Raw genomic sequence first — 56,928 nt, forward strand, 5'->3', positions numbered from 1 at the left:
CTGGAAAACGCGCCGGAAGTTCAGTTCCGCACCGCACCCGGCGGCCACCTGGGCGTGCTGACCGGCCGCCGGGCGCGCGGCACGACCTGGCGTTACCTGGACGAATTCCTGGACGAGCGAATCAGCGGCTGACCTGGTTCGGCTTGGAGAAAGATCAGGTCCGCGTGTCCGCGGCGAGCAGCGCCGCTATCCCGGACACCCGGCCGCGGAGATCACTGCGATGTCCGCGGCCGGGCAGGGAGTTCAGGGTCGGTCAGTGCTGCTCCGCCGCGCAGAAAACATCTCCGGCGGGCCGTTTCCCGGTCGCCAGGAATTCGTTCACCGCAGCATTGCCGCACGTGTTCGGCGCGAAGACGTACGCTCCGTGCCCGCCCTGGTCGACGGTTACCATCCGGGCCCGCTCCCCGAATGCCGAACGGAGCTTGCGCGCATTCGCGAGCGGAGTGCCCGGGTCGCGGGTGTTCTGCACCATCAGGACGTTGGCCGGCCCGCGATCACTGATCCGCACCCTCGGCTCGACCGGCGCGGAGGGCCAGTACGCGCAGGCCGCGATGTTCGCCTCGCCCGCACCGATCAGCGGATACCGGACGCGGTCCACGGCCACGTCGAGCTGGTAGCTCAGCACCGATTTCGGCCAGCTCGAATCGCCGCAGATCACCGCGAACCGCGCTGCGTTGAGGTTGTCGCTCGGCGGAAGCGGTGCTCCGCTGGCGGGAGGCTTGCCCTGGTCGAGGTCGCGCATCATCGATGCCAGCGTCTTGAACTGATCGTCGCTGTAGATCAACGAGAACGCGGCCCCGCGCAGGAGGCCGCCGGTGAGGCCGTCGATCGGCTTGCGGTCCAGGCGGGCGACCAAGTCGTAGAATTTCGCGGTGACCTGGGCCGGAGTCGTGCCCAGCTGGTAGTCCGGGTGGGCCGCCGCGTACTTCGCGAAGTCCGGGAAGCGATCCTCCATGCCGCGGCCGAAACCGTGCATCGCGTCGATGTCGTAGCCGCCAGGTCCAAGGTTGCTGTCGAGCACGACCCGGTCGCTGCGCTCGGGGAACATGGTCGTGTAGACCGCGCCGAGGTAGGTGCCGTACGACGCGCCGAGGTAGGAGATCTTCTGCTCGCCCAGCGCTTCGCGGATCTGGTCCAGGTCGCGAGCGGTGTTCGCGGTGGTGGTGTACGGGAGCATCCAGCCGGTCTTGGCGTCGGCGCACTGCTTGGCTTCGGCCTTCGCGACTGCTGCCTGCTTCACCACGTCGGCGGGGCTGTTCGCGTACGGCAGATTGCCGATCGCCAGCTGCTCCGGCGTCAGATCGCAGGTGACCGGCGAGCTGTGCCCGACGCCGCGCGGGTCGAAGCCGATGATGTCGTAGCTGTCTCGCACGTCTTGGGGCATCGGGGAAGCGATGCCGGACAGCGTGAGAATGCTCGGGTAGTTGAGTCCCGCGCCGCCCGGGCCGCCGGGATTGGTCAGCAGGACACCGTGTCGTTTGGCCGGGTTCTTGCTGGGCAGACGGGAAATCGCGAGGTCGATCTTCCGGCCCTGGGGGTCTCGGTAGTCGAGCGGGACTCGCAGCGTCGCGCATTGCAGGCCGGGGCCGGGATGCGCGTCCGCAGGGCAAGCGCCCCATTCGACAGTGGTCGCCGCCGAGGCTGGCACCGCGAGGGTGGCTGCCGCGATCGCCGCGACAGCAGCGGCTAGTAAGGGTTTCCGCATCGGTTCCCTTTCCGTCGGCGCATTTCGCGCCGGGTCGATTCAGGTACACCGATTTCAGCGGGATCCGCGGCCCGTGGGCAGTGCCGTGGTGTCACCGGACCGGGATGACGTGACGTCACTGGCGTAGCCAATTGGTGACAGGTACAAGAGCGGCTGAGCAGATGGAGGTCGCGATGCCGCCGAAAACGTGCCCCGATTGCCTGGGATCCGGGAAGGGGCCGGACCGGAAGGTCTGCCCGCGGTGCGGCGGGCTGGGAGATGTGTACGAGTTCGCCGCGACGGTGCGGGCGGCTTCGTCGCGCAGGATCGAGTAGCGGCAGCCCGGAGACGGCCTGGAAGCGGCCTGATCATGAAACCGGCCCCGCCAACACGAAAGCCGCCCGGTCGCAGCGCCCCCGAGAAGGGCAAGCGGCCGGGCGGCTTTCCGTTACGTCACAACTACTTCAGCTGCGCGCTGGTCTTCCCGAGCACGCGCCGGGCCACGATCAGCTGCTGGATCTGCTGCGTGCCCTCGAAGATGTCCAAGATCTTGGCGTCCCGAGACCACTTCTCCAGCAGCGATTCCTCGGTGTATCCGTAAGCTCCGGCGAGCTCGACGCACTTCAGCGTCACGTCGACCACCGTGCGACCGGCCTTGGCCTTCGCCATCGACGCCTGCAGCGAATTCGGCTGACGGTTGTCCGCCATCCACGCGGACTCCAGCGTCAGCAGATACGCCGCCTCGTAGTCAGCCTCCAGCTGCAGGAACGTCGCGGCCGCGGCGTGCTGCGTCAGGCTCGGCCGGTCGTAGTCGATCGGCACGCCGGCTTCGGTGAGGATCCGGCGGGTCTCGTCCAGCGCGGCCCGGGCCAGGCCCACCGCCATCGCGGCCACCAGCGGACGGGTGTTGTCGAAGGTCTGCATGACCCCGGCGAAGCCCTTGGCGGTGTCGATTTCCGGGGTGCCCAGCAGGTTTTCCTTCGGGACCCGGCAGTTCTCGAAGCGCAGCACCGCGGTGTCCGACGCGCGGATGCCCAGCTTGTGCTCGACCCGCACGACCTCGAAGCCGGGCGTTCCCTTCTCCACCACGAACGATTTGATCGCGGCGCGGCCCTTCGACCGGTCCAGCGTCGCCCAGACCACCACGGCATCGGCGCGCTGGCCGGACGTCACGAAGATCTTTTCCCCGTTCAGGAGGTAATCGTCACCGTCCACCGTGGCCGTGGTGGTGATCGCGGCGGAGTCCGAACCGCAGCCCGGTTCGGTGATCGCCATCGCGGCCCACAGGCCCTTGAACCGTTCCAGCTGTTCGTCGGTCGCGACCGAGCCGATGGCCGCGTTGCCGAGGCCCTGCCGCGGCATGGACAGCAGCAAGCCGACGTCGCCCCAGCACATTTCGATCGTGCCGAGCACCACGTTCAGGTTGGTACCGTTGCGATTCCCCTTGCCGGCGTCGTCCTTTCCGGACCGGCGGACGCCCGCCGCGCCCGCGCCGCCCTCGCCAGAGGAGTTGAGGCCGTCCAGCAGGGCGGCGAACATGTCCAGTTCGGTCGGGTAGGTGTGTTCCGCGCGGTCGTACTTGCGCGAAATCGGCCGGAACACCTCGGCCGCGGCCTGGTACGCCTGGTTGATCAGCGCGCCGGCCTTCTTCGGAGCTTCCAGGTTGATCATGAGTTGCCTTTCGCAGCGAGAGTCGTGAGCGGCGAAGCCAGTGACAACCGGTGCCGCCGCCGACGCGGGATCAGAGGAGGACGGCGCCTTCCATCACGCCGATCGCCCGCAGATCGCGGTACCAGCGCTCCACCGGATGCTCCTTCACGAACCCGTGCCCGCCGAGCAGCTGCACACCGGCGTTGCCGATCTGCATTCCCTTGTCCGTCGCGAGCTTCCGGGCCAGCGCGGCCTCTCGCGCGTACTCCTTGCCTTGTTCTGCGCGCGAAGCGGCGCGCAACATCACCAGGCGCAGGCCCTCCAGCTCGATCGCGATGTCCGCCACCGAGAACGCGACTGCCTGCCGGTGGCTGATCGGCTCGCCGAACGCGGTGCGCTCGTTCACGTACGGCACCACGTAGTCCAGCACGGCCTTGCCGACGCCTGCCGCGAGCGCGGCCCAGCCGAGGCGGGAAAGCCGTACGACCTCGGTGAAAACGTCCGCCTTGCCGCCGCCGAGCAGCGCGCCAGCGGGCAGCGCGACCTTCTCCAGGTGCAGTTTGCCGGTCGCGGCGCCGCGCAGGCCCATCGCGGGCTCGGACTCGACGGTCACGCCCGCGCTCGACGATTCGACCAGGAACAACGCCGGTCCGCGTCCCTCCAGGTCCGCCGACACGATGAACAGCTCGGCCTCCGCCGCGCGCGGAACGAGCGACTTCACACCGTCGAGCTGGTAGCCCTTCGGGGTGCGCTTCGCCTTGGTGGCGGGCTTGAACGGATCGAACAGCGGCGTGCGCTCCAACAGCGCGAGCGCCGCGGCCGGGACCTGGTCGCCGGTGAACGCGGGCACGTAGTCGGCCTGCTGCTGCTCGTCGCCCCAGGCGACGAGCGCGGTGCTCACCGCGGACGGGGCCAGTACGGCCACCGCCAGTCCGAGGTCGCCGTGCGCGAGCGCTTCCGCGACCAGCGCGTTCGTGACGACGGACCGTTCGGTGCCGGCACCGCCCAGCTCCTCGGGGATGCCGACCAGGCTGATGCCCAGCTCGGCCGCACGGCTCAGCAAGCCTTCCGGAGCGGCGAGCTTCTCGTCGGCGTCCGCGGCGGCCGGCCGCAGCTGCTCGGCGGCGAACTCGCTGACCGTTTCGACGATCAGCTGCTGGTCCTCGTCGGGCGTGAGGTCGAACAGCCCGCGATCGCCGGCCGGGGCCAGCCGGGCCGGCTTGCCCAGCCGCTGGACCGAGGTGAACGACCGGGTAGCCGCTCCCGCGGCGCGGAAACCGGTGCGGGTCCCGGCCTTGACCAGGTTCTGCACCGGCCCGCGCAGCCCGGCGCGCTCGATCGCCTTGCTCCCCGCCAGCCGGGTGAGCGCGGCCAGGCCGATGCCCATCGCGTCTCGTTTCCTTGGCGCAGCCATGTAGCGTCTCCCTCGCGTTACCTACTCGCCAGTAGGTTAGCGCGAAGACGGCGAATCCGCCAGGCCTGGGTCAGTCGTGGACCGGACGGCGCGCGAATCGGGTGCGTTCGAACGCGATGAGCAGCAGGACGGTCGCAGTGGCAATCAGCAGCGTCAGGGCCGCGGGAAGGTGGTCGAAGAGCGGCGTGAGGGCCAGCAGGAGCACGGCGAGCACGAGTCGCTGCAGGTTCCAGGTGCCGAGGTTGCGTCGGCGCAGCGAACTGAGCGCGACCAGGTACAGCGCGAGCCCGCCGGTCAACGCCCACAACGCCACGCCGTGCAGTGCGTCCGACGGGCTGTGGTGCACCTCCTCGGACAGAGTGAGGAAAGTTTTCTTCAACCCCAGCGCGACCAGCACGATGCCGGCGATCAGCGGCAGGTGCAGATACGTGTAGGAGTCGGTGGCGATCTTGGTGCGGGCAATCCCTTCAGCGCGGGCCAGCCGGCTCTCGGCGACGTGCGCGACCAGGTCGAAGTAGGTCCACCACATCCCGGCGGCGAGCGCGATCCCGCAGATCGCCGACCCGGCGACGAGCCAGGTGATCGGCACGTGCCCGACCCCGATGCCGATCGACACCACCGATTCGCCCAGCGCGATGATCACGATCAGCCCGAACCGCTCGGCGAAGTGCGCGGGCGAGGGCAGCCGCCAGCCCGCCGGGCCGGAGAAGTACACGTTCAGGTAGTCGACCAGCAGCGCGGCCACCCACAGAATCGGCTGCCAGACCCCGCCGACGACCCCGGCCCCGGCCAGCATGGCCAGGCTGGGCAGCAGCCCGCGCAGCATCCGCAGCAGCACCCCGCGCAGTTCGGCATCGTGTCGTGCGGCCCCGAGATACGCGACGATGTGCAGGAGCCGCACGATCGCGTAGCAGGCGACGAACAGCAGCGGCCCGTCCAGTCCGCCGGGCTCGTTGGTGAACGCCTGCGGCACGGACAGCGCGACCAGGAACATCACCGCCATCGCGCCGAACATCGCCAGCCGCGCGATGCCGTGGTCGACGTGGATGGTGGTGCCGAGCCAGGCGTAGCTGCACCAGGACCACCACAGCACCATCAGCACCAGCAGTCCCTCGCCGACGCCGAGCAGGCTCAGGTGCCCGGCCATCAGCTCGGTCGTCTGCGTGATGGCGTAGACGAAAACCAGGTCGAAGAAGAGCTCGAGGGTCGTGACGCGGTGACCTTCGTCCGCGCTGACCAGATGCAAGCGTCTCGTGGGCACGGCAGATATTCGCACGGCTGGGGGACGGCCAGAAGCGGTTTCGCGGAGAGCGTGGCAGTCGGGTCTCGCCCAGTCCGACAGAGCGCCCCAATGCCACATTGGGTGCGTCAGATGCACCCAATGTGGCATTGGGTGCGTTACATGCACCCAATGTGGCATTGGGGCGTTGAGCGGGGTGCGAACTTCAGCCGAGGCCGAGGACTGCGTGCAGCAAGACGGTCAGTTCTGCTTGCAGATGCGGCCGGTTCCTGACTCGTCCGGTCCGGCTCAGATCGTTCGCGATCGTCAGCGCCGCATGCACCCGGATCTTCGCTTCGCGCGCTGGCATCTCCGGAAACACCGCGCACAGCAACGAAACCCACTGGGCGACGTAGTCCCGCTGCACCCGCCGCAAGTCCGCCTTGTCCCGTTCCGGCATGGTCACCCGGTCCGCGGTGAACGACACCAGCAGTTCCGGCGTCCGCAGCAGGATGTGCACATAGGACGCGGCGAGCCGGCCCAACGCGGACCGTTCGTCGGGGGCCTGCAGCGCCTGTTCGGCGGCCAGCGCGAGCCGGTCGGCGGCGCGGTGCCCGATCGCGACCATCAGCGCGGCCTTGCTGGGGAAGTGCCGGTAGACGCTGGGGCCGGCGATCCCGGCCGCCGCGCCGATGTCTTCCATGCTCACCGTGTGGAAGCCGCGTTCGGCGAAAAGCCCGGTCGCGGCGGTCAGCACCTGCTCGCGGCGCGAGGGCGTGCCGAGGCTGGTCGTGACCGGCGGCACCGGGCCGGCGGGCAGCGGCAGCGACGTTTCGAGCACCGCCTGAGCCAGTTCGACCAGCAGCGGCACGAACCGTTTCCGGGCGACCGACGTGTGGTGCACCGCGACGCTTCCGAACACCGACAACGCGGCCCAGCACAGCAGCTCAGCCTCGTCCGCGGGCAGCTCCGGGCGCAGCGTGAGCAGGGCTTTCGTCCACGCGTCGAGCACCGCGCCGGAGCGATGCCGGATCTCGCGCCGCTGCTCGCGGGGCAGGTGCGGGCCCTCCCAGCGCCACAGCGCGGCGATTTCCCGGCGCTCGACCGCCTGAGTTGCCAGGCGGGTGAGCAGAGCGTTGAGTTGTTCCGGCGGAGTCGCGGAGTCGGCGAGCGCGGCCGCGGTGGCCGATTCCATGTCGTCGATCCCGGTCAGCACCACGTAGGCGAGGATCGCCTGCTTGTCGGCGAAATGCCGGTACAGGGCGGGGCCGGTGACGCCGGCCGCGGCGGCGATGTCGATGACGGCGACGCCGTGGAAACCGCGCGTGCGGAACAGCTCGGCCGCGACGGCGGCGAGCTGGGCCTTGCGGTCGCGTGGTCGCGTGCCGCGAGCGGGAGGCGTACTCATGGTGAACCGACCATAGCGCCTCATGAAACAAGAGCAACCCATTGACACCTTGGGGTTCATCGGGCTTAAGTTAATGGCGATTAGCACCTACTGGCCGGTATAGTCGGCGGCGAGATACATCGCAGTGTCCAACCACGCCGCTTCGCGGAGGAGTGTTCAGTGAGTAGCGAGGCCTACATCTACGAGGCGTTGCGCACGCCCCGGGGCAAGAACAAGGGCGGTGCCCTGCACGGCACCAAGCCGGTCGACCTGGTGGTCGGCCTCATCCAGGAACTGAAGGTCCGCCACCCGAACCTCGACCCGAAGGCGATCGACGACATCGTGCTCGGCGTCGTATCCCCGGTGGGCGAGCAGGGCGCGGACATCGCGCGTACCGCGGCGCTGGTGGCCGGTCTGCCGGAGACCGTCGCGGGCGTGCAGCTCAACCGGTTCTGCGCGTCCGGGCTGGAGGCCACGAACATCGCGGCGCAGAAGGTCCGCTCCGGCTGGGACCAGCTGATCATCGCGGGCGGCGTCGAGTCGATGTCGCGGGTGCCGATGGGTTCGGACGGCGGCGCGCTGTTCATGGACCCGGCCACCGCCTACGACCACTACATCGCCCCGCAGGGCATCGGCGCGGACCTGATCGCGACGATGGAGGGCTTCTCCCGCGAGGACGTCGACGCGTTCGCGGTCCGCTCCCAGGACAAGGCCGAGGCGGCCTGGTCCGGCGGCTACTTCGCGAAGTCCGTGGTGCCGGTGAAGGACATGAACGGCGTCACCATCCTGGACCACGACGAGCACCGCCGCCCGGGGTCCACGGTGGAGGGGCTGGGCAAGCTCAAGCCTGCCTTCACGATGATCGGCGAGATGGGCGGCTTCGACGCCGTCGCGCTCCAGAAGTACCATCAGGTCGAGAAGATCGACCACGTGCACACCGGCGGCAACTCCTCGGGCATCGTCGACGGTTCGGCGATCGTGCTGGTCGGCAGCGAGCAGGCGGGCAAGACCTTCGGCCTCACGCCGCGGGCGCGCATCGTCGCCACCGCCTCGATCGGCTCGGAGCCGACCATCATGCTGACCGGTCCTACGCCGGCCACCGAAAAGGTGCTGAAGACCGCCGGGCTGACCCCGGACGACATCGACCTGTGGGAGCTCAACGAGGCGTTCGCGTCCGTCGTGCTGAAGTGGCAGAAGGACCTGAACATCCCGGACGAGAAGCTGAACGTCAACGGCGGCGCGATCGCGATGGGCCACCCGCTCGGCGCCACCGGCGCGATGCTGGTCGGCACCGTGGTCGACGAGCTGGAACGCCGCCAGGCGCGCCGTGCCCTGGTGACCCTGTGCATCGGCGGCGGCATGGGCGTCGCGACCATCATCGAGCGGGTGTGAGGATCGAGATGACCGAGAGCAAGACCATCCGCTGGGACAAGGACGCGGACGGCATCGTCACGCTGACCCTGGACGACCCGGACCAGTCCGCCAACACGATGAACTCGGCCTTCCGCGCATCGCTCGCGGCGACCGTGGACCGGCTCGAAGCGGAGAAGGACGACATCACCGGTGTCGTGCTGACCTCGGCGAAGAAGACCTTCTTCGCCGGCGGCGACCTGCGCGACCTGATCCAGGCCCAGCCGGAGCACGCGGCCGAGATCACCGCGTCCAGCACCGCGATGAAGGGCCAGATGCGCCGGCTCGAGCAGCTGGGCAAGCCGGTCGTGTCGGCGATCAACGGCGCCGCGCTCGGCGGCGGCCTCGAACTCGCGCTGGCGACCCACCACCGCATCGCGGCCGACGCCAAGGGCAGCCAGATCGGTCTGCCCGAGGTCACCCTGGGCCTGCTGCCCGGCGGTGGCGGCGTGGTCCGCACCGTGCGGCTGCTGGGCATCCAGAGCGCGCTGCTGAACGTGCTGCTGCAGGGCCAGCGGATGAAGCCGCGCAAGGCGCTGGAGCTGGGCCTGGTGCACGAGGTGGTGGACACCGTCGAGGAGCTGGTGCCCGCCGCGAAGGCGTGGATCAAGGCCAACCCCGAGGGCGGCGTGCAGCCGTGGGACGTCAAGGGCTACAAGATCCCGGGCGGCACCCCGTCGAACCCGAGTTTCGCGGCGAACCTGCCCGCGTTCCCGGCGAACCTGCGCAAGCAGCTCAAGGGTGCCCCGATGCCCGCGCCGCGCGCGATTCTCGCGGCCGCGATCGAGGGTGCGCAGGTGGACTTCGACACCGCGATCCTGGTCGAGACGCGCTACTTCGTGAGCCTGGCCATCGGACAGGTTTCGAAGAACATGACCAAGGCGTTCTTCTTCGACCTGCAGACGATCAACTCCGGCGGTTCGCGTCCGGACGGGTTCGAGAAGTTCACCGCCAAGAAGGTCGGCGTGCTCGGGGCCGGGATGATGGGCGCCGCGATCGCCTACGTGTCCGCGAAGGCGGGCATCGACGTGGTGCTGAAGGACGTCTCGCAGGAGGCGGCCGATCGCGGCAAGGGCTACGCGGCCAAGCTGGAGGAGAAGGCTCTCTCGCGCGGCAAGACCACGCAGGAGAAGTCGGACGCGCTGCTGGCCCGGATCAAGCCGACCGCTGACCCGGCCGATTTCGCGGGCGTCGACTTCGTGATCGAGGCCGTGTTCGAGAGCGTCGAGCTGAAGCACAAGGTGTTCGGCGAGATCGAGAACATCGTCAACGCGGACGCGGTGCTGGGCTCCAACACCTCGACGCTGCCGATCACCACGCTCGCCGAGGGCGTCCAGCGCACCGAGGACTTCATCGGGATCCACTTCTTCTCGCCGGTCGACAAGATGCCGCTGGTCGAGATCATCTGCGGCGAGAAGACCTCGCCGGCCACGCTGGCCAAGGTCTTCGACTACACGCTGCAGATCCGCAAGACCCCGATCGTCGTCAACGACAGCCGCGGCTTCTTCACCTCGCGGGTCATCGGCACCTTCATCAACGAGGCCGTGGCCGCGCTGGGCGAGGGCGTCGAGCCGGCGTCGATCGAGCAGGCGGGTTCGCAGGCCGGTTACCCGGCCCCGCCGCTGCAGCTGATGGACGAGCTGACCCTGACGCTGCCGCGCAAGATCCGCGCCGAAACGCGCGCCGCGGTCGAGGCCGCGGGCGGAACTTGGACCGCGCACGCGTCCGAGGCCGTCATCGACACGATGCTGGACAAGTACGACCGCAAGGGCCGGTCCACCGGGGCGGGCTTCTACGAGTACGACGAGAACGGCAAGCGCACCGGTCTGTGGCCAGGCCTGCGCGACGCTTTTGGTTCCGGTACGGCGGAAGTGCCGTTCGAGGACCTCAAGGAGCGGATGCTCTTCGCCGAGGCGCTGGAAACCGTGAAGTGCTTCGACGAGGGCGTGCTGACCTCGGTCGCGGACGCGAACATCGGGTCGATCTTCGGCATCGGGTTCCCGGCGTGGACCGGTGGCGTGATCCAGTACATCAACCAGTACGCGGGCGGTCTGCAGGGCTTTGTGGACCGGGCACGGGAGCTGGCGGCCCGGTACGGCAGCCACTTCGAGCCGCCGCAGTCGCTGGTGGAGAAGGCCGCCAAGGGCGAGATCTACGAGTAAGAGCCGGTCTCATGTGGTGAGGTTGCGGAGTCCGCATCCGGCGCGTCAGCACTGCGCCACGCGACTGACCTCCGAGCCTGTCCGTGAAGGGCCCCTTGCGGGACTTAGATTCCCGCAAGGGGCCTTTCACGGCCCTCGCACCCGCGAGCGACCAATCACCACGCAAGACACACGCTAAGAGCTGGGTTCCGGGCGGGGACGCTCCGGGGACTTCCCGGGGCGGCCCCGTTTTCATTCCTTGTCGTCGGTGATGGGCTTGAGCTGGACAGAGTTCTGATCGCTGAGGCAACGCAAGCCCATGACCGCACCGTCCTCGTCCATAGCGATGATTCCCTGCCATGCCTTCTGGGCTTTCGTTTCGTTCCAGCGCGCGCGGACGTCTCGGACAGTTGTTTCGTAGTCTGGGGATCCTGCGCCTTTGCACAGCACGGCATAGAGCGGCTCGGGCAGGCCAGAGAACACTTCGACCCGTTCTCCCCGGAAGCGGAAGACGTGATCAGTCCCGACGAGGTCGGTTCCGCCCAGCTCCACCTTGACGTCGCAGCGGGCGTCGGGCATATCGTGCTCGTCGTCCTGTTTGCCGACACGGATGCCCTGTCGCTTGGTGAGGTGTCGTGCTGCACTGGTCCGATCTCCGGCGAACGCCAGCAACATCGCGGCTGACGCTCGGACGAGTACCTGAGCGAACCAGTCGTACCTTTCCTCGACCAGATGGAAGCCGAGCCGGTTTTCCGCGTCGCCGTTGTCGTTCACTGTCTTGATGAACGGGGAGAAGACCTCTTCCCGAGGTGGCTCGATGAGCGTGGGCAAAGGGTGGCTCGGGACGGCAAGGTTGAAGTCAGCCTCGTGGCCGAGAAGAAACACCTCTACTCCGGCCGGGCCGGAGAGCGTAGTCGAGGCCGCGATGCTAGGCATCTGCAGGCCTTCGTTACCGAAGCCCAGCCGGTGGAACCTCGTCGCCGACCGGTACAGCTGTTTGCGCTGGTAGGCGGCAGTGTTGTGCAGTCCGCGGAAGTCAGCCGCGACGACTCGCAGCGGGGCGCCGGCTTTCCGGCCGATCAAGAAGTACCCTGGCCGGTCGGACGCTGGCTTCTCGGTTCCCTTCGGACGAGGCGCGCGAAGCGCCCATCCGGCGTCCAGCACCAGATCCGCGTCGAGTGCTTGGAAGAGGTAACCGGGGTGCTGCCGTGCCAGTGATTCCTGTGCGGCGAGCAACCCGATTGCGATGCCGACGTCGGCGGACTGAGCGGTCTTGACGTGCCATCTGGCATCGGTTCCGTCTTCTGACCGGGCTAGTTTGCCGTTGTTCGAACACAGCGTGGCGAGATAGCGCAGGCAGTTCCAGTGGTGAGCGAGCCCCCGCGACGGGCTTTGGCTGGACAGTGCGGTCGCCCGAGCATAAGCCTGCAACACCGCCCACGGCGTCCGACGGAAGCCGTGTGGGTGAAGCCGGACCTCGTCCAGCGTCGGCACTCGCTCAAAATCTCGTTCCTCTTTGCGGGCCCTCTCCGCGTCGGCCTTTTCTAGCTGCCGGACGTCCCCTGCCATCGCGCGGCTCGACGAGACCGCGATCGACGGTCGCTTGGTCAGCTCGGCATAGGCAGCCTGGAACTGCGCACTCGGTTTGTCGTTCATGCTCACCCCTAGTCGGCATCCGCCCTCCACCACACCCGAAGCGACTCGCCGCTGTCAGCCGCCGATCGCGGTGATCACGAAATGCCCCGACAAAACCACGATCCGCCCACGTGCCGCTGCCCACGACGCGCAATCGCTTACTCGAAACCCAAGAACAATACGTAATTCGCATCGTCGCCGGACTAACTGTGTAGCTCGCCCGACACCTCCCCGCTGACCCACCGCAATCGCGACTGCCCCGATCAGCTCAACCCGCACCCCCGAACGGCCGCGCGCCCCCCCGGTTCGCACGAGAATCCTTGCCGTGTCGGCACAATTGCGGGATCGCTCCGGGTTGCGGCGTGGGAAACTGGAGCATGGACCAAACCACCGCCCCCGCGACGGAGCCGCTTGCGTTCGCGGGTGCGGACCGGCTTGTCAAACTCGTCGGCGCGCTTTACCAGCGCCCCCGGATCGGCGATCGGCCGCGGGACTTGCGCGACGACGGCGAATGGCGTTCCGGCTATCACCGCGAGCGGACTGGGCGGCGCGGGCTGCCGATGGTCTGTCTGGTCGGCGATGCGCGCGAAGGGGTGCTCGAGGAGCTCTCCGTCCGGCTGCAGAACGCCAAACCGGCCGGCAGCGTGCGATCGGTCCGCCTGTCCCTCGCGGACAGTCCGGACACCGACGCGCCGGGAGACGCCACGACCGCGAGCGTCGAGGCGGTCCGGGACATTCTCTGGCGCGTCCGCAACGCACTCGTGCACAGCGGGCGCACCCGGGAAAGCCGCTTGCGCTTCCCGCTGTTCACGCTGGTCGACCAGCTCATGGCACGCAAGTTCCCCGACGACGACACCGATCCCGAGCGCACCCTGCTGCGCGAGCTGCAGGAAAACGGCCTGCTGACCCGGTTCCGCTCTGCGCTGGACAACGTCAGCCGAGAGCTGGTGCCACAGCATCCGACCTGGCGGTTTCCGCTGTTGCTTTTGCGGTGGCTGACGATCGTCACCTTCCGGATCGCGGTCACCGGGCGCGTGCCGGGGCTTTCCGGGCGGTACCGGTGGTTCCTCCGCCAGCCGCATCTCGCGCCTGAGATGTCCGGCAGTTTCGTGCGGTTCGCGTTGCGGCTCACCGACGGCGAGTGGCAGAAGGAATCGCCGGAGTTCGTCGCGCGGCTGCTGGTCAACGCGTTCCTGGAAGACTTGCGGCGCGACTACCTGCTGCGTCCCTGGCAGTTCTGGCGCCGGCACCGGATGACCTATCCGGTGCTGCTGCTCGACGAGGTCAGCACCGCCAACGGCGGCTACCGGCTGCTGGAGCTGATCAACGACGTCCGCAACCAGGTCGGACTCTTCGATCCGCTGCTGGTGGTCAGCGCGAGCCAGGCGCCGCCGCCGGACGCGGCGCCGAGCGTGGACCGGCCGAAGTACCACGCGGGCGAGTCCGCCAGCGCGTACCGGGTGTGGCAGAACATGCTCAGCGCGGACCGGCGCGCTCGCCGCCCGACCGCCTGGTACCTGCCGATCGGCCTCGACGCTCCGCAGACCGAGACCGAGAAAGCCGAGGTGCGCAAACGGGTTCTGGCGCTCGGCGACAGCTACGAGCGCTCCGGCGGCCGGATGCCGCTGTGGGCGACGCGCTGGCTGCGGGCCGGGCTGCCCGCGCTGTTGCTCGTCTCGGTCGCCGGAGTCGGCGGGCTGCGCTACTCCGATTTCCGGGACAGCCATTGCGGCACGTCCAGCCAGTGGTTGACCTGGGTCGAGGCCGACAAGGAGTGCATCGGCGTCTCCGACGGCAGCTACCCGCTGTTCAGCCCGGCTGATCCGGAAGGAACGATCCACCAGGTCGAAGGCACGATCGCGGTGCAGAACCAGCAAGCCGCGGACCTGCACGCACAGCAGCCGGACCGGCCCTACATCACGCTGGTCGACCTGGAAGCGCTGACCTCGTCCAACGGCACGCCGGAAGGGCTCACCGCGGAACGGGAGTCGCTGGAAGGGTTCGCCGTAGCGCAGTCGCGGCAGCTCGACGCGACCGCGACGGCCGAACCGATCATGCGGGTGCTGATCGCCAACGGCGGCAAGGGGATGCGGCACGGCGCCGACGTCGCGAAGACCCTGCTCGACCTGGCGAAGCAGGACCCGACGCTGGTCGGCGTGGTCGGTCTCGACATGAGCAGCGAGCCGACCTCGGAGACGATCCGCGCGCTCGGCGACGCCGGCATCCCGGTGGTCGCCGCGACGCTCAGCGCCGATCAGCTCGCCGACCAGAATCCGATCTACTTCCAGGTCGCGCCGCAGAACCGGCGCGAGGCCGCGGTGGCCGCCTCGTTCTTCGCGCAACGGCCGGGCCCGCGCGCCGTTCGCGTCTACTACTCCGACGACGCCACCGACTACTACAGCTTGAACCTCCGCGACGATCTGCTGAAGTCGTTTGGCGAGAAGCATTTCGCCGTCGAAGCGCGCGCGTTCGTTCCAGACGAGGGACAGGTGGACCGTCCCGCGCACCAGCACTACGGCGACCGCGAGGTCGGCAACGCGAGCGCCGCTGGCCGCGACACTTGTTCCTACGACGGAATCGCTTTCTTCGCCGGCCGCGGAGTCCCGGACTTCGGCGCGTTCCTTGCCGGTGCGGCGCAATGCGGGAGCGCCGCGACCCTCATCGGGGACGATGACGTCTCCCGTTATGTCGCGGATACCGTTGCGCGAGAACGTAATCGGGCGCTGCCGTACTACTACCTCGCGCTGGCGAGCCAACCGGTCACCACCGCGAAGGGACCCGCCCGGGACTTCTACGCGACGCTCAACGCCAAGTTCGACTTCGAGCGCACCGTGAGAGGCCGGTCCTTCGACGGCCATGCCGCGTTGTCGTACGACGCCGCCTTGGTGATGATCACCGCCACCGCATACCTGCGGGAGACGTCGTCGAAGGTCCCCGTGACGCCGGGCGCCGTCTGGCGCGAGATCACCGCGATCCACACGTCGCGCCCGGACGTCAACCAGACCAACAAGTACATCGAAGGAGCCAGCGGCGCGATCGACTACGGCGGCGACATCGGCCGGCACGTCCCGCAGGAAAAACCGGTGGCGGTCCTTCAGGTCCAAGGCGGCGAGGTAGTGCCCGCCCTGCAGGGGTTCTGCGGCAAGACGATCGTCCGGCAGTCGGACCAGTGGTGTCCGGCGGACAGTTGAGGCACGGTAGGAGAATGACGGCCGAAGCTCAGTTGCCGGTGCTGGACGAGCATCGCATTACCGTGCCCGCGGATGCGGAAACCGCCTGGCGGGCCCTGACGGAGACGGTCGCCGGGATGTCCGCCGGCCGGCTCGCGACGGCTTACGCGTGGGCGGTTCGGTGCGCGGACTGGAAAGCCAGCGGCTCGGGACCGCTCGTCGTGGGCGCTACCATCCCCGGTTTCCGGGTGCTGGCCGCCGATCCGCCGGAGCGGCTCGTTCTGGCCGGCCGGCATCTGTTCTCCGAGTACCAGCTGGCCTTCCGGCTCGAATCCCGCGGCGGGGAGACGCTGATCCGCGCGGAGAGCCGGGCTGTGTTCCCCGGCCTGACCGGCGGCGGATACCGGCTGCTCGTGGTCGGCACGGGCGGACACGTGATCGGGATGCGGATGCTGCTGCGAAAGATCGCGCGTCGCGCGTAACAGTTCCCGGCGGTTCGGCGACCTTCTCGCATTGCCCGCGACGCGAGGAGGTTGGGGATGCTGCGGAAATGGGGCTTTGCACTGGCCGCGGGCGTGCTGGTGGCCGGATGCGGCGCGGTGCCCGCCGGGGACCGGTCGCCGGCGGTGCCGAACAGTACGACGACCCAGTACTCACCGGGCGCTCCGACGACCTCGAGCACCGCGCCGGAAACCGCCACCCCGGACACCAGTCCCGCGCTGAGCAGCCAGGACGCGCCATCGACCACGACGCCGGTCGTTCCCTCCCCGCCGACGCAGGCTGCCGACCCGGCTGCCTGCGGTTCCGGCTACTACCGCAACTCCTCCGGTAACTGCGTCCACGACCCGTCCTCGAATCCGTCCGGTGCGACCGCGCTCTGCGAGGACGGCAGCTACAGCTACAGCCAGCACCGATCCGGCACCTGCTCGCGCCACGGCGGCGTGCGGCAATGGCTCTGATCTTCATTGCGCCGAACGGACCATCGCGTTGAGTCGGATCGATCACGTACCGCCCGTTCCTCCCGTCCCGCCCGGTACGGTGCGAATCCGGTACGGCATACGAAACGGGGTACGCAGTGGCACAGCCGGGCGGCCGGGCGATCATCGTGGTTCTGGCGTCCTGCGGCCTCGTCGCGTCGTTCATGCAAACGCTGGTCATCCCGCTGATCCCCGCGTTCCCGAGACTGCTGAACACCACGTCGACCGACGCGTCCTGGGTTGTCACCGTCACGCTGCTCGCCGCCGCGGTCATCACGCCGGTGGCCGGACGGCTCGGCGATCTGTACGGCAAACGGCGCGTCCTTCTCGCCAGCCTGGCGCTGCTGATCGCCGGCTCGGTCGTCTCGGCGCTCACCAGTTCTCTGGCGCTGATGATCGTCGGCCGCGGACTGCAGGGGTGCGCGATGGGCGTGATCCCGCTCGGCATCAGCATCATGCGCGACGAGCTGGCCCCGGAACGCGTCAGCGGCGCGATTTCGCTGATGAGCGCGACGCTCGGGGTCGGCGGCGCGATCGGGTTGCCGCTGGCGGCGATCGTGGCCGAGCGCGCCGACTGGCACGTGCTGTTCTGGGGCTCGGCCGGACTCGGGCTCGGCTGTGCGCTGCTGATCGTGAGGTTCGTCCCGGAATCGCCGGTCCGCACGCCCGCGCCGTTCGACTTCCTCGGCGCGCTCGGCCTGGTCGTCGGCCTCACCAGCTTGCTGCTGCCGATCGTGAAGGGCGGCGAATGGGGCTGGGGCAGCCCGGCGACGCTCGGGTTCGCCGCGACCGCGGTGATCGTCCTCGCCGCGTGGGGGTGGTACCAGCTGCGCCGCCGGGAACCGTTGGTCGATTTGCGGGTCTCGGCGCGGCGGCCGGTGCTGTTCACGAATCTCGCGTCGGTGCTCGTCGGCTTCGCGATGTACGCGATGGCGTTGTCGTTCCCGCAGTTGCTGCAGGCACCGTCGGCGACCGGCTACGGTCTCGGGCTCAGCATGGTCCAGGCCGGACTGTGCCTCGCGCCGAACGGTCTCGTCATGATGGCGCTTTCGCCGGTTTCCGCGCGGCTGACGAACCGGTACGGCGCGCGCGTCACGCTGATGACCGGCGCGATCGTCATCGCGGTCGGCTACGTGTTCGCGATTTTCCTGATGAGCAACGCCATTGAGCTGATCATCGCGTCGGTGATCATCGGCGGGGGAGTCGGGGTCGCTTACGCCGCGATGCCCGCGCTGATCATGAGCGCGGTGCCGGTCACCGAAACGGCTTCGGCGAACGGGCTCAACTCGCTCATGCGTTCCGTCGGCACCTCGACGTCCAGCGCGGTGATGGCCACCATGCTGGCGCACCTGACCATCACCGTCGGGACATTCACCGTGCCGTCGCTGGCCGGCTTCCGCGCCACCTTCGTGGTGGCCGCGGTCGCGGCGGTCGCCGGGCTGGCGCTGACCGCGGTGGTGCCGCGGGTCCGTGCTGCCAGCCCGGAACTCGCCCGGGTCTAGAGCAGCGGCGGGACGGCCGCGTCGATCAGGTGCGGTCCTGGCTCGGCGATCGCGCGCGCGAACTGCTCGGCCAGCTCTTCCGCGGTCGTCGCGCGAGTCGCCGGGACGCCCATGCCCTCGGCGATCTTCACGAAGTCCAGGTCCGGCCGTCCGATGTCCAGCAGTTCCTTCGCGCGCGGGCCGTCCCCGGTCGCGCCGACCCGCTGCAGCTCCATCCGCAGGATCGCGTACGCGTTGTTGTTGAGCACGACCGTGGTCACGTCGAGGTTCTCGCGCGCCTGCGTCCACAGCGCGGAGATCGTGTACATCGCGCTGCCGTCCGATTCGAGGTTGACCACCGGCCGGTTCGGAGCCGCGACCGCGGCACCGACCGCGACCGGCATCCCGTACCCGATCGCGCCGCCGGTCAGCGTCAGCACGTCGTGCCGGGGCGCGCCCGCGGTCGCGGCCGGGAGCATGAGACCGGAAGTGTTCGCCTCGTCGACGATGATCGCGTTTTCCGGCAGCAGCGCACCGATGACGTCGACCCAGTTCTGCACGGTCAGCGGACCGCTCGGCAATGCCGGTCGGCTCGCCTCCTGCAGCACCGGCTGAGTGTCCGCGGCGACGAGCGCGGCGACCGCTTCCAGCGCGGCCGCCACGTCCTGGCCGACAGTCGCGAGCACGTGTACCTGCGCGCCTTCGGGAGTCAGCTCGCTCGGCATGCCCGGGTACGCGAAGAACGACACCGGAGCCTTCGTACCGGCGACGATCAGGTGCTTGATCCCGTCCAGCTGGTACTTCGCCTGCTCGGCCAGATATCCGAGCCGTTCGATGTTCGGGAGGCCGGCACCGCGCTCGATCCGCGCGGGGAAGGTCTCGGCGAACGCCTTCGCGCCGGTCGCGGTCACGATCCGGTTGGTCGCCCGCAGGCCGGCTTCGTGGCAGGCAGCGCCGCCGACCAGCAGCGCTACCGGCTCGCCGCTGCGCAGTACGTCGGCGATCTTCTGCACCTTCGTCGTATCGACGGTCTGGGATACGCGAGGCGGGATCGGTGCGCAGGTTTCGCCGCCTTCGCCCCACGACGCGTCGGCAGGGAGGATCAGTGTCGCGACTCGACCCGGCGCGTCCTGCGATGCCGCGACTGCGGCAGCAGCGTCCGCGCCGACGTCCTTCGTGTGTTCAGACCGGCGTACCCAGCCTTCGAGCGAGCTCGCGATGGCGTCGATGTCCGACTCCAACGGCGCGTCGTACTGCTTGTGATAGGTCGCATGGTCGCCGATCACGTTGACCACCGGCGTGTACGCGCGCCGCGCGTTGTGAAGGTTCGCGAGGCCGTTGCCAAGGCCAGGGCCGAGGTGAAGCAGCGTCGCGGCGGGCTTACCGGCGACGCGTGCGTACCCGTCCGCGGCACCGGTCACGACGCCTTCGAACAGCGCGAGCACGCCGCGCATCTCCGGTACCGAATCGAGTGCGGCGACGAAGTGCATCTCCGAGGTGCCAGGGTTGGAGAAGCACACGTCGACCCCGCTGTCGACGAGCGTGCGGATGAGGGACTGGGCGCCGTTGAGCGTGCTCACTGTGCTCACTTTCCGGTAAACAGGACGCCGGGGTTGAGGATCCCGGCCGGGTCGAAGCTGTCCTTGAGCCGGCGCAGCAGATCGAGCTTTACCGGGTCTTCGAGTTTGCCGTAGTACTTCGTCTTGGTGCGGCCGAGGCCGTGCTCGCCGGAGATCGCGCCGCCCAGCTCCAGTGCGTAGCCGAAGATGTCCGTCAGCAGCTGCGAGCGGGTTTCCGGGTCCTTGCAGAAGATCGCCAGGTGGACGTTGCCGTCGCCGGCGTGCCCGCAGCCGATCGCGCCGCCGCCGGTCGCCATCGCCAGTTCGCGGGCGCGGTTGAGGAACAGCGGCATCGCGGTGCGCGGCACCACCACGTCGATCACGTCGTCCGCGCCCGCTGCCTTCGCGTTCCAGAACGCCTTTTCCCGCGCTTCGATGAGCTTGCGCGCAGCACCGCCCTCGAGCACGTACGCGTCCGTCGCGCCGAGCTCGACCAGCAATTCGCCGAGCGTTTCGACGTCCTCGCCGAGCCGGTCGGCCACCCGGTTCTCCAGCGCGACCGCGAGGTAGGCCTGGGTACGGTCACGGATCTCCGGCGGCACGCCGAGTTCCAGCTTGTCGTTGTAGACCATCGCGGCCATCGTCATGTTGTCGATGTACTCGAGGATTTGCGGGGCCAGTCCGCTCGCGGCGATCTTCGGCACCGCCGCCATCACCTGGTCGAAGTCGTCGAACGGAGCGAGCACGGTGGCCCCGTGCGGAAGCCGCGGCTGCAGCTTCACGGTCACCTCGGTCACCAGCGCGAGCGTGCCTTCCGAGCCGATGATCAGCTGGGTGAGGTCGTAGCCGCTGGAGATTTTCGACATCTTGCCGCCGGTCCGGATGATCTCGCCGGTCGCGAGCACTGCCTGCAGCCCCGAGACGTTGCCGCGGGTGACGCCATAGCGGATGGCGCGCATACCGCCGGCGTTGGTGCCGACCGTGCCGCCGAGGCTCGCGCTCAGTTCACCGGGGTAGACGGGGTAGGTGAGACCGTGTTCGGCGGTCTTCGCGTCCAGTTCGGCCAGCGTGACGCCGGGCTGGACCACGGCGACGTGGTTGCCGGTGTCGATGTCCAGCACCGAGTTCATCCGCTCGAAGGACACGAGCAGGCCGCCGTCGACCGGACGCGCGCCCGCGGACAATCCGCTGCCGGAGCCGCGCGCGGTCACCGGGATGCCCGCTGCGGCGGCGATTTTCAGCAGCTCGGAGACTTCTTCGGCAGTGGCCGGCTTCGCGACGTAGGCGGGCTTCTGACCGGGCGTGCTCAGCGCCTCGTCGTGCGCGTAATCGTCGGAGATCGCGTCACCGGTCAGCAGGTTTCCGGCGCCGACCGCGCCTGCCAGCTGTGTTGCGATCTCGCTCATGCCACTCCCTCGTGCGCGCGCGTACGTAGTGGCCGCAGCCTAGCCGTTCCCGCACCGTGCTGGCTATGAATATTTTTCACGTTAGAGCGCGGGCTGTGGACGCGAAAAAGGCCACGCTAGGCGTGGCCTGGGAGTTTCCGCTGAAGTCTTCCGCTGAAGCAGGGACCGGCCCGCGCCAACAGGCCGGCCCCTGTGTCAATCCTCGGTGCCGGTCAGACGAGCCAGCCGAGCACGTGCGCCAGGTGGGCGAGCAGACCCGAGATCAGGTCGTGGCCGTGGTGCACGTGCTGGGTGAACATCTGCATTGAGGGGCTCCTTGTTTCGGATTTCTTCAGTGGTGCTCTCGCGAGGAGCGAACGCAGATTTTCATCGGCGGACCGCACTGTCAAAACCGCGGATTTCCCAGCGCTGGCAACGGATCGGCGGCAGCGGAATCTTCCCATGTTAAACATGTAAGGCTTTCGGGTTTGCCGCCGGGGGTCGGCGGCGGACGTTCGCCACGGTTCGTAGTCGCCGCGCGGCTCGATCACCCTGGGTAGCAGAAGCGCATTGCGACAACTGGGCGGCGCGACCCCTCGAACCGGTGAATGCCGCACCACGATTGGTGAGTTGCTCAGGTTCACGCCACCGGGTGATCATCAGGCCGAGATCCCTTATGTGGTAGGGGATTCTTGGGCCGGCGGGGCGCTTGCGGAGGGTTAGGGCGGGTTCACTCGGCGGGATGGGGTGGCTCCGCTGGGGCGAACGCGGCGGTCGCGGTTGGATGCGGTGATGCGGCGGTGCCTCGAAGCTGACGGTGACTGCCTGTGCCAGGGGTTTGCCAAGGCGGAAGAGCTACCTGGGCAGCCCCTGCGGTGCTGGTCCGCCGTCCGTGAAAAGCCCCTTGGGGGAATCTAAGTCCCTCAAGGGGCCTTTCACGGACGAAATCTGCGGCTGGCCGAAGCTCCGTCAGTCAGCGCGTGCGAACGACAGCGTCTCGCCTTCCACGCCGCGCAGCCACAGGTCCTGCGCGGCCTCGGCCATTTCGGCCAGCCCTTCTTCGATGGTCGCGAACACGTTGCCGGGCACCCAGCCCGCGTCGCCGTTGATGAGCAGGTTGTTGCGGCCGTAGAAAATCGCGAGATCCGTGGCACCCTGGTCGCTGTGCGCTTCGCTGCCTTCGTCGTAGCCGTACGCCGGGTTGCCGATCTCCCACGCTTCGAACCCGAAGTAGACGACGTCGCCCGGGATCGGGGTGATGGTCGGGTTCTCCCGGCCGGGCTTCGGTTCGGCGAACGGCGGTACGAGCGTGTAGACCTCGTTGCGCGCGTACTTCGCGTGGTAGGCGGAACCGCTTTGCGGAAGCGCCTCCCACACTGCCTTGCAGGTGCGCGGTGCTTCGTCGTCGAGCAGCCGTGCGCGACAGGTGACGCCGCGCTTGTCGAGGGTGATGGTGATGTAGCGCGCCATGTCTCAGCTCCCCGTGACCGAAGCGACGACCTCGCCCCAGATGCGCAGCGCGTCGTCCACCTGCTCCGCGTTGACGACCAGGGGCGGCACCATCCGCACGACGTTCGAGTACGCGCCACAGGTGAGCAGCAGCAGTCCGCTGCGGGCAGCTGCCTGCTGCGCGGCCTGCGCAGTGGCCGTGTCGGGCTCGCCGTCCGCTGTCGTGAACTCGGTGCCGACGAGGAGGCCGAGGCCGCGTACGTCGCCGATAGCGGGCGTCTTGTCCGCGATGATGCGCGCGCCGTCCAGCAGCTGACGCCCGCGCTCGGCGGCGTTCTCCACCAAGCCTTCGTCCTGGATGACGTCCAGCGTCGCGATCGCCGCGGCGCACGACACCGCGTTGCCGCCGTACGTGCCGCCTTGCGACCCAGGGAGTGCCTTCGCCATCAGCTCTTCCGAAGCGGCGATGCCGGAGAGAGGGAAGCCGCTGGCGAGGCCCTTCGCGATCAGGACGACGTCCGGGTGAACGCCGAAGTGGTCGTGGCCCCAGAACTTGCCGGTGCGGCCGAAGCCTGCCTGCACTTCGTCGAGCACGAGCAGGATGCCGTGCCGGTCGGCGCGCTCGCGCAGGCCGGCGAGGAACTCGGTGTTGGCCGGCACGTAGCCGCCTTCGCCGAGCACCGGCTCGATGAAGAACGCGGCGGTCTCGTTCGGCGCGGAGACGGTTTGGAAGAGGTAGTCCAGCTCGCGCAGAGCGAACTTCGTCGCGGTCTCCTCGTCCCAGCCGTAGCGGTAGGCGTACGGGAACGGGGCGACGTGCACCCCGGCCATCAGCGGCGAGATGCCCGCGCTGAACCGGGTGCCGGAGGTGGTCATGGTCGCGGCGGCGACCGTGCGGCCGTGGAACCCGCCTTGGAACACGATGACGTTCGGCCGCTTCGTCGCCTGGCGGGCCAGCCGCAGCGCGGCCTCCACCGCTTCGCTGCCGGAGTTGGCGTAGAAGAGCGAATCGAGCCCGGACGGCAGCACGTCGCCGAGCCGCCGGGTGAGGTCGAGCAGCGGCTTGTGCATGACCGTCGTGTACTGGCCGTGTACGAGCTTGCCGATCTGCTCGCGCGCGGCTTCGACCACGCGCGGGTGGCAGTGCCCGGTGCTGGTCACCCCGATCCCGGCGGTGAAATCCAGGTGACGTTTCCCGTCCACGTCGTAGAGGTAAACCCCTTCACCGTGGTCGACGACGACAGGCGTTGCCTGCTTGAGCAGCGGGGACAGCTGGGCCATGCGGTGTCCTCCCGTGATGCGGGTCCGACGGTTGTCGATTGTTGACAATATCCATAGCATGAGTCCGGGACAACAGGAACAGGAGCGAGCTGGATGAGCGGGATCACCGAGAACGGCGTAGTGGACGCGGTCGGCAAGGAACTCTTCATCGGCGGCAAGTGGGTCCCCGCCCGCGGCGGGAAGACCTTCGACGTGCAGGACCCGTCCACCGGCGAGGTGCTGTGCCAGGTCGCCGACGCCGGGCCGGAAGACGGGCTCGCCGCACTCGACGCGGCCGCTGCGGCGCAGTCGAGCTGGGCCGCCGTCGCGCCCCGGGAGCGCGGGGAAATCCTGCGCCGGGCCTACGACCAGCTCATCGAGCGGCGCGACGAGCTGGCGCTGCTGATGACGCTGGAGATGGGCAAGCCGCTGGCCGAGGCCGCCGGGGAGATCACTTATGCCGCCGAGTTCTTCCGCTGGTTCGCCGAGGAAGCGGTGCGCATCGACGGCGGCTACGCGGTGGCCCCGAACGGCACGGGCCGGTTCCTGATCACCCGTCAGCCGGTCGGCCCGACGCTGCTCATCACGCCGTGGAACTTCCCGATGGCGATGGGCACGCGCAAGATCGGCCCGGCGGTCGCCGCGGGATGCACGATGGTGATCAAGCCCGCCGCGCAGACGCCGCTGTCGATGCTGGCGCTCACCCAGATCCTCGCCGACGCCGGGCTGCCGGAAGGCGTGCTGAACGTAGTCACAACCAAGGACGCGGGCGGCGTGATGGAGCCGCTGATCCGCGACGGCCGTGCGCGCAAGCTGTCGTTCACCGGCTCGACCGCGGTCGGCCGGAAGCTGCTGGAGCAGTGCGCGGAGAAGGTGCTGCGCACGTCGATGGAACTGGGCGGAAACGCGCCGTTCCTGGTCTTCGAGGACGCGGATCTGGACGCGGCCGTCGAGGGTGCGATGCAGGCCAAGATGCGCAACATCGGCGAGGCGTGCACGGCGGCGAACCGGTTCTACGTGCAGCGCGGCGTGGCCGAAGAGTTCTCCCGCCGGCTCACCGAACGGATGCAGGCACTGCCGATGGGCCGGGGCACCGACGACGGCGTCGTGGTCGGCCCGCTCATCGACGAGGCTGCCGTGGCGAAGGTGACGGAGCTGGTCAAGGACGCCACTGACAAGGGCGCGCGAGTGCTCACCGGCGGGTCGCGCGTGGACGGTCCGGGGCACTTCTATCCGGCGACGGTGCTCACCGACGTACCGCTCGCCGCCCGGTTGTCCCGGGAAGAGATCTTCGGCCCGGTCGCGCCGATCACCCCGTTCGACACCGAGGACGAGGCGATCGAGAAGGCCAACGACACCGAGTTCGGCCTGGTCTCGTACCTGTTCACCAGCGACCTGAAGCGCGCGCTGCGGGTATCGGAACGCTTGGAGGCCGGGATGGTCGGCCTGAACCAGGGCATCGTTTCCAACCCGGCGGCGCCGTTCGGCGGGGTCAAGCAGTCCGGTCTCGGCCGCGAAGGCGGCACCGTCGGCATCGACGAGTTCCTGGAGACCAAGTACATCGCGGTGAACCTGTGACACACCGGATCGCGAGCATCCCGGGCGACGGGATCGGGGTCGATGTCACGATCGAGGCGCGCCGGGTGCTCGACGCGGCCGCGACGAAGTACGGATTCTCCTTGGAGTGGACCGAATTCGACTGGAGCTGCGAGCGGTACGCGAAGACCGGCGCGATGATGCCGGACGACGGCGTCGAGCAGCTGTCCGGTTTCGACGCCGTCCTGCTCGGCGCGGTCGGCTTCCCCGGCGTGGCGGACCATGTTTCGCTGTGGGGCCTGCTGATTCCGCTGCGCCGAGCGTTCCAGCAGTACGTGAACCTGCGGCCGGTCCGGCTCCTGCCGGGGACTTCGTCGGTGCTCGCCGGACGGAAAGCCGACGAGCTGGAGATGGTGATCGTCCGGGAGAACTCCGAGGGCGAGTACTCGGAGATCGGCGGACGGCACAACGCCGGCCGCCCGGACGAGTTCGTGCTGCAGGAGTCGGTGTTCACCCGGGTCGGGGTGGAACGGATCATCCGGTACGCGTTCGACCTCGCGCGCACGCGTTCGCGGCACGTCACGTCGGCGACCAAGTCGAACGGCCTGATCCACTCGATGCCGTTCTGGGACGCGATCTTCGCCGAGGTCGCCGCGGAGTACCCCGAGGTGCGCGCGGAACAGTGCCATGTGGACGCGCTGGCGGCCCGGATGGTGCAGGCGCCGGACCGGCTCGACGTGGTCGTCGCGTCGAACCTGTTCGGCGACATTCTGAGCGACCTGGCCGCCGCGATCACCGGCGGACTGGGCATGGCACCGTCGGGAAATATCAACCCATCAGGTGAGCTTCCGTCGATGTTCGAGGCGGTCCACGGCAGTGCTCCAGACATCGCCGGACAGGGCATCGCGAACCCGGTGGCGCAGATCCTGGCCGGTGCGATGTTGCTCGACCACCTCGGTGAAACCGTTGCGGCGCAGGCGGTCCGGACAGCGGTCGACGAGGTGTTGGCAGCCGGTCAAACGCTGACGCCGGACCTCGGCGGAACCGCTAGCACAACTCGGCTCGGCACCGCGGTGGCGGAAACGCTTCGCTGATTTTTCGTCGGTGCCCCGCGCTTCACTCTTCCCGACCCGCCGACGGGTCGAGGAGGGAGGAGGCACCGATGTGCCAGATGTGCGAGGAACCGGAAAGAGCCGGGAAGCGGTACCTGACCGAGGCGCTGAACCGGATCAGGGAGTACGGCTGGTGCGTCCAGGGCGTGCTGGGAACAGAGACCCGGCCGCCCTGGGCGTACACCGCGGGCCTGACCGCGCAGGGCCTGCCGGAACTGGTGGTCACCGGCGTCGCACCGCACCTCGCGGCGCGCGTACTCAACGCGGTGGCTGATCAGACGCTGCTGAGCGGACCGCCGGAGCCCGGCAAGCGATGGTCGCTGCCCGGTCTGCCGCAGCTGGAGGCGGTGCCGTTGAGCGTGCCCGCGGCGCACTTGCATCTCGCAGTTTCCTGCTACGGCCAGGAAATTCAGGCAGTGCAGGTCGTGCACGCGGACGGCTTCGGCTGGTTCCCGTGGTCGCCGGAGTACAACTGCGGCCAGGGCGGGCAGCCGGTGCTGGGAGTGCGCCATGACTGAGCCAACGGTGTTCTTTCCGTTGCGGCGCAACGAGATTGTCCGAACGGCACGGGTAGGATCGAGGTATGCCCGAACTGCTGGCGCCCACCGTCCGGTTGCGTCTCGCCTGGTTGACCGCCCACCGGGAGTGGGGTCCGGGCCGGCACGAAGACGGGTTCGGCTTGTCGGCCGCGGACTCGGTCGAATCGCCAGCCGGCTTCGCCGAGTGGGTAACCGCATTGGCGAAGGACCGGGTGGTGTACCGCTGGCTGGTCGAGCACGGCCAGGTGCTCGGCGGAATCGCCGTGCGCGCTGGACCGGCCGACTACGTGCGGTGGGCCGGCCAGGTCGGCTTCGGCATCCGTCCCTCCGCGCGCGGCCGAGGGCTGGCGTCCTGGGCGGTAACCCGGATCCTGCCCGAAGCCCGGCGGCTGGGCCTGTCACGAGCGCTGCTGGTGTGCCAGGCGGAGAACCTGGCTTCCGCCAAGACAATCGAACGCGCCGGCGGGGTGCTGGAGGAGATCCGGCACACCGGTCACGGCGCGGTACGGAGGTACTGGATCGCCGCCGGCGAGCCGTCGACCGGTTGACCGGCCGGTGTGGCGAAGGGCCCCCGCGGTCCGTGCTGCGCCGGTGGCGCTCCCCGCGCGGGGGAGCGTCAACCCTCGGCCGGAACAGGCCGGTCCGTCAAGCTCCGGCCCGGAAGCAGCCGGCTGATCGCGTCTTCCATGTGCGCCTCAAGCAGACGCAGCGCGGTGTCCTCGTCGCCTGCCCGCAGCGCTTCGATGATGCGGGTGTGTTCCTCCAGTCGATCCTCGACGCCCTGATAGGTGTTTTGCAGCAGCGTCAGGCACATCCGGGTCTCGATCAGCAGCGTGCGGGCCATCCGCGCCAGCCGTTTGCTGCCGGAGGCGTTGATCAGCGCCTCGTGGAACCGGAGGTCCGCTTCGGACAGCGCGGCCGGGTCGTCCGCGGCCGCCGCCATGTCGGCCACGTTCTGCTCCAGCATCGTGGCCACCGCTTCGCGATCGCCGCGGAAGGCGCACTGCAGCGCGGTTCGTTCCACCGCGGAGCGGGCGAGGTAGATGTCGAAGACGTCCGCCGGTTCGAGGTCGATCACGAACAGGCCGCGGTGCCGTTCGCTGCGCAGCAGACCCTCCGAGACGAGGTGCTGCATCGCCTCGCGCAGCGGGCCGCGCGAGACCTGGAAGCGAGCCGCCAGGTCGGTCTCGCCGAGCTGTGTCCCGGGTGGCAACGCACCGGTCATGATCGCCTCGCGAAGCTGGCGGGCGATCACGGCGGCGGTCGACTCGCGGCTCACCGGTTCGATGTCGGGCAACGCGACCACGGTTCAGCCCCTCGTCCGGAACAACGCGCCCAGCGAACGCACCAGCCGGGTCGCGCCGGTCAGCCGCAGGCCCTCCCACACCGTCACCTGGTTCGCGGTCAGCACCGGCTTGCCGAGCTTCTCCTCGATGGCGGTGATCTCGCCCAACGTGCGCATCGCGGTGTCGGGCACCAGCACCGCGTCGGCGTCCGGGTGGTCGTGGCTCACCGCGAGGTCCACCACGGCCTCGGGGGCGAGCTTGCCCACTTCGGCGGCGGTGTCGATGTCGGCGCTCGACATCGAGAGCACCTCCACGCCGCCGGCGGCGAGGAAGTCCACGAACAGCCGCGCCACGTCGTCGGGATAGCTCGCGGCCACCGCGACCCGCTGCACGCCGAGGGCTTTCGCCGCGTGCACGAAGGCGAACGAGGTGCTGGAAGCGGGTACCTCGGCCGCCTCGGCGAGCCGGTCAGCCTGGTTCCGCGCGCCGTCCCAGCCGTACACGAAGCTGCCGGACGTGCACGCCCACACCACGGCGTCCGGCTGGTGCTTCGCGAGCAGACCGGCGCCTTCGGCGAGCCGGGCCTCGCTGCCGAGGTCGAGCAGCTCCGGCACGGCGTGCAGGTCGGTGCCGTAGATGTGCGCCACCGGAAGCCGGATGCCGCCCTCGGGCGCGTCCGCGCCGCCGAGAAGCTGTTCCGCGAGCGGATAGTCGTCCTCGGCCGCGTGGTCGGGGTAGATGAAGCCGATCGTGGTCACGAAACCTCCGAGATGCGCAGATTGTCGACAATGCTAGCGGGACCGCTCACGACACCTCCCGCAGCCACTGGCCAGGGCCGACCACCGGCAGCCGCATCCGGCGCAGGCAGGCCCACATGGTCAGCTGGTTCGCGGTCAGCACCGGTTTGCCCAGTGCCTTCTCCAGCGGCTCGATCAGGTCGAACGTGGGGAGGTTGGTGCAGCTGACGAAGATCGCTTCGGCGTCGCGGTGGTCCGCGGCCAGGATCCGCTCGGCGATGGTGCGGTAGCTGACCTTCCAGATGCCGCCGCCCAGGCCGAGGTGGTCGCTGGACACGGTGGCCACGTCGAGTTCGGCGAGGAAGTCGTGGAGCTTGCCGGTGAGGTCGGCGTCGTAAGGGGTGAGCACCGAGACCCGGTGCAGGTCGAGCTGGTGCAGCACCTCGGCGAGGGCACCGGAGGTGGTGACCGCGTCCGGTGCGCCCGCGTCGCAGATGGCTTTGGTGAGCGAGCGTTCGTAGTCGATGCCGTTGACGAAGCTGCCGGACGTGCACAGGTAGGCGACCACCTCCGGTTCCACGTGCAGCACGTCGCGGGTGGCCGCGGCGAGGTGCCGGCTGTCGCTCACCAATTGGGCCATCTCCATGCTGACCGGAACCGGTTCGTAGGGGGTGCGGGCCAGGTGCAGGGACACCTCCATGGGCACCCAGCGCCACAGTTCGCGCTCCAGCGCGAGGTCGAACGGCGCGATCACACCGATGCCGCGCTGGGCCAGCGGCCCGTCGAACGCGAGAAAGTCCAGATCCAAGGCTCAGCCTCCGGAATACGCCTGTGCAGATGACACGTCCGGTGCTCCGGGGGTCTTCCTCGGATTGTTGACAATCATACGAGCCACTTTTACCGTGTCAATCGTGATCGCCCCGGAAAACCCCGTGCTGGCTGTGCTCTGCGGGGATCAACCCCCACCTGACATGGCCGCTATCGAAAAAACGGCGGCAGTTCGTTACACGGACGCGCGCGGGCTGGCGGGAGCACTGGCCGGGGCCGACGCGCTTTTCGTCTACGACTTCCTGTCCACTGCCGTCCCGGCGGCGTGGTCCGCGGCGGATCGGCTGCAGTGGTTGCACATCGCTAGCGCCGGCGTCGACCCGGTGCTCTTTCCGGGGCTGGTCGAGAGCGACGTCGCGCTCACGAACTCGCGCGGAGTCTTCGACGACGCCATCGCGGAGTACGTGCTGGGCGTCGTGCTCGCGTTCGCCAAGGACTTCGCGCGGTCGCTCGACCTGCAGCGCGCCGGCACGTGGCAGCACCGCGAGACCGAACGGATCGCCGGCCGGGAAGTGCTCGTCGTGGGCACCGGGCCGATCGGGCGAGCCATCGCGCGCATGCTGCGCGCGACCGGGATGCGCGTCTCCGGGGCCGGGCGGCGGGCGCGCGTGGGCGATCCGGATTTCGGCGTGGTGCACACCTCGGCCGAGCTGACCCGGCACCTGCCCGGCTACGACTACGTCATCGCGGTGGCACCGCTCACCGAGCAGACCAAAGGGATGTTCGACTCGGCCGCGTTCGCCGCGATGAAGCCGACCGCTCGGTTCGTCAACGTGGGGCGCGGCGAACTGGTGGTCACCTCCGATCTCGTGGCCGCGCTCGAGTCCGGCGAGATCGCCGGGGCCGCGCTTGACGTGTTCGAGACCGAGCCGCTGCCCGCGGAGTCTCCACTGTGGACGATGTCGGGCGTCCTGCTGTCGCCGCACATGTCCGGTGATTTCGTCGGCTGGCGGGCGACCCTGGTCGAGGTGTTCGCGGCGAATTTCCGGCGCTGGGTGGCCGGTGAACCGCTGTGGAACGTCGTGGACAAACGGCTCGGTTACGTGCCGTCCGAATCGCGCGGAGGCGCTGGATGAGTGACCGGGAACTGACTGCCAGCGAGCTCGTCGCCGCTTACTCGACCGGGGAAATCTCGCCGGTCGAAGCGACGCGGAGCGCGCTGGCGAACATCGAGGAACGCGACGGCGAGATCAACGCCTACTGCCTGGTCGACGCTGATCGCGCGCTGGAGCAGGCGAAAGCGGCGGAGAGCCGCTGGCGCGACGGCAACCCGATCGGCTGGCTCGACGGCGTTCCCTCGTCCATCAAGGACATCTTCCTGACCCAGGGCTGGCCGACGCTGCGCGGTTCCACGAGCATCCCGGTCGACCAGCCGTGGGACGTCGACAGCCCGGTGATGGCGCGGATGCGCGAGGCGGGCCTGGTCGTGCTCGGCAAGACGACCACGCCGGAGATCGCCTGGAAAGGCGTCACGGACAGCGCGCTCACCGGCATCACTCGCAACCCGGTGAACCCGCGGATGACGGCTGGCGGGTCCAGCGGCGGCAGCGCGGCCGCGGTCGCGGCGGCGATGGGCGAGCTGTCGGTGGGCACCGACGGCGGCGGCTCGGTGCGGATTCCCGCGTCGTTCTGCGGAATTGTCGGCATGAAGCCGACCCATGGACGGATCCCGCTGTTCCCGGCGAGTCCGTTCGGCCCGCTCTCGCACGCCGGGCCGATGGCCCGCAGTGTCGACGACACCGCGCTGCTGCTCGACGTCCTGGCCGCCCCCGACCCCCGCGATCCGTCCGCTCTCGCACCGCCGGTCAGCGTCTACCGCGAGGCAGTGCGGCGGGACGTGCGCGGGCTGATCGCCGCGTACTCGCCGACGCTCGGTTACGTCGACGTTGACCCGGAGGTCGCGGCGATCGTCGCGTCCGCGGTGCAGTCGCTCGCGGATGCCGGACTGCAGGTAGAGCAAGCCGACCCCGGCTTCGCGGATCCGCGCGAAGCCTTCGACGTGCTGTGGTCCACCGGCGCGGCGAAGTCGCTCGACGCGTTTCCGCCGGGCAGCGAGACCCGCGTCGACGCTGGCCTGCGCCGCGTATGGGAAAAAGGCCACACCTACTCCGCGGGCGACTACCTCGACGCGACCGCCGAACGCGCCGCGCTCGGCATCCGGATGGGCGAGTTCCACACCCGCTACGACGTGCTGCTCACGCCGACCGTCCCGATCCCGCCGTTCGAGGCTGGCCACGACGTTCCGCCGGGCAGCGGGATGCGCGAATGGCCGGACTGGACGCCGTTCACCTACCCGTTCAACATGACGCAGCAGCCGGCCATCAGCGTCCCGGCCGGGCGCACCGAGTCCGGCCTCCCGGTCGGCCTGCAGATCGTCGGGCCGCGGCATTCGGACGATCTGGTGCTGGCGGTCGCGAAGCTGCTGGAGGAGGTCCGGCCCTGGTCCGCGCCCTAACCCCGGTGGTGGCAGGCTGTCGGGCATGACCGAGTTCACCGCGCCCATCGACGACCGCTGGTTCGAGGACTACCCGGAAGGGTCGGTGTACGAGTTCGGCGACACCACGGTCACCGAAGCCGAGATCATCGAGTTCGCGACGAAGTACGACCCGCAGAGCTTCCACGTCGACCCGGCAGCGGCGAAAGACGGTCCGTTCGGCGGGCTGATCGCGAGCGGATGGCACACGTCGAGCCTGATGATGCGGATGTTCGCCGACCACTATCTTTCCGCGGTCGCGAGCCTCGGCAGCCCCGGCGTGGACGAGCTGCGCTGGCCGCGCCCGGTCCGGCCGGGGGATCGGCTGCGGGTGCGGGCGACCGTCACCGAGGCGCGGCTGTCGAAGTCGAAGCCGGACCGCGGACTGGTGCGCACCCGGATGGAGATGTTCAACGGCGACGGAGAACTGGTGTTCGCCGCCAGCGCGGTCAACTTCCTGTCAGTGCGGCCGTCGGCTGGTTCGTGAGCTGACGGATCTCGCGGCAGCACAGCGCGAGCCCGGTCGAAACGAGGATGAGCACCCCGCAGGAGAGCAGTACTGTCTCGCGCCCGAGGTGCTGCACGAGGGGGCCTGCCGCGATCTGCCCGACCGCCACCGCGGCGAGCGACCCGAGCATGTCGTGGGAGTACCCGCGGGCGAGCCGGTCTGCCGGGACGTGCTCCTGCAGTGAACGTCCCAGAAGACGCTCGGCGAGGACGTCGCCGAAGAGCTGCTGCCGACGGCAAGCGCGCGAAAACTGCGATGCCGCAACGGCTCCCGGAGGCTCACGTCGCGAGTTTCCCGTGGCCGTCAACTGGATATCGGGGTGTTCAGCCCGGCCGGGCAGCCTGGCAAACCACGCCCGAAGGCCGGAACGCTCCGGCCGGCCGGCTCTGCTCTACCGAGCGCCGGTGGCCCCCTCCAGCTCAGCGAGCGCCGTGTCCAGGTGCGTCAGAATCCGCTGCAGGTGCGGCACACTCCGCCGACATCCGGTGACGCCGAAGTCCAGGTTGTCCCCGTTGCTGGTCAGGGTGATGTTCAGCGCTTGCCCGTCCAGCAGCACCGACGCCGGGTAAATACCGTCGAGCGCCGCGCCGTTCCAGTACATCTGCTTGCGCGGTCCGGGAACGTTCGAGATGACCAGGTTGAACGGCGGCCGCGTATTGCCCACCACACCGGGGATCGGCGACGCGCCCAACTGGGCCACGTTGATGCCCGACAGCAGCAGCGTCTGCAGCGGCGACAGCTGTGAGAACAATTTCTTGCCGTTCGACATCGACTCGGAGATCGCGGCCAGCCGCGCCGCCGGGTCCGTCAAGTCAGTGGCGAGGTTGCACAGCAGAGCACCGATGTTGTTGCCGGTCGCGTCGCCGGCGTCGCGGCGGCGCAGGGACACCGGGACCATCGCGACCAGGGGCGCGTCCGGCAGCGCGCTTTGCTCGATCAGGTAGTCGCGCAGCGCGCCGGCGCACATCGCGAGCACCACGTCGTTGCGGGTCACGCTCGCGGCGGTGGCGACCGCGCGCACCCGGTCGAGGGGCCAGGACTGCGCGGCGAACCGGCGTGCTCCGCCGATCGGGACATTCAACATCGTCCGCGGGGCTTGCATCGGCAGCGTCAGCCGGTGCTCGCGGAACGCCTCGCGGGCGACCTTCGCCGCCGCCGGGGCGATACCCGCGACCTGTTCGAACGTCTTGCCGACCAGGTTGAGCGGGGACACCGGCGCGCGGTCGTTCCGGCTCGCGCCGGACTTGCCGCGCGAGCCCCACGGCGGCGGGCATTCCAGGTCGGCCGGGTCCTCGGACAGGGTGCCTTGCAGATGGCGCAACGCGGAAACACCGTCCATCAGCGCGTGGTGGATCTTCGAGTACACCGCGAACCGGCCGTCGCGCAGTCCCTCGATCAAATGGGTTTCCCACAGCGGGCGGTGCCGGTCGAGCAGCGTGCTGTGCCAGCGCGACGTCAGTTCGAGCAGTTCCCGGATCCGGCCCGGCTGCGGCAGCGCCGAATGCCGGAAGTGGTAGTCGAGTTCGAGATCCTGGTCCTTGGACCAGCGCAGGTGGCCGACGGTGTTCACCGGGCGGCTCGGGCGCAGCCGGAAGACGCTGCGCATGTTGTCCGAATCGAGCAGGCTGCGGCGCAGGTCGCGCAGGTAGTCCTCGCCCGCGCCGTCGGGTTTGCGGAACAGCTGGAGCCCGCCGACGTGCATCGGGTGCTCGCGGGTCTCGACCATCAGGAACATCGAGTCGGTCACTGGCATCAACGGCATTCGGCCACCCCTTTCCGCGCCTCGCGGGCCTCGTTGTCCGCGGCCCCCCGGAGTGTACGCAGGAAAACCAGGAGGCTCCGGTCTCTACGCTGGGATCATGAGCGACCGATTCGTCGAGGTGACCACTCCGGAGCAGTTGCGCGAACTGCTGCCGCCACCGCTCAAGCGGGTGGCCGACAAGAGCCGGCCGGCGCTGCACCCGCTGGACCGCGACTGGCTCGCCGCGTCCCCGATGGTGCTGATCGCGACGTCGGCGGCCGACGGCACCTGCGACGTCTCCCCGAAGGGCGATCCGGCCGGGTTCACGCACGTGCTCGACGACCGCCGGATCGTCATCCCGGAACGGCCGGGCAATCGGCGCGCCGACGGATTCCACAACATTCTTTCCAACCCGCACGTCGGCCTGATCTACCTGATTCCCGGGCGCGCCGACACGCTGCGGATCAACGGCCGTGCCCGGATCGTCCGGGACGCCCCGTTCTTCGATGAGCTGATCGTGCGCGGGCACCGGCCGGAGCTGGCTCTCGTAGTGGACATCGAAGAGGTTTTCCACCACTGTGCCAAGGCGTTTCTCCGGTCGAAGCTCTGGGACGACACCACCTGGGCCCCGGACGCGGTCGCCTCGCGCGCGCGGATCGCGAAGGCGCTGGAACGGCCGGACGACGAGCTCGCCGAGCTGGAGCGCTACTACGGTCCGGAATACGCCCAGCGTATGTACGGCTGAACCGCCCGGACGGGCGTTGACAATCCGTGTCCGGTGACGTGTCTGCGGCTGCTTACAGAAGGCGGATACCATCGCTGGCGTGGCAGGACGGACTGGAGCTCAGCAGCTGGGGGACGCGCTCACGGCTCTCGGGACCGAAGTGGTGTTCGGCCTGCCGGGGGTGCACAACCTGCCGCTGTGGGAGGCGTTGGCGGACACCGGGATTCGCCTCGTCAACGTCCGGCACGAACAGACCGCGGGGTACGCGGCCGACGGTTATGCGCGCCGGACGGGGAAACTCGGCGTCGCGCTGGTGACCACCGGCCCGGGCGCGGCGAACACGCTCGGCGCGGTCGGCGAGGCGACGGCGTCGGCGGCGCCGGTGCTGGTGATCGCCACCGACATCCCGTCCACACTGCGCCGCCCGGGGGTAGTCCGCGGTGTGCTGCACGAGACCTCCGACCAGCAGGCGATGTTCGCGCCAGTGACCAAGGCCGGGTTCACGGTGCATCGCGCGGACCAGATCGGCATCACCCTGCATCGTGCCGCCCGGCTGGCGCTGATGCCCCAGAGCGGCCCGGTCTATCTGGGCATTCCGACCGATTTCCTGCGCGAGACCACGCCGCCGCGCGAACCGCCCGCGCCGCTGTCGGAGCGGGTGCTCGACCTGCCTGACCTGCCCCGCGCGGCCAAGCTGCTGGAATCCGCCCGCAACCCGCTGATCTGGGCAGGCGGCGGCGCGTTGCGCTCGGACGCCGGCGAAGCCGTCGGGAAACTCGCCGAACGGATCGCCGCGCCGGTGATCACCACGTTCGGCGCGCGCGGCCTGCTGCCCCCGGATCATCCTTGCCTGGCCCCGAATCCGGTGCACGCGCCGGAGGTCGGCCAGCTGTGGGACGAGGCCGACGTGGTGCTCGCGATCGGCACCGACTTCGACGGGCTGATGACGCAGAACTGGCTGATGCCCGCACCGCCGAAGCTGATCGCGGTCAATGTCGACGCGGACGACGCGGCGAAGAACTACCGGCCGGACGTCACCCTGGTCGGCGATGCCCGCCGGGTCGTCGAATCGCTGCACCTGGAACCGCGGCCCGGGCTGGCCGAGCTGACCGCGCGGCTGGCCGGCATCGGGCGGCGGGTGCGCCAGCGGATCCGGAACGAGGAACCGCAGGCCGCCGACTTTCTGTCCACTTTGGAGGAAGTGCTGCCTGCGGACGCGACGATCGTCACGGACATGTGCGTGGCCGGGTACTGGATCGGCGGGTTCCATCGGGTCCGGGCACCCCGGCGGCTGGCCTATCCGATGGGGTGGGGGACGCTCGGGTACGGGTTCCCGGCCTCGCTCGGGGCCGGTGCCGCGGTGGAGGCGGCTGGCGGCGGGCGGGTCCTGTGCGTCACCGGAGACGGTGGTTTTCTTTACGGCATCGGGGATCTGGCTACGCTGGCGGAGGAACAGCTGCCGGTCACCGTGGTCGTGGTGGACGACGGCGGATACGGGATGTTGCGGTACGACCAGGACCAGGAAGGGCTGCCGCGGCGAGGGGTCGACTGGGACAGCCCGGATTTCGTCGGGCTGGCCCGGGCGTTCGGGATTCACGCGGACCGGGTTTCCGGGTTCGGCCGGGCGTTCCGGCGGTTGCTGAGCGAGTCGGTCGAGTCGGATGAGCCGAACGTGCTGGTGGTGCGGGCGAAGCTGCGGCCGCCGTTGAACACTTCGCCGCGGTGGTACCGGAAGCGTTGACGCGGCGCGGCGTGAGCCGGGCGGGGAGAGCCTTTCCGGCCGGCGCTTCCGCGGGCCTGGTCACATAGCCGTCTCGCTCCAGGGCTTGGAGCAGCACGTTCATCGACTGCCGGGTCACGAACGCGCCGCGTGCGAGCTCGGAGTTCGACCGGCCACTGCAGAGGTCGGTGAAGGGCTCCTCGAGGGAATCAGATTCCCTCGAGGAGCCCTTCAAGGACCTCCGCAGTTGCGTACCAGGCCCGTCGGTCAGGCGGAGTCAGCTGTGGTGCGCGTCGGCGTCCCAGCCGAGGAAGGCGTTCAGGGTCGCCGTTCGGTGTGACCTGGCGCAGTGTTCGATCCACTCTGGTCCGGACCTGCCTCGGATCAGGGCCAGCAGCTGGTCGTGCTCGGCGACCGAGGCGGCCGCGCGGGCGGGTACGAACGAGAACGTCGAGTCGCGGATCGTCGCGAGCTGGGCCCAGCCCTTCTTGACGACGTCGACGAGGCTGGGGTTGGGACAGCGCGAGTAGAGGATCTCGTGGAACTCCTGGTTGAGCCGGGTGAACTCGACGGGATCCAGCGCGTCCAGGCCGGCTCGCATCCGGTCGTTCAGGCCGGTCGCGGCGGCCAGGTCGTCGTCGGTGAGGTGCCGGGCGGCCAGTGCGGTGGCGGCGCTTTCCACGATCGCGAGCATCTGCATGGTGTGCTCGTAGCCGACCGGGTCGATCGCGGCGACCGTCGCGCCGACGTTCCGTTCGAAGTGCACCAGGCCTTCGGCCTGCAGCAGCCGGACCGCCTCGCGGACCGGGACGGTGCTCACCTCGAACTCCTTGGCCAGCGAGCCGAGGACCAGCCGGTGCCCGGCCTGGTACGCGCCGGTGGTGATCCGGGATCTCAGCACCTGGTAGGTGCGCTGGGACTTGCTGAGCCCGGCTTCCGTTCCCTGGGTCGTGGACATCGCTGGCCCCCTCCTCGCCGCCCGCTGCAGCGGGGTGTGCGGGTCACGGTAGCTGGTCCGAGTACCGCGCTGAATCATATACTATTTCCCCAGTTGACCGCCTGGTTGAGTGCGGCCGCGGCAGTCCGTTGACGGCGACTTCATCAGCTCGTGTCAACCAGTGCAGACACGTAATCCGGAGTCGGTGCTGGATTGAGTCTTGTCGAACTACCTGCTGATTATATACGATCTGCCGCGTTCGCTGAGAACACCGCAGAGCAGCTAAGGGAGTCGCAATGCCGCGATCGACCGGGAGCACCGGGGGCATCAGCAGAGAACACCGCAGGGTCGTGCTGGCCGCGATGGTCGGTACGACCATCGAGTGGTTCGACTTCTTCGTCTACGCCATCTGCGCCGGACTCGTCTTCGCGACGCAGTACTTCTCCGTGCTCGGCAAGGACGCGCTGATCCTGTCGTTCGCGACGGTCGGCATCAGCTTCTTCTTCCGCCCGATCGGCGCGATCATCGCCGGGCACCTCGGCGACCGGCTCGGCCGGCGCGCGATGCTGATCCTCACCCTGCTGCTGATGGGAATCTCGACGGTGCTGATCGGCCTGGTGCCGAACACCGCCTCGATCGGCGTCTGGGCCCCGGTCATCCTGGTGCTGCTGCGCATCGTGCAGGGGCTGTCGGCGGGCGGCGAATGGGGCGGCGCGGCGCTGCTCGCGGTCGAGCACGCGCCCGCCGGACGGCGCGGGCTGTACGGCGCGTTCCCGCAGATCGGCGTGCCGATCGGGCTGCTGCTCGCCAACGGCGTGCTCGCGCTGGTCACCGCGCTGACGACGCCGGAACAATTCCTGTCGTGGGGCTGGCGGATCCCGTTCCTGCTGAGCGTGGTGCTGATCGTCGCCGGGCTGCTGATCCGTTCGCGGGTCGCGGAGAGTCCGGTGTTCGAGGAAGTCCGAGAGACGAAGGCGCGTTCGAGCATCCCGCTGGTGCACCTGTTCCGGCATCACTGGAAGCTGGTGATCGCGGGCGCGCTGCTGTTCGCCGCCAACAACGCGGTCGGCTACATGACCACCGGCGGCTACGTGCAGTCGTACGCGACGAAGTCGCTGCACCTGGACCGGTCGACGGTGCTGATCGCGGTGATGGTCTCCGCGGTCGCCTGGCTGGTCAGCACGCTTGTCGGCGGCTGGCTCGCGGACCGGATCGGCCGGTTGCGGACCTACCAGGTCGGGTTCGTCCTTCAGTTGGTCTGGATGTTCCCGTTCTTCGCGCTGGTAGACACCGGCAGCGTCGGACTGCTCGTGCTCGCGCTGGTGCTGTTCTCGGCCGGGCTTGGGCTCACCTACGGTCCCCAGTCGGCGCTGTACGCGGAGATGTATCCGACGACCGTCCGCTACAGCGGTGCGGCCATCTCGTACGCGATCGGGGCCGTGCTCGGCGGGGCCTTCGCGCCGACCATCGCCGAAGCGCTGCAGACCAGCACCGGAACGGTCTACGCGGTTGGCGGCTATCTCGCGGTGATGACCGTGATCGGACTGGTGACCAGCTTCTTCGTGAAGGATCGCCCCGGTCGATCGCTCGCTGCCGCGCCTGCCGAGGCCAACGCAGTCGAAAACGTCTGAACGGCGGCCCGTCCCGGAGCGATGGGCTGCGGGCTCCGCGACGGCGCGCGTCGAGCGGTTCGCAGATCCCCGGCGGGGCGGGTAGAAAAGGGGCGGCGGCCGGCCTCCGCGCGGGAGCCGGCCGGATGAGCTGACCCCGAGGAGGAACAATGGCCGACCAGCAGCCGAATCCGCTGTGGCACCCGTTCGCGGACATGGGCGCGGTCGACGGGAACCGGTTCGTGGTGACCCGCGGAGAGGGGTCCTACGTCTGGGATGACGCCGGACGGCGCTACTTCGACGCGTCCGCGTCGCTCTGGTACTCGAACCTCGGCCACGGCCGACCGGAAATCACCCAGGCCGTCGCCGCGCAGCTGGAGAAGCTCGACGCGTACAACCTGTTCGGCGGCGTCGCGAACGAGCCGGCGCTCAAACTGGCGTCGCGGCTGTCCGAGCTCGCCCCGGTGCCGGGGTCGAAGGTGTTCCTCGGTTCCGGCGGCGGCGACGTGGTGGACACCGCGGTCAAGATCGCGCGCTCGTACTTCGTGCACACCGGACGGCCGGAGAAGACGCACGTGATCAGCCGGACCCAGGGCTATCACGGCACGCACGGTTTCGGCACCGCCGCGGCCGGCATTCCGGCGAACGCGGAGGGCTGGGGCCCGCTGGCGACCGGGTTTTCGCAGGTGCCTTACGACGACGCGGCCGCGCTGGAGGCGGAGATCCTTCGCGTCGGCGCGGACAAGGTGGCCGCGTTCTTCTGCGAACCGGTCATCGGTGCCGGCGGCGTGCTGCTGCCGCCGGACGGGTACATCGAAGCCGTGGCGGCGATCTGCCGCAAGCACGAGGTGTTGTTCGTCGCGGACTGCGTGATCTGCGCCTGGGGCCGGCTCGGCACCTGGTACGGCATCGATCGCTGGCCGGTGCAGCCGGACCTGGTGACCACCGCGAAGGGCGTCACGAGCGGGACGATTCCACTGGGCGTGCTGCTGGTCGCCCCGCACGTCGCGGAGCCGTTCTTCACCGGCAAGCCGGGCGCGCCGATCCTGCGGCACGGCGCGACCTACGCCGGGCACCCGGTCGCGTGCGCCGCCGCGAACGCGACGCTGGACATCTACGAACGCGACGACCTGATCCCGCGCGGCAAGGCACTGGAGAAGCCGCTGGCCGACGCGCTGTCCGGCGCGGCGGAGCACTCCGCGGTCGCGGAGGTACGGGCCGGGCTGGGGTTCTTGGCCGCCGTCGAACTCGCGCCGGAGGTGCTGGCCGCGGACCCGGGCGCGCCCGGCAAGCTGCACCGGCTCCTGCTGAACGAGGGCGTGATCGTGCGCTCGCTCGCGAAGGGTCTCGCGGTGTCGCCGCCGCTGGTCGCCGACGAGGCGGAACTGGACCTGCTGGCCGAGGCGGTGCCGCGGGCGCTGGACCGGCTGGTCGCCGGCTGATCCTGTCCACAAAGGACGAAAACGGGGCGATGCCGTCGCGGCACCGCCCCGTTTCCCGTTTCGCTACTTGCAGTTGAGCGTTCCGGTGCGGAGCGCGTGGTTGTCGTCATTGTCGTCGTCGGACCAGACGACCTGCTTCGACCCGTTCACGCAGTTCGGCGAGATCGCGAAGCCCTCGTTGTTGTAGTTCGACATCCCGGACGGCCGGTCGTACTCGGCGCTGACCGCGAATGTGCCGTTCGCGTTGATGTCGAGCGTGGTGGTGTGGCCCTTGCAGTTGTTGTCGCACTCGGCCCACAGGTGCCCGGTCGAGGCCTCGTACTCGAGGTCCATGATCGTCGAGAAGCCGCTGTCGATCGTGGCGACCCGGGTGTACTTCTTGCCGGACTGGTCGAGCGCATAGGCGTAGATCTTGCCGTTGGCTTCGAGCCCGGCGAAGTACAGGCCGGTGCCGTGGTTCGGGTATTTCGCCGGATCGTAGACGGCCTTGGTGCGCTCATCTCGGAATTTGCGCGCGGTCAGCGCGGAGTCCGGGACCCAGGCGATGGCTTCGAAGCCCTTGTTCGGGTCGACGCTCGGCAGGTCGGCGGTGAGGTCCCACTCCGCGGTCGCGTTGATCGACTTGCCGGACCCGGAGGTGTCGAAGCGCAGGATGCCCGGCTTGCTGGTGTCGCCGTTGTCGTTGTCGCGCTCGGTGGAGGCGAAAACGCCGTCCGGCGTGGAGACGACGCCCTCGGTGTCCGGGTCGCCGCTGCCGCCCGGGTAGTGCAGGGACTTGCCCTTGCCCCAGCCGTTCGCGGTGTCCGGACGCCACTTCGCGCCGTCCGGCACCAGCCGGTACAGCTTGCTCGGCCCGTTGTCGATCGCCCAGAGCACCTGGGGAGATTCGAAGGACAGGCCGCTGAGGTTCTTGCCGAAAACGCCGGAACCGTCCGCGACGGCGACCTTGGACCCGCCAGGCCACGCGGTGGACTTCGGCGCCGCGTGGGCCGCACCGGCCCCGAAGGCGAGCGCGACGACCGACAACGCGACAGTGACCCGGATTTTTCCACGCTGGTGCGCAAACAAGAGAAGCCGCTCCTTCTGTCCGTCCGGGTGCCGCTCGCGGCAGCGCCCAGGGTCTTCTGCTGACAGCGGCGATCCCGGTCGACGGGACTTTCAGCAGCGGGTGATCAACAGTTCAGCACACGGTGCGGCCAGGAGGCAACAAACGGAAGACGGTGCTGTTCCGGTGACTGGCACGGGGCGTTCACCGGGTTTTCGCTTGTGCGGACGGAAGTGCGGAGAGCTGAGGTGCCGGAGCGGCGGGGCTCGGCGGCCAGTCGATTCCTCGGCGGGTTGTCCGGCCTGGCGGCTTCTGCGGGATCGTTGAGCGGCAACGGACATCGCGGTCGTCGAGCGGTCCGGGGGCGGAATCGCGTTGAGGAAACTCGAATCGTCCGTTGTACTGCAACGGAGGCGAGCCGCCCAGCGTCCGCGGAAGCGGCACCGGGCGGCGATCCGACGCCTGCCCTGTCCATCGCGGAGTTGCCGAGCGCTGGGTCGCGGCCACTCGGCACATGGCTGCAGGCGCGGCGCGTCCCCGCCATGAGTGCCGCGCGGCAGCGTTCGCCACCGAGCCGCGATCCGCCATACCGGGGTCGCTGCGCCGCAGCGTTTTTCACCGAGCCGCGATCCGCCACACTGGCACGTTGACGACCGCCGACGGCATCCCCGGCGCGCCGCTGTCCCCGGGGACGACTGTGAACCGCCACTTGTCCACCCCGCCGCCCATGATTTCCGCGCAGCGGCGGGCGCCGTCCGCGTTGGCGAAGCGGACCTGCTGGCCGCTGGCGAGGTGGGTGATCTTGACCGCCACGATGCCTCCCGGGATGGGCTGAAACTGGAGTGCCGGCCCGCGGAGCTTCCCCCTCCGGGGCCGGCTCAACCAGTAGAACACGTGTTCGATTCCGGTGGCAACGCAGGTCCCCCTCCCGAGCGACCCGGGCGGCGCGGCAGAGTGGCCCGGGTTGCTCGGGTGCGGCGAAGATGGCTTCTCTGCAAGGGAAATCACCGGGGTCTCGGCACCGGGACAAGGAAGGGTTCGGTGCCCGCTTGCGGGGCGGGACGCGGTATCCGGTGCGGTTCGGGCGTCTTGCTCACTCCGGCCACAACGCCCGGACCGCGTCCGGGAACCCGGCCACTCCGGACGGGCCGAGCAGTGCCAGGTTGAACAGGAAGCCCGGCAGGATCGACAGGAGCACCTGGGCGAGGTCGCCGGCGGGGGCTCCGGTCCAGGACCCGGCTTGCTGGCGGTCGCGGACGAGCGCGGCGAGGTCGCCGGTCATGGTGCGGGCCGCCGCTTCCAGTTGCTCGGCCAGCGCGCGATCGCGCAGCGCTTCCGACCACACCACCACCGCGATCGTGGCCAGCTGGTTGTCGCGATGCTGATCGAGCACCGCTTCCAGCAGCTTCGCCAGGACCGCGCCGACTCGGCGCTCGTTCTCCGTCTCGGACAGCACGCTGCGCAGCACCCCGGCGACGCGGTCGAGATTCTGTGCGGCGACGCCGACGATCAAGTCCTCCTTCTTGGGGAAGTACCGGTAGACCGCGCCCGCGGACAGTCCGGCTTCGGCGAAGACGTCCTGCATCGACGTGCGGTGGAAGCCGTTGCGGACGAAGCATCGGCGCGCGGCCGCCAGTATCTCCGCTCGCCGGTCTTCCTTGTGCTGCTCGCTGACTTTCGGCATGCCGCTCCCTCCTTGACGTCCTGGCCGGCCGAGTCTAGCGTGGAAGAAAAGCGGATGTCCGTCCTCTTTTATTCCGGCAGAACGGAGGAGTCTGATGGCGATGGCCCCGGTGCCCGAGGTCGTGCTGACCCCGGTCGCGTCCTTCCCCGAGGGGTACTTCCTGGAAAACCTCGCGGTCCGCGCGGATGGCTCGGTGCTGGTCACCGCACTGCTGCAGAAGGAACTCTGGCTGGTGCCGGAGGAGCCGGCGGACCCGGTGCTCGTGCACCGGTTCGGGCATCCGGTCACCGGGATCGTCGAGGTCGAGCCGGACGTGTTCGTGCTCAGCCTGACCGAGGGCTACACCACGCACGAATCGCAGCTGGTGCGGCTCGACCTGAACGGATGGCGGCCAGCGGAGCCGGTGTCGCCGGAGGTCGTGTTCACCTTCGCCGACGAGCGGGTTCGCGCCCTGAACGGCAGCTGCCTGCTCGGCCCCGGGGTGCTCGCTGTCGCGGACTGCTTCGCCGGGCTGATCTGGCGAGTCGACCTCGACACCGCGACCGCGCGGGTTTGGCTGGAGCACGACACGATGGCGGACGACCCGGACAGCGGGGTCGCCCCGCCGCCGCAGCCCGGCGTCAACGGAGTCCGCTATTCCGCGCGCACCGGGTACCTGTACTACACGTCGACGGCGCAGCAGGTATTCATGCGGGTTCCGGTCGATCCGGACACGCTGGACCCGGCCGGTGCGGCGGAGTTCGTCGCCGCGATCGACAACGCCGACGACTTCTGCGTCGACGAGGAGGCCGGTTTCGCCTACGTGACCCGGCATCGGGCGAACACGCTGGACCGCGTGCCGCTGGTGCCGCGGCACGGGAGCGAAGTCCGCCACCTCGCCGGGGATCCGTTCGACGAGCGCCTGGCCGGGCCGTCGAGCGCCGCCTGGGGACGCGACGGCAGTCGGGTGCTCTACGTGACGACGGACGGCGGCACCACCGCGCCGCCGGACGGCATCGTCCGGAAAGCCGCGTTGCTGCGCGCCGAACTTCGCCCGGGTCCGTGAACCGGCCTACAGCTTCGCCAGCTTCCTGGCCCGCACCAGCAGTTCCTCCACCCGTGCCCGCAACCGATCGTCGTCCTTTCCCAACTGTGGCAACAGGTTCGCGTAGTCCGACGCGAGCTGGCGGTACCTGCGCACCGACGAACTGTTCTGGTCCGCGCGGGCGTACCGGCTGTCCAGGTCGATGATTTCCTGCGCCAGCACCGCGGCCGACGACGAAAGGGTGTCCAGTTCGTCGTCCGACTCGACGCGGTGGATGCGGCGCGCCTCGGTGGCCGCCGCGGCCCGGCGGGCGCCGAAGTAGAGGCCCACCGCGCCGGCGATCACGGCGGCCACAGCGGCGATCGCGATCAGGTATCGCGGCAGCGACGGGTTGATGGTGCGGGATCCGTCCGGAATGGCACTGGCGCGGACGAGCTGGTCGTAGTTGACGACGATCGTTTTGACCGCGTTGAGCGGATGCTTCGAGAATCCCGAGATGCCGTCGGTGATTTGGGACTCCGAAACGAGCGACTTGCCGAAGTTCTTGTCGTACGCGCCGGGAAACGTCGAGCAGGTGTAATGGTCGAAGTCGTCGGTCTTCGGGCTCAGCAGGATCGCGATCGTGTTCGGCGCGGCGTTCGACAGGGTGTGGCAGGCGTCGGAGAGATTCGTTCCCGGGGCCAGGAACCCGATGACGAGCCGCCGGTTGCCGATGACGCGTTCGGCGGCGGCCTGGTCGATCTGCTGGCCAGGCGCGGCATACACCGACGACGAGCGCAGCTGGCGCGCCAGCGGGCCGTCGAAGACGCCGGCCGACCAGGTCGCCCAGCCGGCGAGGACGAGGCAACCGAGGGTGACGAGCCCGAACCCGCTCTTGAAGAATCGCCGGACGCGGGTCATGCGAGGCTCCCCGGCAGGTAGGCGGCCGGGCGGTAGTCGTCGCGGCCGAGCAGCTTCGCCACACTGTCCAATTCGGACTGCGCGGAGTCGAGCGCTTCCCTGATGAACTTGGCTTCGAGGTCCTGGTCGATCGCTTCGCGCGCGGTCGTGAGGTCGGTGATGCCGCGCGCGAGAGCCGCGTCCGAGGGGCCGTCTGTCAACCCGGAGACTTCGACGGCGAGCGAGGTCAGTGCGGCCAGCCGGGCCGGGAGCCCGGCGCCGCCGGACGGGTGGTTCCGGTGCAGCGCCGGGCGAATCGAGAACACGAGGAACCCGACCGCGCACGCGGCGAAGATCCACGGCAGGGCGGGCAGCGTGACGTGCAGCGGGTCGAACGGCACGTACGGCAGGGGGTGGTCGAAGATTCCCGCGTACCGGATGTCGGTGACCTGGTTCAGGTAAGCGCCGACCAGCCCGATTTGCGGATAGCTGCGCGGGGCCAGGAAATCGCCGAACTGGCCGTAGAAGCTGGCGGTGGCGACGTCGGAGAACTCCGCCGCGGACGGGCCGTCGTACTCGATCCACCCGCCGTAGATCGCGACGATCGGCCGGCCGGGGAATTCCTTGGCCAGCGCGGGTCCGTAGTGCACCAGCGGCTGGCCGGCCGGTTGCGTCGGCAGCGCGACGTACAACGGTTTGCCAGGGAAGGCTTTGGTGGTTTCGGGCGGATTGGCGAGGGTCGCACCGGGCGCGAGATAGCGGCCGGTGGCGCGCAGGCTCGCGGTGGCGGTGGCCAGTTCGGCGACGGTCGGGTCGCGGCGCGGCAAGGGCGCGACGTCGGGCGGCGACGGCTGATGCCGCACCAGGGCGATCATCGTGAGCATTTCGTTCGTCACGTCGTCGGTGCCGAACTGGTGCTGCCAGCCAGGCGCGTCGCTGGGCGACGCGGTGCGTCCGGACGCGGACACTTGCAGGCCCACGACGCGTACCGAAGCGTTGGACACCTCGTTGACCCGGCTGCTGGCATCCTTGGTGAGTCCCGGCGGCGCGACGATGATCCGGATGTCCGCCTTCCCGATGGCCTTTCGCACCGCGGCCTCGTCCCAGGTGGCGATCGAACCCGTCAGCCGCACCACCGGCGACGCCTGGACCATCGTCTTCATCTCGTCCGTCGTCGGAACTGTCGCGCCGCTTGTCCCGGCAGTACCGTCCTGGACTGATTTGCTCGAAGCAGGTGACTCGGCATAGCTGACGTGCGTGTTCTGCTGTGCTTGCTGGGTAAGGAAGATGACCAGGGTCAGCACTGCGGCCGCGAGCAAACCCCAGCGTGCGTAATGCGGCCAGCGGCGGTCAGCCACGAGCGGCCTCCTGCCACAGCCTGTCCGCGCGGCGTGCCTGCTCGCGTACGGTCTGGGCAGCGCGCGGCCCGCCGGCTTCAGCGGCGAGGGCCGTGGCGCGGGCCAGCAGCTGTTCGGCTTCCAGATGCTCGCCGGGAGCCGCGTCCCGGCTGATCGAGGCGCGTTCGAGCGCGGCGTGCGCGGCGGCCCACGCGGTGCGCAGCTGCGCTTTCCGCTCCCGTTGTCGCGGCAACGCCACCACCGCGTACCCGGCCGCCATCAGGACAGCCGCCGCCAGCACCCAGATCCACCAGGTCATGTTGAGGCTCCTCGCTTCGCGAGGCATCATCTTGCGCGACCTCCGCGCGGCGCGTGCGGTAGTTGCCGGATCGTGTCCGGGAGTGTGTCCGGGGCCTCAGCGAAAACGGACCATCGCCACGCGCGGCCACCGGTCGAGCCCGCGCGCGATCTCCGTCTCACGGATCCGCCGCAGCTGCGGGCCTTGTTCCTCGACAGGCACCACCCGGAAACCGAGCCGGGCGTAGTACGGCGCGTTCCACGGCACGTCGACGAACGTGGTCAGTGTCAGCCCGGGCAGTCCGCGCTCGGCCGCCCACCCGTCGACCGTGTCGAGCAACGCCCGGCCGAGCCCTCGGCGCGCGTAGCCCGGCAGCACCGAAACTTGGTCCACATGGCCGAAACCGTCGACTTCTTCAGCGATCGCGTACGCCGCCGCCGTGCCCGCGACGTCCCAGACCCAGCAGCGGCCGTCGGCCTGGAACGGACTCAGTTCTTCGACGGCGGGCGCGCCGTCGTCGGCGATTTCGGGCATGCCGATGTCCCGGAACGGCGCTCCGGCGGCGCGCTCGAGGTCGGGCAGCGAGACGAGGTCGGCGGGCCGGGCGAGGCGGATCACCGGCCGGATTTTACCGTCACACCGAGTACTCGGAAATTGCTTTTCCGATCTGCTCCGCATAGGCCTGCAGCGACGTGATGGCCCGCTCGCGTTCGGCGGCGCCGATCCGGGTGGCCGGTCCGACGAGGCTCAGTACCGTCGGCCGCAGCCGATCCGCTTCCAACGGCACCGAGCACGCCCAGACGCCGTCGTCGATCTCGCCCCAGCTCTGCGCGTACCGGTTGGCCAGCGCCTGTTTGAGGGAGTCGCGCAGTTCGGCGCCGCGTTCGCTGGCGATCCGGGATGCCTGCTGTTCGCGTTCGCCGTCCGGCAGCAGGGCGAGCAGCATCTTCCCGGCCGCGCTGACGCCGAGCGGGATGGAATGCCCCGGCTGGAACGTGAACCGCATCGCGCGGTCGCATTCCACCCGGTCGGTGCATACCGCGAGCTCGCCAAAGTGCTGGAACAGCAAGATGGTCTCGCCGAGTTCGCGCGCGGCCTCCTCCATCGTCGGCCGCGCGAGCCGCGCCAGGTCGTTCGCGAGCCGGGCGGCGCGCGCGAGCGGCATGACGCGGCTGGTGACGTGGTAGCGCCCGGACCGCGACTCCTCAAGCAGCTGCAGTTCCTTCAACAGCTGCACGTACCGGTACGTGGTGGCGATCGGGCTGCCGATCACCTCGGCCAGCTCGGCCACGCTGGCTTCCCAGCGCTGCTCAGTGAACGACAGCAGCAGCTGCAGCACCTTGCGCGAGCTGTTGGCGCCTGCGGTACGACGCGGTCCGGAGTCCGGCATCCTGGGACCTCTTTGGAGCGATTACCGGTTTCAGAGACGAACGCGTCGGTAAATTACCACAGGTCACGGCTTTTCCGGTGCCGCGAGGAACGGGGTCAGCAGTCCGGGGACGGCGGTGTCGGCGAGCGCGAGACCGGCGCCCTCTTCGATGTCCAGCACGCGGTAGTGCCCGCGTCCGGCGGCGACCGGCGCGATGACGGTCACCAGCCCGGCCCGGCGCTGGAACAGCGACCGCTGCACGACTATCCCGGTCAGCCGGTCCCGGCGCACCGCGACCGTCGCCCGCGCCAGCGACCCGGAACGCGTGACCAGGTACTGGCCGGCGATCGCGTGGCCGAGCGTCCGGTACCGGTCGAAACCCACGACGACCGCGAACGGCAGCAGCACCAGCGCCCCCTGCCACGGCCATTCCGGCAGCACGCCCAGCCTGGCCAGCCCGAACAGCGCGGCCGACAGCGCCAGCACGCCGAGGACCGCGCGGCTGATCCGCCGGTTCAGCGCCTTGCGCGAATGCCGAACGAGGGGGACGTTCGCGAAGTCGAGGCCGAGCACTTCGCCGGCGATCTCGTTGGCCCGGGAAGCCGGCGCGGGCGGCAGCAGCAGGCTGCCGCCGCGGTCGGACCCTTTGCCCTCGCGCAGCCCGGCCGCCACCGCGGCGACCTTCGCCCCGCCGGCGATCCGCAGCGGCAACGGCTCCTTGACCTCTACGCCGCGCAGCCGGTCCTCCTCGATCGACACCGACCGCGTCGTGACGAGGCCGCGCCGGATGTGCAGCGTGCCGCCCGGTTCGCGGGTGAGCCGGAAGTTCCAGAACGACAGCACGTACCCGCCGACCGACAGCACCGACACGATCACCAGCAGCCCCGCCGCCGCCCACAGCACGGTGAGCCACGCCGGTTCCCGGAGCGCGCGGGCGGTGAGGTCGCGCAACGGCCCGAACCGGGTCGGATCGAAGTGCAATTCATGCGCGAAGTGATAGACCGTGCCCAGGATCGCCGCGACGACCGCGATGCCGGACAGCGTGAACGGCGCGTACCGCAGCCAGCGCTTGTCGACCTCGGCGACCACCGTCTCCGGCGGCGCGCCTGCCTCGGCTTCCGCTGGCTTCCGGTGCAGCAACAGGGTGCGCAGCCGCTGCGCCTCCGCCCGGGTGACCGCGTCCAGCACCAGCTGGTCCTTGCCCGGGCCTTTGTGGTGGTCGTGCCGCCCAGTGCCGATGCGCACCGCGGACAACGAGAACAACCGGTGTTTCGGCTCGGAAAGCACGTCCACGGTACGGATCCGGTCGCGGGGGACCGCCCGTTGCTTGCGCAGGAACAGTCCGGTGTGCCATTCGACCTGCGTCGCGGTGACGCGGTAGCGCGAGGTGAGGACGTGCGAAACACCGACTCCGACGGTCACCGCGGTCACCGCGACGCCGACCCACTGCCACGGGTTGCCGTCGTGCCCGAGCACCAGCGCGCCGATCAGCACCGGCAGTGATTTGACCAGGTCGAGCACCGGGCGGATGAGCAGCATCCGACGGTCCAGCCGGTGCCACGGCACCTCTTCGGCGTCCTCGGCGGCGACCGGCAGGGAAGGGGCGGCGCTGCTCACGTCGCGTCCCCTCGAATGGCCTGGGTGGTGTGCGTCAGCTCGTCGACCAACGCGACCGCGGTGGCGTGGTCGAGGCCGGAAATCCGCAACGGACCGGCGGCGGACGCGGTGGTCGCGGTGAGCCGTGCGAGCCCGAACAGCTGCTCCAGCGGTCCGCGCTCGACGTCGACGGTCTGGATCCGCGAGATCGGCGCGATCCGCCATTCCTGCTTCAGCCAGCCGGACTGGGTATAGACGGCTTCACCGGTGACTTCCCAGCGGTGCACGCGATAGCGCCACTGCGGCATGACGAGCACGTGAAGGGGCGCGAGTACACAGGAGATCACGAGCGTCACCCAGAGCCACGACGGCGGGCTGTCCGCTGTCGCGACCGCCACTGCCTGCCCCCCGGCCACCAGCAGCCAGCCGGCCCCCGCCGACGCCGCCCAGTGGCCGACAGCCCGACGGCTCACCCGGTGCTCGGGCGGGCGCAGCCGCAGCTCAAGAGTGGTGGTGTTTTCTGTCTTCACCTGCTCAGCGTGCCCGATCAGGCCTACGGATGCCCACGACAAGTGTCACGATGCCCCGATCCGGGACGGCGCCCGGACGCGGGGCGTTACGATTTTCGCTGCCCGCGGGATGGATTCGCGGCCGGAGCGCGTTGACCTCCGGTAGATCCGGTGGAAGCGAGAAGCAGGAGGATCCGGTGGGACTCGATCCCGAGGAGCTGTACGAGGTGGACTCGGACGTCCCTGACCTGGACGGAGCCGTGCTGCTGCACTTCTTCGACGGCTTCATGGACGCGGGCCAGACCGGCCGGCTGGTCACCGATCACCTGACCGGCGAGGTCGAGAACCGGGTGATCGCCCGGTTCGACGTGGACCGGCTGATCGACTACCGCTCGCGCCGCCCGACGATGACCTACGCGGTGGACCACTGGGAGGACTACGAGGCTCCCGAGCTGGTCGTGCGCTTGCTGCACGACCAGGACGGAGTGCCGTTCCTGCTGCTCACCGGCCCGGAGCCGGATCGCGAATGGGAGCTGTTCGCGGCCGCGGTGCGCCGGCTGGTGGAGCGCTGGGGCGTGCGGCTGACCGTCGGGTACCACGGCATTCCGATGGGCGCGCCGCACACCCGTCCGCTGGGCGTCACCACGCACGCGACCAGGGAAAGCCTGATCGGCGAGCATCAGCCGCTGCCCAATCGGATGCAGGTGCCGGGCAGCGTCAGCGCGATGCTGGAGTACCGGTTCGGCGAATGGGGCCACGACGCGATGGGCTTCGCCGCGCACGTGCCGCACTACCTCGCCCAGTCCGCCTACCCGGCCGCCGCGCTGCTGGTGCTCGAAGCGATCGGCGAGGCCACCGGCCTGCGGCTGCCGGACGGCGAGCTGCGTACCGCCGCCGACGTCGCCAACGCGGAGATCGACCGCCAGGTGGCGGACTCCGAGGAGGTCTCCGACGTGGTGCGGGCGCTTGAGCGTCAGTACGACACGTTCACCGAGGCGTCCGGGCACAGCCTGCTCGCCGAATCGCAGGAGCACATGCCGACGGCGGACGAGCTGGGCTCGCAGTTCGAGCAGTTCCTCGCCGAGCAGGACGGTTCCTGAGCCGTCCGCCGCAAGGCTTCGGGGCGCGGCGCGAGGTAGGCCGCGCCCGCCGATCGGATCGTTTGCCAGGCCCACCACATGCGGGCTGTCGTGATCGCCACCCTGGACATGATGGGCCTCCCACGTTGCCGGGAGGCTGCCGGGGTGTTCCCGCGAGCAGCCGGGAAGGGAACATCGAGGGACTCAGAGTCCGTCGCTGTTCCCTTCACGGCCACCTGGCGAGGTCTTTCAGCGCTTGGCTGGTCGGCCCGAACGCGTCGCCGAGCAACGCCCGCAGCTCGCGGTTGAACTGGGCGATCACCGGCCGCAGCCGGGCGATCGCGGAGTTTCCCTCCTCGGTCAGATTCAGCACCAGCGCCCGGTGCTGCTCCGGGTGCGGCTGGCGCGAGATCAGCCCCGCTTCGGTCAGCCTGCCGATCATCGGGGTGACCGCGGACTCGCGCTGACCCAGCTCGGCGGCCAGCGCTCGCTGGGTGAGCCCGGGCTGGTCGTGCACCGCGAGCAGCGCGCCGAGCTGCGCGGTCGTCACGCCCGCCGCGGCGAGGCAGCGCCGGTCGCCGTCGACGCGCAGCCGGTGCGCGGCGCTCTGGAGCAGGAAGAAGAGGCGTTCGTCGGCGGCCATGCGGCGATCTTGACAGGGTTCCCGGCCCGCCGCCATCCTCACTTCACTACTGAAGTACTTCACTACTGAAGTGAGGATTGACCGTGAACAAAGACTTCGCGAGCGCGGCGCTGGCCGCGCAGCCGTTCAGCGTTCTGCTCGGCGCGAGGGTCGCCGAGTTCGGCGACCGCCGCGCGGTGCTGGAGCTGGCTGTCCGCGACGACCTCCGGCAGCAGAACGGCTATCTGCACGGCGGTGTCCTCGCTTATGCGGCGGACAACGCGCTCACCTTCGCCGCCGGGACCGTTCTCGGCCCGCAGATCCTGACGAGCGGCTTCGCCATCGACTACCTCGTGCCCGCCGACGGAGTTCTGCTGCGCGCCGAGGCAACAGTGGTCCAGGCCGGTCGTTCGCGGGCCGCCTGCCGCTGCGATCTGTACACAGTGGACAGAGACGGGGTCGCGACATTGTGTGCCGCGGCGCAGGGTTCGGCTGTCGTGCGGAGGTCCGCTACTCGCGGGTAAGACGGGCAGCTTGGGCTCGCCGGATCTGGTCGGCTATCGTCCCGGAATGAACCAGGAGCGCCAAGATCGAGTAACCGCAAGGGCTTTGGGTCCGGCGTTGCGCCGGAAGGCCGGACTGGTGCTGCACCGGGCGGCGGCCCGGCTGCACGGCCCGCATGCCGAACTTCGGGAAGAACTCCAGCGCACGCGCGAGGAACTGCGCGCCGAGATCGTCCGACAGGGTGACCGGCTCCTCGATCGGGTGGTCGAGTTCGAGATCCGCAGCCGCCGCGACATCGTGTACGCAGGCGATCAGGACGCGGCGTTGGAGAGCAACGTCTTCGCGCGGGAAAACCTGGTCGGCGCCAAGCATTTCGGCAGCCCGAAGGACACGTTGGCATACGCGCTGTCGCTCGCGCCGACCGGTGGAATGGCGCTGGAGTTCGGTGTCGCGTCCGGCAACACGTTGCGCTCCATCACGGCCGCCCGGGAAGCGACCGAGGTGTACGGCTTCGATTCGTTCGACGGCCTGCCGGAGGCGTGGCTCAACGGCATGCCGGCCGGTGCCTTCGCTCGGGACGACCTGCCCGACGTGCCCGGAGCCGAACTGGTCGTCGGCCTCTTCGCGGACACCCTGCCCGGATTCCTGGAGAAGCACCCCGGCCCGGTCGATTTCGTGCACGTGGACGGCGATCTCTACAGTTCCGCGAAGACCGTGCTGGACAACGTCGGGCCGCGGCTGCGGGTCGGCAGCATCGTGCATTTCGACGAGTTCTTCAACTTCCCCGGCTGGAAGCGGCACGAATACCGGGCGTGGACCGAGCACGTCGAGAAGACCGGCGTCGAGTTCGTTTACGAGGCGTACACCTACAACGACAACCAGGTCACCGTGCGGATCACCGGCGGGCCCGGGCTGATGGAGTGAACGTCGGTTCAGCGGGCGAAGCAGCCGCCCTCGTTGAGCGGACCCACTGACGGCAGGACGAGTCCGCACAGATAACCGTCGATCCACCGCCCGTTCCCGCTGAGATTCGTAGCGAAACGCACGAACGGCGCCATTTTCCGGATCCCGGCCGCGATCGAATCGCGATCGCGTTCCAGCAGTGCGGTGAGCTGGTCGAGCTGGGTGAGCGTCGGCCCGAGCTCGCGGTCGTTGTCGGCGACCAGCCCGGAGAGTTCCGTGCCCAGCCGGCGGGCTCCGGTGAGCAGCGACTGAACGGCAGCCTCGCGGCGCTGGACCTCGGCGAGAAGCCGATTGCCGTCGGTCATCAACCGGGTGAGCTGCGCATCGCGGTCGGCGAGAGTGGTCGACGCGGTGCGCGCGCCGGCCCAAAGCCGAGCAAGCTTCGCGTCTCGGGTGGCGAGCGTGTCGGACAGCCGGGAAAGCCCGGCGAGCGCGCCGCGAACGTCTCCCGGCGTGTGTGCGAACGTGTCGGAGAGGGCGCGGAAGCTGTGCGCCAATTGGGTGGTGTCGATCTGGTCGACAGTGGTGGCGAGCTGCCGGAACGCGGGCAGCACGTCGTAGGGAACGGTCGTCCGGTCGCGCGGGATCGGCGTTCGCGGGTCGAGCGAACCGACACCGGCCGGGTCGAGCGCGAGATACTTTTGCCCGAGCACCGTCTTGATCCGGATCGAGGCGGACGTCCGGTCGCCGAGCCACGCGCCGGCGACGCGGAAAGCCACCCGCACCGACGCCCCGTCGAGCGAAACCTGCGACACCCGGCCAATTTTCACGCCCGCGACCCGGACATCGTTGCCCTTTTCGAGCCCGGCGGCCTCGCTGAACTCGGCGGCGTACCCGGTGCCGTCGCCGATGACCGGAAGGTCGGGCGCCCGCAGCGCGACAAGAAATCCGAGCGCGAGCAAAGTTGTCCCGACGACGGCGGTACGCGCAGGGCGCCGGGCGGGATGCACAGCGTGGATAGTGGCTCACCCGGCCGGGTGAAGCCAGCCAAGCCACCCGAACGGGCGGATCGCTCCAGACTGTCCACTATGGATCAGCCGCGGCCGGACCGGTCAGTTGACCTTGGACAGCACCGGAAACCGGGCCTGTCCTGGCTTCCCGCGGCAGGTCAGCCGTGCCCGGCCGGCCGCGCCGGGGATCCCTGCTCCGGCCGACCCGTCCCGCGCACCGCCGCCCGGGGTTCCCGACGTGACCGGAGCCATCGGAACATTGGGCGTGGCTGGGCCGTTGAGGGGGTAGCACGTAAGCGTGGGAAAAACCCGCGCCGACGCCGAACGGGGAGGAGCCACCATGCGAGACCTGATGACCGGATTGCATCCGGCACCGGACCTCGTGGACGACACGGACGTGGCACGCCAGCAGGAACGCCGCCGGAAGGCAGCGCTGGCCGTCGCGTCCCGGGCCAAGGACGCCGAGGAATGCGCCCTGCTGCTGGACATGCTGGGACTGCACACTCCGGGCGGCAGCCGGACTGAAGTCGCCTGAGCCGGTAGCGGCCCGCCCGGCGTGCGCTGCCCCGGGCTGGCAGCGGGCGAGGCTGGTTTGGTCCTGGGGCGGGCCAGCCGCAGGCTGGAGATTGTCCGGCTGCGGGTTGAACGGCATCGTCTTGACCGGATTGGGTCCGGCTGGGTTCGCCGGTACGAATGCTGAAGTCGCCGGTGCGCGACACTGCAGTCCGTGAGGGGCCCTTTGCCGGAATCAGATTCCCTTAATCGGCCCCTCACGCACTTCTGCGGGAGCGAAGCCGCCACTCCGGCTGCGCTGGACGCGCAGCGATGCTGGGCGCGCGGGGCGCTGGACACGTAGCGATGCTGGGCGCGCGGGGCGCTGGACACGTAGCGATGCTGGGTGCGCGGGGGCGCTGGACGCGCAGATGCTGGGCGCGCGGGGCGCTGGACACGTAGCGATGCTGGGGGCGCCGGACGCGGCCGCACTGGACGCAACTCCTGCCGGGCAGGCGCCCGCACCGACCACATTCGGATCCTGCGCATTCCCCGAACCGCCCGCCCGCCCTTCTATTGCCATATCGCCAACAAACCGCCATAAACCTCGAAAACGCACCGCTTCTCCTTCCGCAATGCGGATTCCGCACCCTGTGCCGGAAAAACCCGCTCGCCGCAGATCCCGCACCTGAGCGCAAGGAATTACCCTCCGCTGTCCGCGCTGGAACACAGGACGCGCGGGGTGAATGTTTTTGCTCCGAACGGCTGAGTGTCGCGGACGTATCTGTCACTCTGGTGGAGCATCCTGTTCGGGGATGCGGCCCCGGGGCGGGACCGGGCACAGGGGAGGGAACACCGTGTACTACCTGCGAGAAGACGATTATCTCACCCGACAGCAGCGCGCCTTGGCGGAAACCGTGCGCCGTGGCCGGAGCAAACGCAGTTTTCAGCTGGCGGAGCATTTGGCGGCCGAAGGTGGCGTCAACCGGTCGGATGTCTTGGCGGTCACCGCGTTCTTTCTTGCCTGGCGGGCAATTCGGCAGGGCGATACGGCGGCCGCGCGCCAGTATGCCCGGCAGCTTCGCGGGCTGGACCGCGGCAGCATCGACCTGGCTCGGCAGCTGGTGCGGCTCGAAGCGGGCCGGGAGCAGGGCTGGTTGCCGCGCGTGCAGCACGACGAACTGTATTCCTACGCGTGGCGAGAAAACCGGCCCGATCTGCTCGCGAAAGCCTCGCTGATCCAGCCGCGTGACGTTCCGGCGGCGGGCTGGTGGGCGGATTTGGAACAGAGTCTTTCGCTGTTGCCGGCGTGACCGCCAGTGTGGCCCGGGGGAGCGCGGCCCATTCGATCCGATCGAACAATATCGCTTTGCGTACCGGATGAGCCGCGGCGACGCAGCCGCTCCGGCCCAGCGGATGCGCGTGGAAGCCAGGCCGGTCGTCGCGGTTGCGCAGCCGGGCAGGTCGTCGCGCAGTTGTGCGCCAACGCGCGCAGGTCGTCGTCCGCGCGCGCCTGTGGTCGGTGAAAAGCCCTTTACCGGACTCTGATTCCCCCAACGGGCC

At 69.4% G+C, this 56,928-nt stretch carries 51 protein-coding genes (1 of these 51 running past the window's edge); 24 read left to right on the top strand and 27 right to left on the bottom strand.

From position 1 onward, the window contains the following. Nucleotides 1-132 carry the final stretch of an alpha/beta fold hydrolase gene (locus tag AMYBE_RS0140125; protein WP_020665054.1) on the top strand. It extends 927 nt beyond the left edge of the window, so only the last 132 of its 1,059 coding nucleotides appear in the window; the start codon falls outside the window, past its left edge; it ends in the stop codon at nt 130-132. 121 nt (nt 133-253) lie between these two features. Here AMYBE_RS0140125 and AMYBE_RS0140130 read toward each other — a convergent pair whose 3' ends face one another. From AMYBE_RS0140130 to AMYBE_RS0140155, 5 genes are all read right to left on the bottom strand, one after another. Continuing rightward, the gene (locus tag AMYBE_RS0140130) at nt 254-1,705 is read right to left on the bottom strand and encodes an alpha/beta hydrolase (protein ID WP_020665055.1); all 1,452 of its coding nucleotides are present in this window, start codon (nt 1,703-1,705) and stop codon (nt 254-256) included. A 438-nt stretch (nt 1,706-2,143) separates the two neighbouring features. Beyond that, on the bottom strand, nt 2,144-3,355 hold the full coding sequence (locus AMYBE_RS0140140; RefSeq protein ID WP_020665057.1) for an acyl-CoA dehydrogenase family protein: 1,212 nt from the start codon (nt 3,353-3,355) through the stop codon (nt 2,144-2,146). Nucleotides 3,356-3,425: 70 nt separating this feature from the next. Continuing rightward, nucleotides 3,426-4,721 carry an acyl-CoA dehydrogenase family protein gene (locus AMYBE_RS0140145; RefSeq protein ID WP_020665058.1) on the bottom strand — a complete coding sequence of 432 codons (1,296 nt, stop codon included), beginning with the start codon at nt 4,719-4,721 and terminating at the stop codon, nt 3,426-3,428. A 97-nt stretch (nt 4,722-4,818) separates the two neighbouring features. After that, on the bottom strand, nt 4,819-6,009 hold the full coding sequence (locus AMYBE_RS0140150; protein ID WP_027928535.1) for a low temperature requirement protein A: 1,191 nt from the start codon (nt 6,007-6,009) through the stop codon (nt 4,819-4,821). A gap of 184 nt (nt 6,010-6,193) precedes the next feature. Further along, nucleotides 6,194-7,375, bottom strand: coding sequence for a TetR/AcrR family transcriptional regulator (locus AMYBE_RS0140155; RefSeq protein WP_020665060.1), 1,182 nt, complete (start codon nt 7,373-7,375; stop codon nt 6,194-6,196). 159 nt (nt 7,376-7,534) lie between these two features. Here AMYBE_RS0140155 and AMYBE_RS0140160 point away from each other — a divergent pair, with 159 nt between their 5' ends. Both AMYBE_RS0140160 and AMYBE_RS0140165 read left to right on the top strand, forming a co-directional pair. Then, entirely contained in the window at nt 7,535-8,746 is a 1,212-nt protein-coding gene (locus tag AMYBE_RS0140160) for an acetyl-CoA C-acetyltransferase (protein WP_020665061.1), read from the top strand. An 8-nt stretch (nt 8,747-8,754) separates the two neighbouring features. After that, on the top strand, nt 8,755-10,926 hold the full coding sequence (locus AMYBE_RS0140165) for a 3-hydroxyacyl-CoA dehydrogenase NAD-binding domain-containing protein (RefSeq protein ID WP_020665062.1): 2,172 nt from the start codon (nt 8,755-8,757) through the stop codon (nt 10,924-10,926). 231 nt (nt 10,927-11,157) lie between these two features. On the opposite strand, the gene AMYBE_RS0140170 is transcribed toward AMYBE_RS0140165, so the two are convergent. Further along, entirely contained in the window at nt 11,158-12,561 is a 1,404-nt protein-coding gene (locus tag AMYBE_RS0140170) for a hypothetical protein (RefSeq protein WP_020665063.1), read from the bottom strand. 356 nt (nt 12,562-12,917) lie between these two features. Between AMYBE_RS0140170 and AMYBE_RS0140175 the strand changes: the two genes are divergently transcribed. The 4 genes from AMYBE_RS0140175 to AMYBE_RS0140190 all read left to right on the top strand — a co-directional run bounded on the left by AMYBE_RS0140175 (nt 12,918) and on the right by AMYBE_RS0140190 (nt 18,189). After that, entirely contained in the window at nt 12,918-15,731 is a 2,814-nt protein-coding gene (locus tag AMYBE_RS0140175; protein WP_020665064.1) for an ABC transporter substrate-binding protein, read from the top strand. Between the two features lie 14 nt (nt 15,732-15,745). Continuing rightward, nucleotides 15,746-16,192: an SRPBCC family protein gene (locus AMYBE_RS0140180; protein WP_020665065.1), complete on the top strand. Its 447-nt coding sequence runs from the start codon at nt 15,746-15,748 to the stop codon at nt 16,190-16,192. A 57-nt stretch (nt 16,193-16,249) separates the two neighbouring features. Next, nucleotides 16,250-16,669: a DUF3761 domain-containing protein gene (locus tag AMYBE_RS0140185; protein WP_020665066.1), complete on the top strand. Its 420-nt coding sequence runs from the start codon at nt 16,250-16,252 to the stop codon at nt 16,667-16,669. A gap of 182 nt (nt 16,670-16,851) precedes the next feature. Continuing rightward, nucleotides 16,852-18,189, top strand: a complete 1,338-nt coding sequence (locus tag AMYBE_RS0140190; RefSeq protein WP_245573445.1) for an MFS transporter — start codon at nt 16,852-16,854, stop codon at nt 18,187-18,189. Here the strand turns inward: AMYBE_RS0140190 and AMYBE_RS0140195 are convergent. From AMYBE_RS0140195 to AMYBE_RS0140215, 4 genes are all read right to left on the bottom strand, one after another. After that, nucleotides 18,186-19,748 (bottom strand): acetolactate synthase large subunit, encoded by a 1,563-nt coding sequence (locus AMYBE_RS0140195; protein WP_020665068.1) that lies wholly within the window; start codon nt 19,746-19,748, stop codon nt 18,186-18,188. The two genes, AMYBE_RS0140190 and AMYBE_RS0140195, sit on opposite strands and share 4 nt — an antisense overlap. A gap of 5 nt (nt 19,749-19,753) precedes the next feature. Beyond that, nucleotides 19,754-21,133 (bottom strand): FAD-binding oxidoreductase, encoded by a 1,380-nt coding sequence (locus AMYBE_RS0140200; RefSeq protein WP_020665069.1) that lies wholly within the window; start codon nt 21,131-21,133, stop codon nt 19,754-19,756. A 948-nt stretch (nt 21,134-22,081) separates the two neighbouring features. Continuing rightward, nucleotides 22,082-22,582, bottom strand: a complete 501-nt coding sequence (locus AMYBE_RS0140210) for a DUF3830 family protein (protein WP_020665070.1) — start codon at nt 22,580-22,582, stop codon at nt 22,082-22,084. A gap of 3 nt (nt 22,583-22,585) precedes the next feature. Further along, nucleotides 22,586-23,842 carry an aspartate aminotransferase family protein gene (locus AMYBE_RS0140215; protein ID WP_020665071.1) on the bottom strand — a complete coding sequence of 419 codons (1,257 nt, stop codon included), beginning with the start codon at nt 23,840-23,842 and terminating at the stop codon, nt 22,586-22,588. A 93-nt stretch (nt 23,843-23,935) separates the two neighbouring features. Here AMYBE_RS0140215 and AMYBE_RS0140220 point away from each other — a divergent pair, with 93 nt between their 5' ends. From AMYBE_RS0140220 to AMYBE_RS0140235, 4 genes are all read left to right on the top strand, one after another. Continuing rightward, nucleotides 23,936-25,399: an NAD-dependent succinate-semialdehyde dehydrogenase gene (locus AMYBE_RS0140220; RefSeq protein ID WP_020665072.1), complete on the top strand. Its 1,464-nt coding sequence runs from the start codon at nt 23,936-23,938 to the stop codon at nt 25,397-25,399. Then, complete coding sequence (locus AMYBE_RS0140225; protein ID WP_020665073.1) at nt 25,396-26,451, top strand: tartrate dehydrogenase; 1,056 nt, start codon at nt 25,396-25,398, stop codon at nt 26,449-26,451. Before AMYBE_RS0140220 ends, AMYBE_RS0140225 begins: the two co-directional genes overlap by 4 nt. Before the next feature lie 68 nt (nt 26,452-26,519). Then, on the top strand, nt 26,520-26,987 hold the full coding sequence (locus AMYBE_RS0140230; RefSeq protein ID WP_020665074.1) for a DUF4262 domain-containing protein: 468 nt from the start codon (nt 26,520-26,522) through the stop codon (nt 26,985-26,987). Nucleotides 26,988-27,052: 65 nt separating this feature from the next. Further along, entirely contained in the window at nt 27,053-27,556 is a 504-nt protein-coding gene (locus AMYBE_RS0140235) for a GNAT family N-acetyltransferase (RefSeq protein WP_020665075.1), read from the top strand. Nucleotides 27,557-27,624: 68 nt separating this feature from the next. On the opposite strand, the gene AMYBE_RS0140240 is transcribed toward AMYBE_RS0140235, so the two are convergent. The 3 genes from AMYBE_RS0140240 to AMYBE_RS0140250 are packed head-to-tail and all read right to left on the bottom strand — an operon-like array spanning nt 27,625 to nt 29,839. Continuing rightward, complete coding sequence (locus tag AMYBE_RS0140240; protein WP_020665076.1) at nt 27,625-28,314, bottom strand: GntR family transcriptional regulator; 690 nt, start codon at nt 28,312-28,314, stop codon at nt 27,625-27,627. Between the two features lie 3 nt (nt 28,315-28,317). Then, on the bottom strand, nt 28,318-29,052 hold the full coding sequence (locus AMYBE_RS0140245) for a maleate cis-trans isomerase family protein (protein ID WP_020665077.1): 735 nt from the start codon (nt 29,050-29,052) through the stop codon (nt 28,318-28,320). 46 nt (nt 29,053-29,098) lie between these two features. Then, nucleotides 29,099-29,839 carry a maleate cis-trans isomerase family protein gene (locus AMYBE_RS0140250; protein WP_020665078.1) on the bottom strand — a complete coding sequence of 247 codons (741 nt, stop codon included), beginning with the start codon at nt 29,837-29,839 and terminating at the stop codon, nt 29,099-29,101. Between the two features lie 163 nt (nt 29,840-30,002). On the opposite strand from AMYBE_RS0140250, the gene AMYBE_RS0140255 reads away from it, so the two are divergent. Genes AMYBE_RS0140255 through AMYBE_RS0140265 form a run of 3 tightly spaced genes read left to right on the top strand, consistent with a single transcriptional unit; the run spans nt 30,003 to nt 32,819 of the window. Continuing rightward, nucleotides 30,003-30,935, top strand: coding sequence for a D-2-hydroxyacid dehydrogenase (locus tag AMYBE_RS0140255; RefSeq protein ID WP_020665079.1), 933 nt, complete (start codon nt 30,003-30,005; stop codon nt 30,933-30,935). Continuing rightward, nucleotides 30,932-32,314: an amidase gene (locus AMYBE_RS0140260; RefSeq protein WP_020665080.1), complete on the top strand. Its 1,383-nt coding sequence runs from the start codon at nt 30,932-30,934 to the stop codon at nt 32,312-32,314. The genes AMYBE_RS0140255 and AMYBE_RS0140260 overlap by 4 nt, the downstream gene beginning before the upstream one ends. 25 nt (nt 32,315-32,339) lie before the next feature. Next, nucleotides 32,340-32,819 carry a MaoC family dehydratase gene (locus AMYBE_RS0140265; RefSeq protein ID WP_020665081.1) on the top strand — a complete coding sequence of 160 codons (480 nt, stop codon included), beginning with the start codon at nt 32,340-32,342 and terminating at the stop codon, nt 32,817-32,819. Nucleotides 32,820-33,231: 412 nt separating this feature from the next. On the opposite strand, the gene AMYBE_RS0140270 is transcribed toward AMYBE_RS0140265, so the two are convergent. After that, nucleotides 33,232-34,602 (bottom strand): WS/DGAT/MGAT family O-acyltransferase, encoded by a 1,371-nt coding sequence (locus tag AMYBE_RS0140270; RefSeq protein WP_020665082.1) that lies wholly within the window; start codon nt 34,600-34,602, stop codon nt 33,232-33,234. A 97-nt stretch (nt 34,603-34,699) separates the two neighbouring features. On the opposite strand from AMYBE_RS0140270, the gene AMYBE_RS0140275 reads away from it, so the two are divergent. Beyond that, nucleotides 34,700-35,326 carry a pyridoxamine 5'-phosphate oxidase family protein gene (locus AMYBE_RS0140275; RefSeq protein ID WP_020665083.1) on the top strand — a complete coding sequence of 209 codons (627 nt, stop codon included), beginning with the start codon at nt 34,700-34,702 and terminating at the stop codon, nt 35,324-35,326. A gap of 79 nt (nt 35,327-35,405) precedes the next feature. Beyond that, a complete protein-coding gene (locus AMYBE_RS0140280) occupies nt 35,406-37,046 on the top strand; it encodes a thiamine pyrophosphate-binding protein (RefSeq protein ID WP_020665084.1) in 1,641 nt (546 codons plus the stop codon). 256 nt (nt 37,047-37,302) lie between these two features. On the opposite strand, the gene AMYBE_RS0140285 is transcribed toward AMYBE_RS0140280, so the two are convergent. Continuing rightward, nucleotides 37,303-37,983: a GntR family transcriptional regulator gene (locus AMYBE_RS0140285; RefSeq protein WP_020665085.1), complete on the bottom strand. Its 681-nt coding sequence runs from the start codon at nt 37,981-37,983 to the stop codon at nt 37,303-37,305. A 275-nt stretch (nt 37,984-38,258) separates the two neighbouring features. Here AMYBE_RS0140285 and AMYBE_RS0140290 point away from each other — a divergent pair, with 275 nt between their 5' ends. Together AMYBE_RS0140290 and AMYBE_RS0140295 are read left to right on the top strand one after the other, a co-directional pair. Further along, complete coding sequence (locus tag AMYBE_RS0140290; RefSeq protein WP_020665086.1) at nt 38,259-39,593, top strand: MFS transporter; 1,335 nt, start codon at nt 38,259-38,261, stop codon at nt 39,591-39,593. Between the two features lie 149 nt (nt 39,594-39,742). Beyond that, nucleotides 39,743-41,014: an aminotransferase family protein gene (locus AMYBE_RS0140295; RefSeq protein WP_020665087.1), complete on the top strand. Its 1,272-nt coding sequence runs from the start codon at nt 39,743-39,745 to the stop codon at nt 41,012-41,014. Between the two features lie 63 nt (nt 41,015-41,077). Here the strand turns inward: AMYBE_RS0140295 and AMYBE_RS0140300 are convergent, their stop codons facing one another. From AMYBE_RS0140300 to AMYBE_RS0140310, 3 genes are all read right to left on the bottom strand, one after another. Then, entirely contained in the window at nt 41,078-42,082 is a 1,005-nt protein-coding gene (locus tag AMYBE_RS0140300) for an esterase-like activity of phytase family protein (RefSeq protein ID WP_020665088.1), read from the bottom strand. A gap of 592 nt (nt 42,083-42,674) precedes the next feature. Beyond that, nucleotides 42,675-42,872 carry a hypothetical protein gene (locus AMYBE_RS0140305; RefSeq protein ID WP_020665089.1) on the bottom strand — a complete coding sequence of 66 codons (198 nt, stop codon included), beginning with the start codon at nt 42,870-42,872 and terminating at the stop codon, nt 42,675-42,677. Nucleotides 42,873-43,152: 280 nt separating this feature from the next. Further along, nucleotides 43,153-43,743 (bottom strand): TetR/AcrR family transcriptional regulator, encoded by a 591-nt coding sequence (locus tag AMYBE_RS0140310; RefSeq protein WP_020665090.1) that lies wholly within the window; start codon nt 43,741-43,743, stop codon nt 43,153-43,155. A gap of 94 nt (nt 43,744-43,837) precedes the next feature. Here AMYBE_RS0140310 and AMYBE_RS0140315 point away from each other — a divergent pair, with 94 nt between their 5' ends. Then, nucleotides 43,838-44,788 carry an SMP-30/gluconolactonase/LRE family protein gene (locus tag AMYBE_RS0140315; protein WP_020665091.1) on the top strand — a complete coding sequence of 317 codons (951 nt, stop codon included), beginning with the start codon at nt 43,838-43,840 and terminating at the stop codon, nt 44,786-44,788. A 6-nt stretch (nt 44,789-44,794) separates the two neighbouring features. Here AMYBE_RS0140315 and AMYBE_RS0140320 read toward each other — a convergent pair whose 3' ends face one another. The 7 genes from AMYBE_RS0140320 to AMYBE_RS0140350 form a co-directional block, all read right to left on the bottom strand. Then, a complete protein-coding gene (locus AMYBE_RS0140320; protein ID WP_020665092.1) occupies nt 44,795-45,667 on the bottom strand; it encodes a hypothetical protein in 873 nt (290 codons plus the stop codon). Next, a complete protein-coding gene (locus AMYBE_RS0140325; protein WP_020665093.1) occupies nt 45,664-47,004 on the bottom strand; it encodes a hypothetical protein in 1,341 nt (446 codons plus the stop codon). Before AMYBE_RS0140325 ends, AMYBE_RS0140320 begins: the two co-directional genes overlap by 4 nt. Next, entirely contained in the window at nt 46,997-47,302 is a 306-nt protein-coding gene (locus AMYBE_RS0140330) for a DUF6403 family protein (protein ID WP_020665094.1), read from the bottom strand. Before AMYBE_RS0140330 ends, AMYBE_RS0140325 begins: the two co-directional genes overlap by 8 nt. Before the next feature lie 96 nt (nt 47,303-47,398). After that, on the bottom strand, nt 47,399-47,899 hold the full coding sequence (locus AMYBE_RS0140335) for a GNAT family N-acetyltransferase (RefSeq protein WP_020665095.1): 501 nt from the start codon (nt 47,897-47,899) through the stop codon (nt 47,399-47,401). Nucleotides 47,900-47,915: 16 nt separating this feature from the next. After that, nucleotides 47,916-48,671 (bottom strand): IclR family transcriptional regulator, encoded by a 756-nt coding sequence (locus AMYBE_RS0140340; protein ID WP_020665096.1) that lies wholly within the window; start codon nt 48,669-48,671, stop codon nt 47,916-47,918. 63 nt (nt 48,672-48,734) lie between these two features. Further along, the gene (locus AMYBE_RS0140345; protein ID WP_211227089.1) at nt 48,735-50,189 is read right to left on the bottom strand and encodes a PH domain-containing protein; all 1,455 of its coding nucleotides are present in this window, start codon (nt 50,187-50,189) and stop codon (nt 48,735-48,737) included. Between the two features lie 74 nt (nt 50,190-50,263). Then, on the bottom strand, nt 50,264-50,818 hold the full coding sequence (locus tag AMYBE_RS0140350; RefSeq protein ID WP_034287679.1) for a PH domain-containing protein: 555 nt from the start codon (nt 50,816-50,818) through the stop codon (nt 50,264-50,266). A 134-nt stretch (nt 50,819-50,952) separates the two neighbouring features. Between AMYBE_RS0140350 and AMYBE_RS0140355 the strand changes: the two genes are divergently transcribed. Further along, nucleotides 50,953-51,855, top strand: coding sequence for a proteasome assembly chaperone family protein (locus AMYBE_RS0140355; protein ID WP_020665099.1), 903 nt, complete (start codon nt 50,953-50,955; stop codon nt 51,853-51,855). Nucleotides 51,856-52,060: 205 nt separating this feature from the next. Here AMYBE_RS0140355 and AMYBE_RS0140360 read toward each other — a convergent pair whose 3' ends face one another. Continuing rightward, nucleotides 52,061-52,477, bottom strand: a complete 417-nt coding sequence (locus tag AMYBE_RS0140360; protein ID WP_020665100.1) for a MarR family winged helix-turn-helix transcriptional regulator — start codon at nt 52,475-52,477, stop codon at nt 52,061-52,063. Between the two features lie 83 nt (nt 52,478-52,560). Here AMYBE_RS0140360 and AMYBE_RS0140365 point away from each other — a divergent pair, with 83 nt between their 5' ends. Further along, complete coding sequence (locus tag AMYBE_RS0140365) at nt 52,561-52,980, top strand: PaaI family thioesterase (protein WP_020665101.1); 420 nt, start codon at nt 52,561-52,563, stop codon at nt 52,978-52,980. A 46-nt stretch (nt 52,981-53,026) separates the two neighbouring features. Then, nucleotides 53,027-53,884, top strand: a complete 858-nt coding sequence (locus tag AMYBE_RS0140370) for a class I SAM-dependent methyltransferase (RefSeq protein WP_169515307.1) — start codon at nt 53,027-53,029, stop codon at nt 53,882-53,884. Nucleotides 53,885-53,892: 8 nt separating this feature from the next. Here AMYBE_RS0140370 and AMYBE_RS0140375 read toward each other — a convergent pair whose 3' ends face one another. Beyond that, nucleotides 53,893-54,825: an MCE family protein gene (locus tag AMYBE_RS0140375; protein ID WP_020665103.1), complete on the bottom strand. Its 933-nt coding sequence runs from the start codon at nt 54,823-54,825 to the stop codon at nt 53,893-53,895. Between the two features lie 388 nt (nt 54,826-55,213). Here AMYBE_RS0140375 and AMYBE_RS0140380 point away from each other — a divergent pair, with 388 nt between their 5' ends. After that, complete coding sequence (locus AMYBE_RS0140380) at nt 55,214-55,408, top strand: hypothetical protein (protein ID WP_020665104.1); 195 nt, start codon at nt 55,214-55,216, stop codon at nt 55,406-55,408. An 814-nt stretch (nt 55,409-56,222) separates the two neighbouring features. Beyond that, entirely contained in the window at nt 56,223-56,678 is a 456-nt protein-coding gene (locus AMYBE_RS0140385) for a hypothetical protein (RefSeq protein ID WP_020665105.1), read from the top strand. The last annotated feature ends 250 nt before the right edge of the window (nt 56,679-56,928 follow it).

It is taken from the genome of Amycolatopsis benzoatilytica AK 16/65 (genome assembly GCF_000383915.1).
Lineage (GTDB): Bacteria > Actinomycetota > Actinomycetes > Mycobacteriales > Pseudonocardiaceae > Amycolatopsis > Amycolatopsis benzoatilytica.

Bases quoted from the DNA above. Each gene is read 5' to 3' on its own strand.
- AMYBE_RS0140230 (WP_020665074.1), top strand. From the start codon at position 26,520: ATGTGCCAGATGTGCGAGGAACCGGAAAGAGCCGGGAAGCGGTACCTG.
- AMYBE_RS0140235 (WP_020665075.1), top strand. From the start codon at position 27,053: ATGCCCGAACTGCTGGCGCCCACCGTCCGGTTGCGTCTCGCCTGGTTG.
- AMYBE_RS0140175 (WP_020665064.1), top strand. From the start codon at position 12,918: ATGGACCAAACCACCGCCCCCGCGACGGAGCCGCTTGCGTTCGCGGGT.
- AMYBE_RS0140155 (WP_020665060.1), bottom strand. From the start codon at position 7,375: ATGAGTACGCCTCCCGCTCGCGGCACGCGACCACGCGACCGCAAGGCC.
- AMYBE_RS0140265 (WP_020665081.1), top strand. From the start codon at position 32,340: ATGACCGAGTTCACCGCGCCCATCGACGACCGCTGGTTCGAGGACTAC.
- AMYBE_RS0140285 (WP_020665085.1), bottom strand. From the start codon at position 37,983: ATGTCCACGACCCAGGGAACGGAAGCCGGGCTCAGCAAGTCCCAGCGC.
- AMYBE_RS0140210 (WP_020665070.1), bottom strand. From the start codon at position 22,582: ATGGCGCGCTACATCACCATCACCCTCGACAAGCGCGGCGTCACCTGT.
- AMYBE_RS0140220 (WP_020665072.1), top strand. From the start codon at position 23,936: ATGAGCGGGATCACCGAGAACGGCGTAGTGGACGCGGTCGGCAAGGAA.
- AMYBE_RS0140260 (WP_020665080.1), top strand. From the start codon at position 30,932: ATGAGTGACCGGGAACTGACTGCCAGCGAGCTCGTCGCCGCTTACTCG.
- AMYBE_RS0140315 (WP_020665091.1), top strand. From the start codon at position 43,838: ATGGCGATGGCCCCGGTGCCCGAGGTCGTGCTGACCCCGGTCGCGTCC.
- AMYBE_RS0140130 (WP_020665055.1), bottom strand. From the start codon at position 1,705: ATGCGGAAACCCTTACTAGCCGCTGCTGTCGCGGCGATCGCGGCAGCC.
- AMYBE_RS0140310 (WP_020665090.1), bottom strand. From the start codon at position 43,743: ATGCCGAAAGTCAGCGAGCAGCACAAGGAAGACCGGCGAGCGGAGATA.
- AMYBE_RS0140290 (WP_020665086.1), top strand. From the start codon at position 38,259: ATGCCGCGATCGACCGGGAGCACCGGGGGCATCAGCAGAGAACACCGC.
- AMYBE_RS0140180 (WP_020665065.1), top strand. From the start codon at position 15,746: ATGACGGCCGAAGCTCAGTTGCCGGTGCTGGACGAGCATCGCATTACC.
- AMYBE_RS0140145 (WP_020665058.1), bottom strand. From the start codon at position 4,721: ATGGGCATCGGCCTGGCCGCGCTCACCCGGCTGGCGGGGAGCAAGGCG.
- AMYBE_RS0140255 (WP_020665079.1), top strand. From the start codon at position 30,003: ATGGCCGCTATCGAAAAAACGGCGGCAGTTCGTTACACGGACGCGCGC.
- AMYBE_RS0140360 (WP_020665100.1), bottom strand. From the start codon at position 52,477: ATGGCCGCCGACGAACGCCTCTTCTTCCTGCTCCAGAGCGCCGCGCAC.
- AMYBE_RS0140170 (WP_020665063.1), bottom strand. From the start codon at position 12,561: ATGAACGACAAACCGAGTGCGCAGTTCCAGGCTGCCTATGCCGAGCTG.
- AMYBE_RS0140340 (WP_020665096.1), bottom strand. From the start codon at position 48,671: ATGCCGGACTCCGGACCGCGTCGTACCGCAGGCGCCAACAGCTCGCGC.
- AMYBE_RS0140275 (WP_020665083.1), top strand. From the start codon at position 34,700: ATGAGCGACCGATTCGTCGAGGTGACCACTCCGGAGCAGTTGCGCGAA.
- AMYBE_RS0140185 (WP_020665066.1), top strand. From the start codon at position 16,250: ATGCTGCGGAAATGGGGCTTTGCACTGGCCGCGGGCGTGCTGGTGGCC.
- AMYBE_RS0140370 (WP_169515307.1), top strand. From the start codon at position 53,027: ATGAACCAGGAGCGCCAAGATCGAGTAACCGCAAGGGCTTTGGGTCCG.
- AMYBE_RS0140140 (WP_020665057.1), bottom strand. From the start codon at position 3,355: ATGATCAACCTGGAAGCTCCGAAGAAGGCCGGCGCGCTGATCAACCAG.
- AMYBE_RS0140380 (WP_020665104.1), top strand. From the start codon at position 55,214: ATGCGAGACCTGATGACCGGATTGCATCCGGCACCGGACCTCGTGGAC.
- AMYBE_RS0140330 (WP_020665094.1), bottom strand. From the start codon at position 47,302: ATGACCTGGTGGATCTGGGTGCTGGCGGCGGCTGTCCTGATGGCGGCC.
- AMYBE_RS0140320 (WP_020665092.1), bottom strand. From the start codon at position 45,667: ATGACCCGCGTCCGGCGATTCTTCAAGAGCGGGTTCGGGCTCGTCACC.
- AMYBE_RS0140200 (WP_020665069.1), bottom strand. From the start codon at position 21,133: ATGAGCGAGATCGCAACACAGCTGGCAGGCGCGGTCGGCGCCGGAAAC.
- AMYBE_RS0140215 (WP_020665071.1), bottom strand. From the start codon at position 23,842: ATGGCCCAGCTGTCCCCGCTGCTCAAGCAGGCAACGCCTGTCGTCGTC.
- AMYBE_RS0140190 (WP_245573445.1), top strand. From the start codon at position 16,852: ATGCAAACGCTGGTCATCCCGCTGATCCCCGCGTTCCCGAGACTGCTG.
- AMYBE_RS0140345 (WP_211227089.1), bottom strand. From the start codon at position 50,189: ATGCTGCTCATCCGCCCGGTGCTCGACCTGGTCAAATCACTGCCGGTG.
- AMYBE_RS0140295 (WP_020665087.1), top strand. From the start codon at position 39,743: ATGGCCGACCAGCAGCCGAATCCGCTGTGGCACCCGTTCGCGGACATG.
- AMYBE_RS0140270 (WP_020665082.1), bottom strand. From the start codon at position 34,602: ATGCCGTTGATGCCAGTGACCGACTCGATGTTCCTGATGGTCGAGACC.
- AMYBE_RS0140165 (WP_020665062.1), top strand. From the start codon at position 8,755: ATGACCGAGAGCAAGACCATCCGCTGGGACAAGGACGCGGACGGCATC.